Source organism: Pantoea sp. X-Soil-ISGK-275 (assembly GCF_059730795.1).
In genome coordinates this window covers 1-57,671 of record NZ_AP035977.1, presented here as the reverse complement: position 1 = coordinate 57,671, position 57,671 = coordinate 1, and the positions used below count along the sequence as shown (strand labels likewise).

The window sequence follows — 57,671 nt, the reverse complement described above, 5'->3', positions numbered from 1 at the left end:
GCGATCACGGATTTATTCCGATGATCATCAATATGGCGAAGGAGAAAGGTGCGGCGGTATATGTCGGCGATGGCGAGAATCGCTGGCCTGCGGTACATCGCGATGATGCGGCTGAACTGTTTTGCCTGGCGGCCGAAAAGGCTGAGCCGGGTGCGATTCTGCATGCGGTGCAGGAAGAAGGTGTACCGTTCCGTCAGATCGCCGAAACTTTCGGCGCCGGATTAGCGCTGCCGGTGAAAAGCCTGACGCTGGAAGAAGCCAAAGCGTGGTTAGGCTGGATGGCGTTCTTCGCCTCTACCGATAATCCGTCCTCCAGCGCGTGGACGCGTGAGAAGTTTAACTGGCAGCCGCGTGGGCCGGGATTACTGCAGGATATGCGTGAGGCGGGATATTTTAATTAATGGTCGCCATGAATGGCGCCTACGAAGTCAGGTGCGCATTTATGCGCACCTGGAAATTCATCAACCAAACGGCACTTCACGCGCCAGAATGCGGGCAATTACGTTAAGTGCGCCTTCGTCATTGTTGCTTTCGGTTCTGTAACGCGACACCGCGCTGACCGGCGCTGCGGCGTTCGCCATTGAGAAGCTGTAACACGCCTGACGCAGCATTTCGATGTCGTTGGCGCTGTCACCTACCGCCACCACTTCACAATCATCGATGCCCCATTTTTCCTGCAGCAGCGCGATGCCGTGCGCTTTGTGGCAGCCGGGAATGATCAAATCAACAAAACCAAAACCGCTGGAAACCGGATGCATGATGTTTTCAATCGCGCCCAGCTCCGCGTGCAAACGCTCCATCAAGGCATCAACGCCTTCGTGCGCCAGGTTCAGCGAGAACTTAAAGATGGTATCGTCGATGTCGTAGAGATTGTCGCGCTTTTCCAGACGATGGTAGTGATTCGCCAGCATGGCAATCACTTCGTCGGACATTGACGTATGCACGTAAGCGCCGTTGCGGCCACAGACTACGGTGCTGATGTCCGGTTCTTTAGCGAGAATATCGAGGATTTGATGCACACGTTCCTGCGCCAGTTCACCACAGAAGATCTCTTCATTGCTGTCAGAAACCCAGGCGCCGTTTTCCGCGACAAAAGCGATCTCATCTTTGATATCAGGAAAGTAGCGCAGCAACTGATAATACTGATTGCCGCTGGCGACCACGAAACGAATGCCCTTCTCTTTCAACAACGCATACTGACGCGCAAAGCGCTGCGTGTTGTACTGTTTGTTGTCATCGAGAAAAGTGCCATCCATATCCACCGCAATCATCTTCACTGCCATTTTTCTCTCCCGTTTGCTCATTCGGCTCTATAAAGGTTTTGTTAAGCTTACTCGCGGTGTGGATTATTGAGAATGTGAATAATGAGTTTGTTAACCGCTTTCAGAGATTTCCAGTCCATCTTTTACTGTAAATCGGCGCCTTTTTCCCTGATCCAGGCACAAAACATCTCCGCCATCTCTTGCGCGTAAGCCTGAATCTCCGCTGGCGTGCGCGGCGATTCGGAAAAGTGTTTCCCAACATTGCCCAGCGTACTGTTCAATAAATCTGCGGCGCGCGCCCGTTCGCTCTCCTCTGAATGCGGTAATACTTCACGCAGAAAATCACCAATGACGTTTTCACCTGCCGCGCGCGCTTGCTGCACTTCCGGCGCATCACGATACAGAGGTGCGGCGTCATTCAGCGCGGTGCGCATCGCCGCTTCTTCACATTCGGAATGTAAAAACGCCAGCGTGAGATCGTGCAGTCGCTGACGCGGTGTGTTGGCGGTATTACGCAGAATCGCGCCTAACAAATTGCCGGTGCGCTGCCATTCCTCGCTTTGCAATCTGAAAAGAATAGCCGCCTTATTGGGAAAATATTGATACAGCGATCCAATACTCACGCCTGCGCGTTCCGCCACCCGCGCCGTGGTGAAACGGGCGGCGCCTTCCAGCTCTAAAACCTGAGTAGCCGCTTGCAATATTGCGGAAACCAGCTCGCTGGAGCGCGCCTGCTTGGGCCTTTTTCTCTCTGAAATCTTAGTGTTACGTGGCTCAGCCATCATCATCCCCTGAACACGAATAGAGAAATGCGAATAATTCATCGTATTCTGTTGGCACAGCAAAATCCACTCGGTATGCCCGGAGAACAACATGAACACCTTAACTTCTGCGCCACTGGCGCCGCTGCTGAATTACCTGTTTGAGCTGGCCGATAATATGGCGCATCCAACCAACGATGCGTTCAGAACGATGTCTGACGCCGAACAACATCGCCTGCTGCAAAGTAAAACCGATTATCTGGAACTTTACGGACATTTGAAGGAAGTCCCGCTGGCGGTCTCGCGTGAAACCGGCAAGTTGCTGTATATGCTGGCGCGCAGCAGCCATGCCAAAACCATTGTTGAGTTTGGTACCTCGTTCGGCATTTCCACGCTGCATCTGGCAGCAGCGGTGCGCGATAACGGCGGCGGCAACATCATCACCTGCGAATTTGAGCCGGGGAAAGTGGCGTTAGCCCGTAACCATTTCGCCGATGCCGGCGTCAGCGATTTGATTGAGGTGCGCGTTGGCGATGCGTTGCAGACACTAAGCCGCGATTTACCAGCCACCATCGATATGCTGGTGCTCGACGGCGCAAAAGCGATTTACCCAGAGATTGTGACGCTGGTGCAGCCGTTTTTGCGTCCTGGCGCGCTAATTGTTGCCGACGATGCCGACTTCAGCCCGGAATATCTGGCGTTAGTGCACGACAGCCGAGGGTTTATGTCACTGCCGTTTAATGATGGGGTTGAGGTTTCGATGTGGTTGGGAGCAGCGTAATTGAGGAGGTCGCCATGAATGGCGACCCTACGAATTAATTAAACCATGGCTGGAAGGGATCGGGGAATTTTGCCCAATTATCGGGACCGAGCGCCATCTCCTCATCGGTTAACAGCGCCTGTTCCAGTGTGTTTCGCAGCGCTGTTTCATCCATGTCGATGCCGATAAACACCAGTTCCTGACGCGGGTCGCCGCTACCGTCAACCCAATTCTCTAAAATGTAGCCAAGGTTTTCCGCATCTTCCGGCCAGCGATCTTTGGGCACGCTGGCCCACCACATCCCGGCTAAACCCTGGCGTGACACGCCGCCCGCCTGCGACCATGAACCGGCATGACGCGGACGGCTGGCGAGCCAGAAGTAGCCTTTAGAACGCACCACGCCGCGCATCTCGTTTTCAATCAGATGGAAAAATCGCATCGGATGGAACGGGCGACGTGCGCGGAACACGAAGTTACGAATGCCATATTCTTCCGTTTCTGGCGTGTGTTCACCCCGCAACTCCTGCAGCCAGCCGGGCGCCTGTGCGGCGGCATCAAAATTAAACAAACCGGTATTGAGCACCTGATCCAGCCCGACTTTGCCGAATTCAGAGGTGATGATGTTGGCGCGCGGATTAAGCGACGTCAGAATCGCCATTAATCGCGCTTTTTCCGTTTCGTTAATCAGGTCGGTTTTGTTGAGGATCATAACATCGCAGAACTCGATTTGATCGACCAGCAAATCCACCACCGTGCGCTCATCCTCAGCGCCCAACGATTCTCCGCGCGACTGAATGCTTTCGTTCGATTCATAGTCGCGCAGGAAGTTAAAGCCATCGACCACCGTCACCATGGTATCGAGCGAGGCGACTTCAGACAGACTTTGCCCGTCTTCATCGGCGAAAGTGAAAGTCTCCGCCACCGGCAGCGGTTCAGAAATGCCGGTCGATTCGATCACCAGGTTATCGAAACGGCCATCCTTTGCCAGGCGATTCACCTCCAGCAGCAAATCTTCACGCAGCGTGCAGCAAATGCAGCCGTTACTCATTTCCACCAGCTTTTCGTCGGTGCGCGACAGCTCTGCCCCGCCCTCGCGCACCAGCGCGGCATCGATATTCACTTCCGACATATCATTGACGATCACCGCCACGCGACGACCTTCGCGGTTATTAAGAATATGATTGAGCAGCGTGGTTTTACCGGCGCCGAGAAAGCCAGAAAGCACGGTGACGGGAAGTTTTTTAAAATCATGATGGCTTTGGGTTAATGCTGACATAGCAACTCCTCTGAATGACAACGTTCACAAGGCGTATGGGCATACGCATAGTGTTGGTTATGTTATAACATAACAATTAACGTTGTCATTGAGGAATGTTGATGGAGCGGATCGGTCGCCATAAATGGCGACCTTAGGGCGTAACAGAAAATCCGTTGTTACTGGTTGTTCGGGTAACTTAAATCGATCGCGTTATCCGGTAACGTGGTGAAGTTTTTAACGATGGTGCGGAAATCTGCGTTCGGCTTCAGATCGGCAAACTGTTGCGGATAGAGATCTTTCGCCAGGATTTCCATGCCGATGATGTTGTACGGATGGTTGTAGAAGTGGTGATAAACGCCGTATACGCGGCCTTGCTTCACTGGCTCAATCTGCGCCAGGCCAGTGCGTTTCAACAGCGTCTGGAAGGTGGCTTTCACTTCCTGCGGCTGCACGCCAAAACCAAATGGCAGCACATTGGCGTTCGGACGCTTCGAACCGGTCATGATGTAAACATCCGGTTTCATGGCGATGATTTTTTCCAGCGCAACAAATCCGGCGTTGCCCGGCAGCAGTTCAGAGCCGATATTTTTTCCGCCCACCGCTTCCACCAATCCGCCCCAACCATTGTGGCTGTGCGTGAAGCAGCAGTTGTCGCTATTCCCGGCGATCGGTTCGATAAACACTGTCGGCTTATTTTTCACTTCTGCAACACCTTGGGTGATGCGCGCGAATTTCTGCTGATAAAAATCAGTGTAAGCCTTGGCCTGGGTTTCGCGGTTCAGCACTTTGCCGAGCAGCGTAACACTTGGTGCAGTGTTCTGCGCCGGATGCAGTTCGTAATCCACGAACACCACCGGAATATGTAGATTATTCAGGGTCGTGAGCACGCCTGATTGTTGCAACGCCGGTTTGGCGCGCAATTGCGCAATCATCAAATCCGGTTTTTGCGCCAGCACGCTTTCGAGGTTGACCTGGCCCTGATCGCTAAAGCCCATATCGACGATTTTCGTCGCTTCCGGCCAGCGCCCTTTCAGCACATCCCAGGTTTGCGTGTCCTGCTTTTTCGGCAGATTATTCCACGCCACCACACGCTTAAACGGGTCGTCGCGATCCAGCAGCGCCAGCGTCAAAATGTCGCGGCCATCCTGCAGAATGATGTGCTGTGGCTCTTTACTGATGGTTTGCGTGTTGCCGTCCATGTCGGTGACGGTCAGCGGATAAGTGGAGGCGGCAGCCGCCGTTGAAGCCAGTAATCCCATTGCCAAAAGCAGGCGCGTTTTCATCCCATAACTCCGTGGTAAAAAGAATAGTTATTATTATCAATTACCTTAACACAACCTTAAGTGGCGAGAATAAACGCCACTTCAATCAGGTGTAACAGAGTTTTACGAGAGCGCTGTCAGGTGAAATCAGACAGTTTTTGTCCGGAGGTAATGAGTTCCTGCAGCAACATCTTGCGACGCTCCTGCGGCGTATCGCGACTAACCATAAAGCAGATTGCCGCCACGGCTTGACCGCTACGCGAACGAATCGGTGCCGCCATGCAGCAGGTAAAGCTTTCCGACAAGCCTTCCGTCATGCAATAACCAAGTTTTCCAGCGTGATGAATTTCATCAAGAAATGCCTGCTTATCGAGAATCTGCCCGCTGGCGAGGCGATAATCCTCTTCTGGGATCAGATCCAGAATCGCACTATCCGACCAGTTACTCAGCAGTAAGCGGCCGGTCGCGGTCCAGGTAATTGGCACACGCACGCCGATATCGGAGGTGATTTTGAACGGATGCGCATTACTCTCAGAGAGCACCACGGTGTATTTATTGCCTTCCAGCATACAGAGCTGCACGGTTTCGCCGTGGCGCGCCACAATCTCCACCATCAGCTGATGCGCCCGACGGATCAGATCGTTGTGCGCCATATAATCCGCACCGTAATAGTGCATCTCACGGCCAAAGAACACCGCGCCTTCGGCATCCAATTCCACCAAACCAGCTTCACTCAACAGGCTGACTAATTCATAGATGCTGGAACGCGGTGCGCCGGTTGCATCAATCAACGCGCGCATCGACATCGGTTGGCGTGCGCTGTGCAACTGCCGAAAGATATCAATAACCCGGTCAACGCCGCGCGCCCGCGAGGTTTTTTCATCCGGCATAAACTCACTCCTTGGTGGCATAGCTATAAAAGGCATAGGCAATGAAAGAGAGGCATGATACACCGCGCACCAACTTTTACCCATCCCGGATTAAATAAATATTAATCGCCCGCCATTTATTAACCCGATCAATTTTGGTGCCTCATTATGGCGCATTACGCTCACTGAACTTTTATAAAACTACGATAGCGATCACACTCCAATTTAAAAACGCACTCAACTTAAATTTATTTTGCGATCCGGACGACATCACAAAAAATTAAATAGCGGTGCACATATTGCAAAAGAAAAATTCCTGTGCAAATCTTGCCCTATCCAGTATTGCAGATAGCAGTCTGGTATATCAGACAACATAGTAAGCAGCTTTTCGCTGCAACAGGAGCAGGAACGGATGACGATTAAACGTTATGGCGTCGAAGGCGGAACCGGTACTGGCGGGCAGAAACTGCCGTTTGCCCGCGCGGTGGAAGCCGATGGCTGGCTCTACATCTCCGGCCAGACGCCGATGCGCGACGGCGAAGTGGTGGAAGGCGGTATCATTGAACAGACGCAGCTGGCGTTCGAAAACTGTCTCACCATCATGCGCGAAGCCGGTTATCGCGTGGAAGATGTGGTGCATGTCACGGCGGTATTAACCGACGCGCGTTATTTCAGTTCATTTAATAAAGTATTCAGTGAGATATTCAGCGGAAATCCTCCGGCACGTATTTGTAGCGTGCAGGATTTAGTGGTCGACTGCAAAGTCGAAGTCGATATGAAATGCTTCCGCGCCGATCGTAAATAAATATTACGGTTAAAACAGGCTGGCGAATTTTACTTTCTACGCCCACACCAGGACAGCCTGTTATTAATTGATGCCTTTCTATTTTGCTGTGAAATAACGGTATTACACCGTCTCGTCAAAATTTCTAAAGAGAGCATAACAATGAAGACAACATCGCTAAAAGTGAGTCTCAACGTGCTAGCCGGCGCGCTGGTATTACTGACGCTGGCGGGCTGTACGCCAACCGAAGAGAAAAAAGAGGCGGGTGCCGCGCCGCAGTCAGCGCTGCAAACTGTATTGCAACGCGGCACGCTGCGCGTCGGTGACTGCCTGAGCTTTGCGCCGTTTGGGTTTTATGATAAAGACGGCAACCCGGATGGCTACGATGTTGATCTCGCCAAAGCGCTGGCCAAAGAGATGGGCGTAAAGCTGGAAATGGTCAACACCACCAGCGCCAACCGCATTCCTAACCTGCAAACCAATAAAGTGGATGTGGTGTTCTGTAACTTCACCCGCAATCTGGAACGCGCCAAAGAGATCGGCTTCACCAACCCGTATGTGGTGGCGAGTGAAGCGATGCTGGTGCGCAAAAATAGCGGCATTCAGTCCGCACACGATATGGGCGGCAAAACCATCGCCACGGTAAAAGGCTCTACTAACGGCGATGAAGTGCGCAATCTGGGCATCGACGTAAAAATCCAGGAGTACGACTCATCGCAAGCGGCCATCCTCGCGGTGAAACAGGGCCAGGCCGATGCGATGATCGAGGATAACAACTTCCTCGCCTATCAGGCCAAGCTTGACCCAACGTTAACCGTGACCAACGAAGCGCTGGTGCCGCTGGAATACAACGCCTTCGGCGTGAAACAGGGCGATCAGGTCTGGACCAACTACCTCAACGAATTCCTGTTTGAAATTAACGCCTCCGGCGAAAACGCCCAGCTGTATCAGAAATGGTTCGGCAACAAACCGCGTTACCCGCTGAATCCGCAATATTGATCCCCACGCGGCGCGGCAGCAGATGCTGCGCCGCCCGAAGGAGCAGAACCATGAGTTATCAATGGCTAACCCTGTGGCGCTACGCCGACACTTTTCTTGACGCCGCGTGGCTCACTTTGCAGGTGACGTTGCTGGCGTTTGCGCTGGCGGTGGCGCTCGGTTTGCTCTCGGCGCTGGCGAAAGCGTCGCCGCTGGCCCTGTTGCGCTGGATCAGTCACTGCTACGTTGAGTTCATTCGCAACACGCCGGTGCTGCTGCAGATCTTTATCATCTTCTTTGGTCTGCCATCGCTCGGCATCACCATGAGCGCCTTTACGGCGGGTGTGCTGGCGCTGGGGATTAACGTTGGTGCCTACCTGTCCGAAACCTTCCGCGCGGGGATTCAATCGGTGCCGAAAGGGCAGCTTGAAGCCGCGTGGGTGCTGGGCATTCCGCGTCGTCAGGTGTTTCTCACCGTGGTGCTGCCGCAAGCGGCGCGCGCGGTGTGGCCCGCCATTATCAACAACCTGATTCAACTGCTGCTCGGCACTTCTTTGCTGTCAGCGATTGCGCTGCCTGAGTTAACCGGCACCGCCACGGTGATCAACGCGCGTACGCTGCTGTATATCCAGACCTTTAGCGTGGTGGCCTTGGTGTATCTGGTGCTGAGCAACCTGTTCTCCTGGCTGGGCACGATTGCAGGACGGCGCATGTTCCACCCGCCGCTGGTGACCCCGATAAAAAAGTCCGCCTGGTGGTGGGCAAGAAAATGGCTGACTAATCCAGTGAAACGGGAGAACGCGCTATGAACGAGTTAATCATCAGTTCGTTACCGATTCTGCTGAAAGGGCTCGGTATCACGCTGCTGCTGTCGGTGGCTGCGATTATTGGCAGTACGCTGCTGGGCTTGCTGGCGGCGGTGTTGCGCACCAGCCGCTTGCCGGTTCTGAAGCAGATTGCGGTGATCTACACCGAGTTGTTCCGCGGCACGCCGGTGCTGATCACGCTGATGTTCATTTACTTCGGCGTGGCCTATTTCGGCTATGACATCAACCTGTTTGCCGCCGGTATTCTGGGTCTGAGCATCTATCAGGGCGCGTATATCGCCGAGGTGTTCCGCGCCGGTATCGAAGCGGTGCCGAAAGGCCAGTGGGAAGTATCATGGATTTTGGGCCTGTCCAAACGCCAGACTTTTATGAGCGTGATCCTGCCGCAAACGCGCGGCATCGTGCTGCCGCCGCTGGCGGGCCAGTATCTTTCCCTGATCAAAGATACCTCGATCGTCAGCATGATCGGCATGTCCGAACTGATGCATCAGGGCCAGGCAATTGTCGACCGCATCGGTCAACCGGTCATTGTTTACGGCCTGGTCGCCCTGCTCTACTTCGCTGTCTGCTTCCCGCTTTCCCGTTGGGTTCAACATCATCAAACCAGGAGCCAAATCTCATGAGCAAATCCGCCATTACCTTAAGCCGGATAACCAAATCGTTTGGCGCAACTCAGGTGCTGAAAGAGATCAGCCTTGATGTTTCACAGGGGGAAGTGCTGGTGCTGATTGGCGCGTCCGGATCCGGCAAAAGTACTGTATTGCGCATCATGAGCGGGCTGGAAGTGGCCGACGGCGGAGAAGTGTGGGTCAACGACGTGCCGCTGCATCAACGCAAACGCGCCAGTGAAATTTGCGGCCACGTTGGCATGGTATTTCAGCAGTTCAACCTGTTCCCGCACAAAACCGCGCTCGGCAACGTGACGCTGGCGCTGATCATAGCGCAAAAGCTGTCGGAGGCCGAAGCCACTAAACGCGGCATGGCGGCACTGACGCGTGTCGGACTCGCCGAGCGCGCGCATCACTATCCGGCGCAGCTTTCCGGTGGTCAGCAGCAGCGGGTGGCGATTGCCCGTGCGCTGGCGGTAGAACCGAAAATCATGTTCTTCGATGAAGCCACCTCAGCGCTGGATCCCGAATTGGTGGGCGAAGTGATGGAAGTGATGCGCAGCCTGGCGCGTGAAGGCATGACCATGGTGGTGGTGACGCATGAGATGGGCTTTGCGCGCAAAACCGCTGACCGCGTGGTGTTTATGGATCAGGGCGTAATTGCCGAACAAGGTTCGCCCGAGCAAATCTTCGTCAACCCGCAGAACCCGCGCACTCAGCAGTTCTTATCACGCGTACTTGAGCATTAACAGGAGGATCTATGTCGATTCGCTTTCCGCTGCAGGCGGATGGATTACTGGATGCGCAGCAAACCGCACCACGTTTTAAATCGGTCGCGGGTGCAGGTGATGCGCCGCTGGCTGTCGGCACCGCAGTACTCAGCAGCGATCAGGTGTTTTCGCCGCTGATGATCATGAAACAGTCGGCGCTGGAGAATAACCTGCGCCAGCTGGCGGACTTCTGCCGTGAAAACGGCGTGATGCTCGCCGCGCACGGGAAAACCTCGATGTCGCCCGCCATTCTGCGCCGCGCAATTACTGAAGGCGGCGCGTGGGGTTTGGGTGCCGCCACGCCCGCACAAGTACGTGCGCTGCGCCAGTTCGGCATCCGCAATGTGTTTCTCGCCAATCAGCTGGTCGATCCGGCGGGCATTCGCTGGATTGCGCAGTGGCAACAGCAACATCCCGATCACGGCTTCCTGTGCTATGTCGATTCGCTGCAAGGCGTGAAGCTGTTGGCGCAGAACCTCGGCGATAGCCAGATTTCGGTGCTGCTGGAGATGTCAGTCAGCGGTGGCCGCACCGGCTGTCGTTCTCAGCAGGACGCAGTAGCGATTGCCGAAGCGATCGCCGCCTGCCCCGCGCTGAAGCTGGTGGGCGTGGCCGGTTATGAAGGTGCGCTGGGTGCAAACCGTGATGAAAGCGGCATTCAACGCGTGAAGGATTACTGCCAGATGATGATCGCTACCGCTGAATTGCTGGCAGAAAAGCAGCTGTTCAGCAGCGATCACATTATCCTCAGCGCCGGTGGCGGTGCGTGGTTTGATGTGGTGACGGCGTGCTTCACCGCAGCACAACTGCCGTTGCCGATGACGCCACTGATCCGTTCCGGTGCTTATATGGCGCACGACAGCGGATTGTATGCGCGCATCGCGCCCTTTGCTCAGCCGGGTGCGACACATCATTTTGCCGCCGCGCTGGAGATTTGGGGCCGCGTATTATCGCGTCCAGAGCCGGGATTGGCGTTTGTGGATTTTGGCCGCCGCGATGTGCCGTTCGATCAGGACCTGCCGAATCCGCTGTGGATCCGCAACGCCGATGGCAGCGCACCACGCAAGGCGACGCATTTGCGTATCAGTGATGTGAACGATCAGCATGCTTATTTGTTATTGCCGGATGATGAGCCGCTGCAGGTGGGCGATTGGGTCGGCTGCGGTATTTCCCATCCTTGTACCGCTTTCGATAAATGGCGCTATCTGCCGCTGGTAGATGATGATTATTGCGTCACAGATTCACTGGAAACAGCGTTTTGATGGGTTTTTGAACGAGATTTTGTACCTGGTTTTGTAAGGTCGCCATTAATGGCGACCCTACGACAAACGGTGCGCATTGCTGCGCACCTTATACTTAACGCCAACCCAACTCCGGTGCAACGTGGGTCAAAATGCTCTCAATCACGTGCGCACAATAATCCACGCCTAACTGGTTCGGGATGGTCAGCAGCAGCGTATCCGCTTCAGCAATCCCTTCGTCCTGCGCCAGCTGTTTGATCAACTGATCCGGCTCGGCGGCGTAGCTGCGACCAAAGATGGCGCGGGTTTTCTCGTCGAGGAAACCCACCGAATCCTGATCCTGGCCACTGCGACCAAAGTAGGCGCGGTCGGTGTCGTTGGTCAGCGCAAAGATGCTGCGGCTCACCGAAACACGCGGCGTACGCTGATGGCCCGCCGCTTCCCATGCCTGACGATAGGCACGAATCTGCTTCGCCTGCTGCACGTGGAACGGCTCGCCGGTTTCATCATCTTTCAGGGTAGAGCTTTGCAGGTTCATGCCCTGCTGCGCTGCCCAGATGGATGTTGCGTTGGAACCAGAACCCCACCAGATACGCTCACGCAATCCAGCCGAGAACGGCTCCAGACGCAGCAAGCCCGGCGGATTCGGGAACATCGGCTGCGGATTCGGTTTCGCGAAACCTTCACCGCGAAGCACTTCCAGCAATTCCTCGGTATGACGACGGCCCATATCGGCATCGCTTTCGCCGTTCTGCGGATCAAAACCAAAGTAGCGATAGCCTTCGATCACTTGCTCTGGTGAGCCACGGCTCAGGCCGAGCTGCAGACGACCGTTAGAAATCAGATCCGCCGCGCCGGCATCTTCCGCCATGTACAACGGGTTTTCGTAACGCATATCGATCACGCCGGTACCAATTTCGATCTTTTTGGTACGCGCACCCACCGCCGCCAGGAGCGGGAACGGCGAGCTCAACTGACGCGCAAAGTGGTGCACGCGGAAGTAGGCACCATCGGCACCCAACTCTTCGGCCGCGACCGCTAAATCAATTGATTGCAGCAGGACGTCCTGCGCCGAACGGGTGGCAGATTGTGATGATGGGGTCCAGTGACCAAAGGATAAGAAGCCAATCTTTTTCATGCTGGAATTCTCCTCGTGAGCCACGCAGGCTCAAACGTTTTCAATGCAGCAAGGTTACGCCACAGACGAGGTGACTGATAGCCAATAGATTTCGCGCGCTTCATCAACTTTTTTGCATAAGTAAGAAAAAGAGATTCTTTGTGTTCATCACGGTGTTCAATCATCGTCAGAGGCCTAATCACTGTTCACAGGTTCGGCTTCTCCATGAGTAAAGGGACATCCGCCTATCTCAGCGCGCAACAGCGCGAGGTGGTGCATCAACTGGCACGCAGCTGGCTGTGGCGCAGCGAATTGCCGACGTGGCTATTGATGGTGGCGGTGTACGGCGGCTGGTTCGCCAGCGTTGTCTATTGGCAAACGCTGGGATTAACCTTGAGCACGCTGCTGCTGATCCTTTTTACCACCTGGTATATGTCGCTGCAGCACGAGATGATTCACGGCCACCCGACGCGTTTTCCCCGTTTCAATCAGCTGTTCGGTACGCTGCCGCTGGCGGTGTGGTATCCATATGGTTTATATCGCGATTCGCATCTGGCGCATCATCGCAATCACACGCTGACCGATCCCGATGAAGATCCGGAAACCTACTACCTTTCACCGCAGCGCTGGGCGCAACTCAAGCCGTGGCAGCAGCAGGTGATTCATCTGCGCAACACCTTTCCCGGTCGTTTGCTGATCGGCCCGCTGCTGGATATGGGTGCCACTCTCAAAACCTTGCTGCATGCCTTTATCCAACGCGATACATCGGCGATGACGATGTGGATCATTCATCTCAGCTTGCTGAGCGGGCTGTTTTACTGGATGACGCTGCACGGTTTCTCGCCGCTGTGGTTCGTGCTGGCGGTGAGTTATCCGGCGCTGATGCTGACCAAAGTGCGATCGTTCTACGAGCATCGCGCCGAAGAAGAACCGCTGGCGCGCTCGGTCAATAATGAAGCCGCGCTGCCGTGGCGCTTGCTGTTCCTCAATCTCAACTATCATTCTGTACATCACGATCTGCCCGGTTTGCCGTGGTACGGATTACGCAAAGTCTATTTGCTCTATCGCGATGGCTATCATCAGCGTAATCACGGTTTTCGCGTCGCCGGTTATGGCGAGTGGATAACCCGCTTCTGGCGCAAATCGGTCGAGGTTAATGCCCATCCGGGTACGCAAAAGGATGCACAGGATGCCCACGCTTTCGTTACCGATGTACGACATCAATCATCAGGCGACTATCGGCCTGACCTCAGCGCTAACGACGCTGCTGCAACAACGCGGCGTGCCAGCTGAAGTTAGCTGGCCGCAGGATTTGCTGCCGCACTGGCGCGATGAGCAACTGCTGCTGAGCCAAACCTGCGGTTATCCGCTGGTAGAACTGCTACCCGATGTGCAGCTGGTCGGCACCTTTCACTCCAGCGCGCAGGGCTGCGACGGCATGCGCTATCGCAGTTGGCTGGTGGCACGCCGCGAAGATGAGAACCTGACGCTCAGCGATTTCTGTGGTCGGCGCGCGGTGTGCAACAGCAACGATTCGCACTCCGGCTTTAACGCGCTGCGCTACGTGATTGCCTCGCTGGCGCAGAACGGGAAATTCTTCAGCGAAACGCGTTTCAGCGGCAGCCATCGTCAGTCGCTGACGGCGTTGCGGGCGGGCGATGCGGATGTCGCAGCGATTGATTGCATCACCTGGGCCCTGCTGCGCCGCAATTATCCAGAGGAACTGGCCGGGCTGGAGATCATCGGCGAAACGCCGCTGTGCGCCGCGCTGCCGCTAATTACGTCGGCCAAAACCGATGCGAAAACCCTTGAGAAACTGCGCTGTGCGTTGAGCGAACTGACCCGCGATAAGCGTTATCAGGATCTGCTGGCGGAGTGTTTGATCAGCGGGTTCAGCGTGAGCGATCGGGCGTTTTATGACGAAGTGCGGGAGTGGAAGGATCGCGCCGCCGCGCTCGGCGTGACAGCATTATAATCGTATGGTCGCCATTTATGGCGACCTTGCCAACATTACGCTACCTGCTCACGACTACGCTGCACCGCGAACTGGTTTGCCGGCTCGTCCAATCCCAGGTTCTCGCGCAGCGTCTCGCCTTCATACTCTTTGCGATAAATACCCCGCGCCTGCAACAGCGGAATCACCTGCGCCACGAAATCATCAAATGCGGTTGGCGTGCCGCCGCGCACGATAAAACCGTCGGTTGCGCCCTGCAGGAACCAGTTTGCCAGCCCTTCCGCTACCTGCTCCGCCGTACCCAGGAAACTCGGGCGCGGCGTGGCTTCTTCCAGCGCCGCCTGACGTAGCGTTAAGCCCCGTTCGCGGGCGTTCTGTTTGATCTTGTCGGTGGTGCTGCGGAAGCTGTTGCTGCCGAGTTCGCCAATATCCGGGAAAGGGGCATCCAGCGTATACTGACTGAAATCATGATGCTCGAAGTAGCGGCCAAGATACTCCAGCGCTTTATCGATGGTCACCAGTTCGGCGGTTTGCTGATAGCGGCGCTCGGCGTCTTCCTCGGTTTCACCAATAATCACGCTGATGCCCTGGAACACACGAATCTCATCGGCATCGCGCCCGCGTGCCACCAGTTGGCGGCGGACGTCTTCACGGAACTCGCGCGCCTGCTCGAGCGTTTCCTGGCGCGTATAAATGGCATCGGCGGCTTCGGCAGCGAAGGCTTTGCCCGCTTCCGAAGCACCCGCCTGAAACACAATCGGACGTCCCTGCGGCGAGCGACCGACGTTGAGCGGTCCCTGCACCGAGAAGTAGTGTCCTTGATGATTCAGCGTATGCAGCTTGTCGGCGGCGAAGAATTCCCCGCTCTGTTTATTGCGCACAAAGGCATCGCCTTCCCACGAATCCCACAGCCCTTTCACCACCTGCAAATATTCGCTGGCGACGCGATAGCGCTCGTCATGCTCGGGATGCGTGCTGCGCGAGAAATTTTTTGCCGAGCCTTCCAGCGGCGAGGTCACCACGTTCCAGCCAACGCGACCGCCGCTCAGATGGTCGAGGCTGGCGAACTGGCGCGCCACGGTAAACGGCTCGCTGTAGGAGGTTGAAAGCGTGGCGACCAGACCGATTTTTTTAGTCACCAGCGACAGCGCCGACAGCAAGGTGATCGGCTCAAAGCGGTTAAGAAAGTGCGGAATCGACTGCGGCGTGATGTACAAACCGTCAGCGACAAACAGGAAATCGATCTTCGCCTGCTCGGCTTTACGCGCCAAATCCAGCACGTAATCGATGTTAATGCTGGCATCCGCCACCGCATCGGGATGACGCCATGCCGACATGTTGCCGGATACGCCCTGAATAATCGCGCCCAGCCGCAGCTGGCGTTGTGTCTGACTCATTCTGCTCTCCTTAGTATGCGTTCGCGGGCTGCCAGTCGGGAATGACCGGCAGCGCCTGTAACAGCTTTTGCGTCCACGGATGCTGCGGCGCGGCGAACACCTGCTGCAGCGCCCCGCTCTCCACCACTTGCCCGTTCTGCATCACCAGCACGCGATCCGCCAGATGCTGTATCACGCCAAGATCGTGAGAGATAAACAGCAGTGCGGTGCCGTGTTCAGCCTGCATATCGGCCAGCAGATCCAGCACCTGCGCCTGTACCGAAACATCGAGCGCGCTGACCGGTTCATCGGCCACCAGCAGCGCCGGATTCGGCGCAAAGGCGCGCGCAATTGCCACGCGCTGGCGCTGACCGCCGGAAAGCTGTTGCGGATAACGCTGCAGGAAGCGGTCACCAAGCTGCACTTCATCGAGCAGCTGGCGCACGCGCTGACGCCGTGCATCGCCGTAAATTCCGGCGCTATCGAGGCTTTCGCCGATAATTTTTTCCACCGTGTAGCGCGGATCAAATGAGCTGAACGGGTCCTGCGCGATCAGCTGTAGCCGCGCACGCCGGGCGCGACGCGCTTTCTCCGGCAGACGATCCCAGCGCTCGCCTTCCAGTAGCAGCGTGCCGCTGTCCGGTTCGGTTAAGCCCATCACCACTTTCACCAGCGAGGTTTTACCGGAGCCGGATTCGCCAACCACGCCAAGCGTTTCCCCGGCGTGCAGCCTAAAGTTGATGTCGTTGAGCACCAGACGATCGCCGTAAGCTTTATGCAGACCGATCCCTTCCAGCAGCGGCGCGCTGCTGCGTGTCGGACGCGGCGGCAGCGGCGTCGGTTCTGCGGCGCTAAGGCGCAAACCGCGTGTGGCGGGCGTTGGCACCGCGCGCAGCAGGCGCTGCGTCCAGGCGTGCTGCGGACGATTGAGCAGCGGGCCGCTATTGCCCTGCTCCACCACTTCGCCATCGCGCATCACCAGCACGCGATCCGCCAGTTCCGCTACCACCGCCAAATCGTGACTGATCAGCAGCAGACCGTGGCCGTCGCGGCGGCGCTGCGCCAGCAGTTGCAGGATCTGGCGCTGAACCGTCATGTCCAGCGCGGTGGTCGGTTCATCGGCAATCAATAAAGTTGGCGTGCCGGCCAGCGCGGTAGCAATCAACGCACGCTGACGCTGGCCGCCCGAAAGTTGATGCGGATAACGTTCGAGGCGGCTTTCGGCATCGTGAATGCCCGCCGCCTTCAGCAGTTCGATGCTTTTATCCTGCAAATGGCCGCGATGACCGGCGGCGCTTAGCGCATCACTCAGCTGCTGACCAATGCGGCGCAGCGGATCGAGCGACACCAGCGCGTCCTGCAACACATAGCCAATGCGGCGACCGCGCAGCGCGTGCCAGTCGCTGCGGCTGGCGTGGCGCATATCGCGTCCATCGATGGTGAAACGGTCGGCGGTTAACACCGCGCCTTCCGGCAGCAGACCAAGCAGGCTGCGCGCGGTCAGGGTTTTGCCGGAACCGGATTCCCCGACCAGCGCCACCGATTCGCCCGCCGCGACTTGCAGGTTGAGGTTTTTCACCACCTGCTGCGGCCCGAAACGGATTGAGAGATTCTGGATATCAATAAATGGCTGGCTCATGCAGATCGTCCTTCAAAACGTGCCTGCCAGTAACGCCCGAGCGTATTCACCGCAATCACCGTCAGCGTAATAAACACGCCCGGCCACACGGCAATCCACCACGCGTTACGCAGATAGTTGCGTCCTTCCGCCAGCATCAGGCCCCATTCGGCGGTCGGCGGCTGCGGCCCCATGCCGAGAAAACTCAATCCGGCGGTGCCGATAATCGCGGTGCCGAGCCCCAGCGTGGCCAGCGCCGGCACCTGCGCAATGGCGTGCGGCAGGATGTGACGCGTGATCAGCGTGAAGCGCGACAGGCCAAAGGTGCGCGCCTGCTCAACGTAGCCGGAGGTCATTACGCTGTAGGTTTGTGCCCGCACCACGCGGGCAAAACGCGGCACCGACGCGACGCCGAGCGCGATAATCAGGTTGTTGGTGCCGGGCCCGGTAAAGGCGATCAGCATTAGCGCCAGCAGCAGATCGGGAAAGGCGGAAATCACATCTACCGCGCGGCTCAGCAGCTCATCCACCACGCCACGCGCTAGCGCCGCCACCAATCCCAGCAAGGTGCCAAATACCACCGCCAGCGCCATCGCCGCCACGCTGATCAAAAGCGAATAGCGGCTGCCGTAGATCACGCGCGTCAGCAGATCGCGTCCCAACTGGTCGGTGCCTAACCAATGTTGCGCCGACGGCGGCAGCTGCGCGTTAACCGGATCGGCCAGCAGCGGATCGCTGTGCGCCAGCCACTGCGGCGCGATCACCGCGATAGCCAATACAATGAGAAACAGAATCGCCGCCCACACCGCAGCAGGCAGCGCAACCGGAAGACGTTGCAGCGCGGCAATCATGATTTGCTCTCCCCGCGCAGACGCGGATCAATCCACAGCGACAGGATATCAACCAGGGTGCTCATCACCACGTAGATCAGCGCCGAGAGAATCGCCACCGCCAGCACCACCGGCAGATCCTGCGCCAGCACCGCATCGACGGTGAGTTTGCCGAGGCCGGGACGACCAAATACCTGTTCGGTGATCACCGCGCCACTCAGCAATCCGCCCACCAGCCAACCGGTCAAAGTCACCGCTGGCAACGCCGCATGACGCAACGCGTGGCGCAGACGAATAGTGGTTTCCCCCACGCCCCACGCGCGCAACGTCAGGGTGAATGGCGCATCCAGCGCGCGCTCCAGTTCACGGCGCAGCAGCTGCGCGATCACCGCGCCCTGCGCCAGACCAAGCGCTAGCGCCGGTAGCACCAGCGACGACAGCGAGCGATCGCCCGCCACCGGGAACCAGCGCAGCGTGAAGCTGAAAATAAACAGCAGCACGATGCCCATCCAGAAAGAGGGCGTGGACGCCAGCAGCAGTTCCACGCTGTTAGCCACGCGGCGACCAATGCGACGATGCGCGGTGCCGACGGCAATCACCAGCGCAAAGATGATGCTGACCAGCAGCGCCGCCAGCGTCAGTTTGATGGTGGGCCACAGCTGCGTGGCCAGCAGATGGCTGACTTCGGTGTTGAGCATGTAAGAACGGCCAAAATCGCCGTGCAGCACGCGCCACATATAGTGCAGATATTGCCACCACAGCGGTTCGTTCAGGCCCCATTCAGCGCGAATCGCTGCCTCAATAGCGGGTGTGCGCAGCTGCTCACCGATCAGCAGGCTGACGATATCGCCCGGCGCCAGATGCACGCCGAGAAAGGCCAGCGATACCGCCGCCCACAGCACCAGTACGCCGCCCAGCAGACGGCTGACGATGCGGCGCGTCAGGTCGCTGCGCCACACCGATGGCCGACGCGCGCGTGGCGTGCGGGTAACAATGCTTTCCAGACTCATCTTCGCCTCCTGATTAGTGGTCGCTGAGCCAGATGTCGTACGCGTTCTCCGGCATCTGTTTAAAACTGCGGAAACCGGCACCGTGCACGTAGCTGGCGGTGGCGATCTGGTCTTCGGGTTCATACAGCGGGATCGCCAGCGCCTGCTGTGGCAGCGCGTATTGCTGCAGCTGGCTGTAGAATTTACGGCGCTGATTGATATCCAGCGTCGCTGCCGCCTGGTCGAGCCATCCGTTGATTTGCGCGCTGTTGACGCGGCTGTAGTTAATCGGCCCGCCGGCTTTCACCGGGCGATAGTGGTTTTCAATATCGATGCCGTCGGTTTCAGTGTTCGAGTTAGCAATCGAGCCAAAATGGCCGGTGTTACGCACGTCGGTGTAGGTGCCGGAATCGACGTAGCGCAGTTTGAGGTCCACGCCGAGACGCTGGCGCGCCTGCGCCTGAACCGCCTGCAACAGCACATCGCGCTGATCGCGCACCGTTGCCTGCGCCTGAATCACCTCAATGCTCAAACGCTGGCCGTCTTTAATACGAAAACCGTCGCTGTCGCGCGTTTGCCAGCCCGCTTCATCCAGCAGCTGATTGGCGGCGGCGGGATTGTTACCGTACTGCCCTTCGAGATCGTTGTTGTAGAGCGGATCGACAGGCGAGGTAATACCCCACGCGCGGGTACGTTCACCGCGATACACCAACTTGAGTAGCGGATCGATGTCCAGCCCTTGCAGTAATGCCTGACGCACTTTCACATCCTGCGTCGGCCCGTATTCCACGTTGAGGAACAGCGAATACGGCGTGCCGGTATTCAGCGCATGCTGATAGGTAAAATCGGGGTTGTCTTTGAATTCACCCGCGTCATTGCCAGAGATGCCTTCAATCGCGTCCAACTGACCGGACAGCAGCGCGCCGGTGCGCACCGAGGATTCCGGCAGGAAGCGATAGGTGACGCGTTCCAGATATGCCGGGCCTTGATGCTTAGCGGTGGCGGGTGCCCAGTTGTAATTGGGATTGCGTACGAATGTCACCTGCTGGCCTTTCTCGTAGCTTTCGATAATAAATGGCCCGGTGCCCGCGATCTCTTTGCCACCGGCTTTCAGCTGCGGTGAGTTCCAGCTGGCCGGGGCCAGAATCTGCAATTTGGCGGCGAACGACAGGAACGGCGAATAGCCCTGCTTCAGCGTGATGGTAACGGTGTGATCGTCCGGCGTCGCCACGCTGGCAATGCGCGCGCCCAAGGCACAGATGCTGCTACCGGCGCAATACTTCGCATCCTGCACATGGCGGAAATTATCCGCCACCGCGTTGGCATCCAGCTTCTCGCCGTTGGAGAAGGTGACATCGCGACGCAGGCTAAAGCGATACGCTTTGCCGTCCGGGCTGACCTCATAACTTTCTGCCAGCCAGGGTACGAAACTGCCGTCGGTACGGCGCGCCAGCAGCGATTCCCACACGTTACGCAACGTCACTTCCGCCTTGGATTGCCCATTCAGCTGCGGGTTAAACGGTACAGGTTCAGTTTCGACGCCAAAGGTTAAGCTGCCACCGCTGCGCGGTTGCTCAGCGGCGAAAAGTGATGCGCTTCCCAGCAGGCAGATGGCACCCAGCGCGAGAGTGATTGAATTCGCTTTCATAAGATCCTTGGTGGTTGCAGGTGCTTTTTTAGTTGTTCAGGCGATTTTGGCGATGGGTTGATCGGCTGGCGGGTTGAATTCCTTTTTCAGAAACACCAGCGCTTCGCCTAATGGATTGGTACGGTGATGAAACGGTTGATAACCGCGACGCAGATAAAGCTCGCTCAGCCATGGATGCTTGATGGCGGTGGCGAGATAGACGCCCGGCGCTTTCAACGTCTCTTTCAGCAGGGTTTCTTCGGCGTAGGTAATGATGTCGCGGCCGTAGCCCTGCCCTTTGTAATCAGGGTCGACGGCGAACCAGTGGATAAACGGCAGCGACGAAGGCGCATGTTCATCCTGCTGCCACGGAAAACGCACCGTGACGGTCGCTACCGCGCGTTTCCATTTGCGCAGCACCAGCACGGTTTCCTGCTCGATGACGCGGCGAACCTGCTCGACGTTGCCCTGTGAAATGGTGAAATGCACATCCAGCGCCACCAGCGCGGCGTAGGCACGCTGTAATAACGCAAATATTTCTTCCGCATCGTCGGGTCTGGCAACTTCAATTAGCTGACTCATGGTGACCGTTTCCTTATTCAATCCTGCCGGAAGTATTAAAATCCGGCGGATTAAAGTAAACCGAGAATAACGGCAATCGATTTGTTGAATATGGGAAATGGTATTTTATTGCGAGGCAATAATGCCCACGGAAATAAAACCCTCGTAGGGTCGCCATTAATGGCGTAATGCTTGTCAGTTAAGCAAGCATTTTGCTTTGAACAGGTAGCGGGCTCTGACGCATCTGCTGCGTCACGGGCCGTTCTCGCGCCGCTTACGCGGTACCTTCGGCTTCAGCGTTGTGCCAAACGGACCGTTCGCGGATCGGCCGTCCTGGCCGGCCCCGAACTGCCTCACGCATCCCTGCGTGAGGCTCCTGGCCCAACGTAAAAGCCTCAGCGCTGCGGATAGCCCTTTTGCCGCAGCAGACGCGCCAGCGCCTTTAGCAAATGTGCCCTTTTCAAAAACACGCACAGAAGGTTCGGAGCAGGCCGGGGCCACTTTTGGGCAGGCAATCCGCAGCGCTGAACGAAGCGAGGAAGCCAGGAGAGCCCGCAGGACGCGGGCGAAAGGCGGTGCCGGGACAGGACGTCCCGTCTCAGCCGGTCCGTCAGGCAGACGAGCGAAGTGAAGGTACCGCGCTAGCGGCGCGAGGACCGCCGGACCAAAAGTGGTCCCGGTCTGCGCACTCGTCGTTGGCTTAACTGACAAGCATTACGCCATTTATGGCGACCCTACGGTGACGGAACGGGCGATATTACGGTTTAGTTACCCACACATCGTAAACGCTTTCTGGCATCTGCTTATAGCTGCGGAAACCGTAGCCGTGCACGTAGCTGGCGGTGGCTAACTGATCTTCCGGTTCATACAGCGGCACTGCCAGCGCGAGTTGCGGTAGCGCGACCTGCTGCAGTTGGCTGTAGAAATCGCGGCGCTGCTTGAGATCCAGCGTGCTGGCGGCTTTATCCAGCAAGCCATTGATCCTCTGATCGTTGACGCGGCTGTAGTTAATTGCGCCGCCCTGAGCGATCGGACGATAGTGGTTTTCGATATCCACACCATCGGTTGGCGTGTTGGAGTTGGCGATAGTGCCAAACTTTCCGCTTTTACGCACATCCGCATACGTACCCGAATCCACGTAGTTCAGCTTGAGATCGACGCCAAGACGCTGACGCGCCTGCGCCTGAATTGCCTGCAGCAGCACATCGCGCTGATCGCGCACCGTCGCCTGCGCCTGAATCAACTCAATGCGCAGACGCTGGCCCTCTTTAGTGCGGAAACCTTCGCCATCACGGGTTTTCCAGCCGGCTTCATCCAGCAGCTTGTTGGCCGCATCAGGATTGTTGCCGTATTTGCCCTCCAGCTCTTTGTTGTAAAGCGGATCGATGGGCGACGTGATGCCCCACGCGCGGGTACGCTCGCCGCGATACACCGACTTCAGCAGCGGATCGATATCCAGTCCTTGCAGTAACGCCTGGCGCACTTTCACATCCTGCGTCGGGCCATATTCCACGTTAAGAAACAGCGAATACGGCGTGCCGGTATTCAGCGCATGCTGATAGGTAAAGTCGGGATTGTCTTTGAATTCACCGGCATCGTTACCCGAAATGCCTTCAATCGCATCAACCTGACCAGACAGCAGCGCGCCGGTGCGCACTGAGGATTCCGGCAGGAAGCGATAGGTCACGCGATCGAGATATGCCGGTCCCTGATGCTTCGCGGTGGCCGGTGCCCAGTTGTATTTCGGGTTTTTAACGTAGGTCACCTGCTGGCCTTTCTCATAGCTTTCGAGAATAAACGGCCCGGTGCCCGCCAGATCTTTGCCGCCCGATTTCAGCTGCGGTGATTTCCAGCTGGCCGGTGCCAGAATCTGTAAGCCCGCTGCGAAGGACAGGAACGGTGAATAAACCTCTTTCAGGGTGATCACCACAGTATGATCGTCCGGCGTTTCAATCTTCTCGATGTGCGAACCCATCAGGCACAAACTGGTGCCGGCGCAATATTGCGCGACCTGAGTTTGACGGAAGTTATCAGCTACCGCGTTGGCATCGAATTTCTCGCCGTTGGAGAAGGTGACGTCCTGACGCAGATTAAAGCGGATCACTTTGCCATCCTGGCTGGCCTCATAACTTTGCGCCAGCCACGGCACAAAACTGCCGTCCGGACGCCGCGCCAGCAGCGATTCCCAGAAGTTACGCAGCGTGATTTCCGCTTTATCCTGACCATTAAGCTGCGGGTTAAAAGTGGTCGGTTCGGTTTCAACACCCACCGTTAAGCTGCCACCGCTAACCGGTTGATCGGCGGCCACGGCGTTAATCGCGCTTCCCAGCAGGCTAAAACCTAATGCCAAAGCTATTGAAGTTAATTTCATATTGTCCTTGGTGATTGCAGGTAAATATTATGTATGACCTTAATCTGGCCTGTATTAATTCCCGCTGAATTATTAAAACCCGGACAAATAAATGTAAAACGACAATAGTGGCAATCGATTTGTTGAATTTGGCAATTCACGAATAAGCGAAAAAACAGATTATCGTGACAAGCTTGCCGGTAGCGGAGGCACGCCGGATAACCCGCGTAACCCGTACTCAACCATGGCCATATAGACCGCAAAATAATCCAGCGCCATTTGCATAAAGGAGAGATGCAAAATGAGTGTATTGCTGGCTTTATCCAGCGTCAGCAACCCCGCCGCTTCGGCGTCCTGCAGGCAGCGTTTGATGTGCGAACGCGATACCCCACATTTCAGTGACGCTTTCAGGTAGTTGTACTCAATAACGGTGGTTTTTTGTTGCAAACTTTCGATGTAAAGATCCATCAGCAGCATATGCCCGGCATCCCTGAAAATGAAGGCTTTACTCTCTGGCACCATATCGAATAAGTAGACATGCTTGAGGGTAATTTCAGCGTATTTTTGGAAGTATTCGGCATGGAAGTTTTCCATTTTCAGGCATGCCGAAACGTCGAAATCTCCATACAACATGCCATACGGGATCATCATGGTATTAATTAAGGCGCGGGTTTCATCCAGCGCTTTGCTGGTCACCGTGTAGGTTAACTTGCGTTTATCCAGCGCGTCCTTTTTAACTTCCATACGCCCGCCTACCCGAATAAACAGCAGAAAGGAGTCAATAGTGTTGTCGCTAATCAGGCCGGTTTTCTTACAAAAGTCTTTTACATCACGCAGCGTTGGGTTTGCTGAAGTGAAGGCGTACGCCATGATGGCCGAGCCAATAATAAAGCGATTGGCTTTAAAAATGACTTTAAAATAGAGCGGCTTAGTCAGATACAGTCTAAACAACAGCTTGTAATGCTTCTGCATAACTGACGAGATGTTTTTATTTGACTTAATCTCTGCTGCGCGATGATAAATTAATGCTGTGAGTTGCTGTTTGCTTTTCATATTGCTGTGTGGTGTGCCTGGTTATCAATTATAAAATTTTTTAAAAATCACCCTCATGCTCCTGGATTTATTTAAATCCTGTTGAGAGGCGGTTGATGATGCTTTATGGAGGTATTATTTCTGAGGTTAATATTTTAAGATTAACATGGGTCTTTTTGCCCTTCTGTGCACGATCTTACCATCAATGGACTATTTTATGTAAAGCTTGATTTATTCTGAGCTGACATGCCCGTTTCTAAGCCTGAAAATTGATCTTTGTTTTTACAATTATTTCATTAAGTTAGGTCGCGATATTTCCTCAAGTATTCCCTTTGTAGCACGGCTTAAAAAAATTAACCACAAAAATGGACAGTGACTTAACAAAGCCCCTATGAGAACTTTCTTAACGCACGGTTATTCCACTTGGTTAAGTGAGACTGGTTTATAGCCAAGCCGATTCATACAGGGAATATCCGACAGATTTTTGATGGAATTTATAAGGATTTATCATGGACGACTCACCGCATAAGACACTGCGTCACGGCCTTTCAATGGCTATTTTAAGCCATAACACTCTGGTGAAAAAACTCGCTTACCCACTGATTATAATGTGTTTTATTTCCATGCCAGCGGCATGGGCGAATATGAGTGTCTATCCGATGGAAGTCACCCTAAATAATCAGGGTGCGGCACAGGTGCAGACATTATCGCAAAGCGGTGAAGCGCAGTTTATTCGCGTCAGCATCAAGAGAATTGAGCGCCCTGCAACACCGTTTGAAAAAGAAATATTGGTTGAAGATGCCGTTTCGCCATCGCTTATCGCCACCCCGGATAAATTCGCGCTGGCTTCCGGTTCACAACGCATTATTCGGCTGATTTCATTACAACCGCCAGAAAAAGAAACTGCCTGGCGCGTTTACTTCGAGGCCGTGGCTGCCCCGGATGAATTGAAAGATAAATCGCCGCAGAATAATAACATCAGCAACCAGGTCGGCATCAATTTAGTCTGGGGCGTGCTGGTACATATTCCGCCGCGTAATGCCAGATTATCGCTCACGCAATCAGCATCAGGCGAAGTCAAAAACGCTGGCACGGTTCGCGTAGTGATTCGTGAGGTCGCGGTTTGCTCAAAACAACATAGCAGCAGCAGCTGTCAGTGGAAAAAAGAACACGCCACGGTTTATCCGGATGAGACATTGCGTTTTAAAGCCTGGAGTTCGGCAGAATTAGCGGCTGCTCAGGAAGTCAGAATAAAACATGTTGATCTCAATACGCGGAATATCGCCGAGTACGTTATCGGACACTGATCAACACGTATTAAAGGAATAACAACCTGTTTGTTATAAAGCAGTTCATTACCCATGAGACGGTCATTTACGGCCAGTACAAGGATTTTCACGGAGCTACAAATGCAAAAATTAATCAAACCACTAGTCATCGCTGCTGCGTTAACGGCTGTATTTAATGCACAGGCGGTACAGAAAGATATTACGGTGAATGCGAATGTTGATTCGACGGTGGATATGACGCAGGCGGACGGAACCGCATTACCCGGCACCATTAATATGCAATATATTCCGGGCCGTGGTTTGTCTACCTATTCACTGGACACCAAAATCTGGTCAAACTCGCAAACCGCCAATATTAACGTTGCGCTGGTGAGCGCTGCGCAGCTTAACAATACCGTTACCGGTACAGCGGTACCTTTGACCGTCACGCTGGGCGCGGATTTAAAACCGATCACCACCACCAACACGGCGCTGACTTACGCCTCGCTGTTCCCGGCGGGCACCGCCAATGGTTCGTCAGTATTGCCACTGAAAATCTCGCAGACCACGCAAGGCGTGCTGGCAACCGGCACCTATTCCGGCGTGATTAGCCTGTTGATTACTCAGGCCACCACGCAGAGCTAATTTGTCGGCATTGACTGATCAATTATTTCGGGGGGCCGCTCGCCCCCCTTATTATTCTTTTTCAGCAGGATGCTGTAATGAAGGTCAATATTCGCGTCGTTTTAATCGCCTCTTTCATTACCCTGATCCCCTCTCTTGCACCCCGGGCGGCCACGCAGGTTCCGCCTGGTTTCGAATCGCTGGTCACCGGCCAGACGCTGTGGGTCAACCTTTCTGTTTACGGGCAATCGCTCGGCTTGTTTGAAGCTTCTGTTTCGCTGGATAGCGTCAGGTTCTTGAAACCGCATCAGGTTGCGCGGGCGGTGATGCAGCATTATCAAAAGGATCCGCAGCAGGAAAAGCGCTTAGACCATCTCATCAGTAAACCTTTGGCACGCAACGGTAATAAGGCATGCAGCAGCAACGGCGGCGCAGCGGGCTGTGACTATCTGGAGACCGATTCCCTCGCGCTGATCTATGACGAAAATAATGCCAGAGTGGCGCTGTTTCTCGGCCCGGAATTTGTGCCGCTTGCGGCTGACAATTCATCGCCCTATTACCAGCAGACCGCCGAAACGGAAGCGGCGTTTATTCATCAGCAGAATATTAACTTCGTCACCAACCGCGATGACCAGACGTTATCGCTGCAGGGGGCGGGCGCGCTCGGATTGACTGAAAACAGCTATGCCGGTATCGACTGGGACTATCTGGCGCAAAAATACCGGCAGCAAAGTCATCAGGAAGTGCGTTTTAACAACGTGTTTCTGCGCCGCGATCTCGGCAAACGCTATTATGTGCAGGCCGGACGCATGGATTCGCGCGATATCTTCAGCAACGCCGGCGGCAACATTACCTTAAGCCAACTGCCGCTCAGCACCATCGAAGGTGCGCGCGTAGGTTCGACGCTCGCCTGGATGAACCGCGCACAGGCGGCGCAAGGCACGCCGGTCACTGTCTTTATTACGCGCCCGTCGCGTATTGATGCTTATCGCGGGCAGCAACTGCTTGGCACCTTTTACCTGAATGCCGGCACGCAAAATCTTGATACCAGCGCCTTTCCCAATGGTAGCTACAGCGTGACGCTACGTATCTATGAAGATAATCAGTTGTCGCGTACCCAACAGGTTCCTTTTAGCCGCACCGGTAATGCCACCAGCCAGAACATTGAATGGTTTGTGCAAGGCGGCTCCATTCCCGATCGCGAGATGCAGGGCAACGGCGCTGCGTCGCAATCGGGTGCCGATCGCCGTGTGATGCAGGCGGGCATCAAAGTGCCTGTGATGCAAGACGCTGCGCTGACCGGCGGTGTCGCCGTGACCAACCGCAACCGCTTTATTGAAAGCGCGCTCGACTGGAGCCACGGATTTGATAATCCGCTGCTCGACGGCATCCTCACTACCCGCTTTAGCTACCTGAAAGGCAGCGAAGGCTCGCGCGGCAATATCCAGCAGGTCGCTTATAACGACGGATTTTCTCTCAGTTTCTACCGCAGCGCCCTGTATGCGCAGGATTGCTACAGCAACAACGGTGGGCAATACGGTTTTAGCGGGTGCTACCAGAGCAGCAGCCTGATGTTCAGCGTGCCGGTGAAAAGCTGGTATCTGAATGCTGGTTACAGCGCAAGCAAGAATGAAGGCCGCAATGTGCTGCCCGTTCAACTGGATGATAACGCGGTGGTGCCTCTGTGGGCGCGCCGCAATCTCTACAGCAAAACGCAGACCACCACATGGCAGGCTGGCCTTGGGCGCGGCTTCAGCGTCAACGGACTCAATATTAATACCAGCGCCAACCTCTTTACCCGCACCAGCAGCAGCGGAACTCAGCGCGATAACGGTGGCTTCCTCTCCGTCTCACTCTCGCGCGTCAGCACGCCAACCATCGATTCACGTTCGAGCTACAGTTCGCTCGGCATGACCTACCAAACCGATCGCCACAACAAGGATCAGGTTGGCTATAACGTGGCGCAAAACTGGTATTTCGATGCGCAGAATCAGCAGGAGATCGGCGTGAACCTCAACGGTAATCAGGAAAATACTCTGAATGCTTCCGTTTACGGCAAAACTGCGGGCGAATACGGCAGCGGCAGCCTGGCATTCAGCTCTGCGTCGTCCAGTTCATCCACTCAGCGCTTTAGCAGCAGCGGCAGCTACAACTCCTCATTGGCGGTAGCGCGTTCCGGCCTCTATTGGGGCAAATGGGGCAACGGCCTGCCCGGGGCGGCGGTGGGCGTGCATGTGGCAAGCAGCGATGAAAGCCGCGACACACGCGTGGATGTTTCCGTTGATGGCGCGGGCAGCGCCAGCCTGCACGGCACCGGCCGCACGTTATTCAGCGTACCGGCTTATACCCAGAGCGCGATCAGCATCAACGATTCCATCGAATCCACCGACGGGATGCGCAGCGAAATTACTCAAGGTGCCGGACGACGCACGCTGTTCATCGCGCCGGGTCGCATGCTGGTCAGCAAGGTGAATATTGTTTCGCGCTACACCTGGCTCGGCAGGCTGATGATCAATCCACAGCGTCCACTGGAAGGTGCCACGCCGCTGAATGTCGCCAGCTGGTCCGGTTTAGGCCAGGGCGGATTCAGCGCTGAGACCGATCACCGCATAAAAAATCTTTACATGGTGCGCGGCATGCAGATGTACCGCTGTGAAATTAAGGTGAAAAGCATCCATGACGTGGTGCGTTACGTCGGCGACAGCGACTGCAAACCTATCGAACTGGCTTCAGTGCCGCAGGATGTGCAGCAACGAGCAAAAATGCTGATTGTCACCCGCCAGGCAGATGAGGTTCCGCTGGCACGTACTGCGCCTTCTGCGTCGCAACAACAATAGGAAGTTTGGATGAAAAGTAAATTGCTTAGCGCGCTGACGCTATTAGGGATGTTGGCGGCCATGCAGGTGCAGGCCGCCATGCTGACGCCTTCTGGGCGCAATACCAGCGTTGCCGTAACATTTGACCGTATGTCAGTGCCGGCGCAATTGCCGATCTGGACCAATGAAAATGGCGGTTACGATACCAATGACGCGCCAAAATGGGGCCGCAACACGCTGGTTTGCCAATCGCGCACCAGCAATCAATATGGTGCCTGCCTGACATTACCTGTCTGGCTGGAAGCGTCTCCGTCACCCTATCCCGTGCCGCTGTTGTTCACCGAAAGCAGCACCAAACAGACGTTGGTACTGAATGTCTATCTCACCAAAAGGCGATCGCTGAATAATGTGGTGGTGGCAACCAATCTGGTGCCGATGAATGCCTTTGGCGGTGCCGTCACGCCGCGTGGCGATGGCACCGATTATTCGGCCTATCTTCCCTCCTCCGAGCTGAGTAAATTCCCGTCGGCGGGCACCTGGAGCGCGACGTTGAAAATGTCGCTGATGCAGTGGCCAGTCACATCCTGCACCGGAAATTCGCAGAACGTGAATGTGGGGTGTACCAATGTGACGAAAATGGGTGACTGGATCGCCACCATGACCTTCAAGGTGACCGACTACGGTAATCAGCAAATCTATCTGCCGGAGTTTGGCAATGCGGCCGCCAGCGTTGACCTTGGTTTAAAAACCTTCCCCGGCGCGCGCGCCACCACCACCGTCAGCGGCAGTCGTTCGCTGGATATGTGCCTGTATGACGGCAATAATTCTGACAGCAACCGGGTGAGCCTGTTGTTTCAGGACGAAGGTGCAGCCGCGCCCGGCCGAGCAACGGGGTTGTTTTCGCTATATCGCACAGGCGCGGATAAAACTCTGGCGCAAAATCGCCTCGATTATGCGATTGAAGTAATCAACCCGCTGACCAAAGCGCGTCAGGTGGTTGAGAACGGCAGTGAGATTATCTGGAGTGGCACCAACAGAGGTGTGTTGCGACGGGTGGTGTTGCCGGGCCAGAGTAATTCGGTGCTGTGCGTTCCCGCGCCGATGCAGCTTATTACGCCAGCCTTCATCCTGTCGTCAAAAACAGCGGGCCGTTATCAGGGCACGCTGAGGATTATTTATACCCCGACGACGCAATAATGGTGCGGGCGATGATGACATTTTCCGATGTTTTGTATGATGGGCATGTATGGGAATAAGGTCGCCATGAATGGCGACCCTACGGGGTGATTTAAAAATTATTGGTGAAACGCTGATAGAGATGCAGGCTGTTTTTCAAATTAAGTTTTTTAAAGATCTTATTCTGATGGCTGTAGAGTGTTTTTTTATTTATACCGGTTATCTTCGCCACGCCTTCAATCGATTCGTAAGTGAATAAACATCGCAGGAAATTAAACTCCTTTCTGGTTAAATGATTGTTGACTGCGGGAGCAGCCAACAGCTGGTCGCTTTTGAGCTGGCACAGCATCATTGCCAGCTTAGTACTAATGGTACCGGTTAAAGATTTTTTATCGATAAAACAATCGGCTGCGATGGCATGACTGCTGTAGTTAATCTTGTTTTTCACTGAATCCGAAAAGAAAATCAGCGTCGCGTTCAAGGTGATTTTCAGTCTGGTCAGATAATCTATCTGAGCCAGCGCCGTGCGGAAGTTTTCTGGCAGATCAAAAATAATGATTGGTGAAAGAGTGGCGGTTTTTTCCCTGTCACGCATCAGCGTCTTCATTTCTCGAAGCGTATTACAGCAAGTGATACTTGAATGTTCCAGCAGCGCAATTAAGCCCTGCTGGTGATAGCAAGACTGATCCAGATAAATGACATCCATGATTAATTTCCGATAAATATCCCTGATTCTGCGAATACTATCGGCTTCCTGGCGGAAATTAACTGTCCATTTTTGGTGCTAAATGACTCACGCGGTCGACAGGTCGATTTAAAAGTTGACCGGGCAAGAAGTGTTACCTCTGTGCCCGGTCTGATTTCACACTAAAGCTTAGGCGCGTGCGGCGATGATGCTTTCAGCCACGTTGCGGGGTGCTTCCGCATAATGCGCAAACTCCATGCTGTAGGTTGCGCGGCCTTGCGACATCGATCGCAGCGTGGTGGCGTAGCCAAACATCTCGGACAACGGCACTTCGGCGCGAATAATGCGTGCGCCAAAGCGTTCATCCATGCCCTGCAGCGTACCGCGCCGCGCCGACAAATCGCCCATCACGCCACCGGCATACTCTTCCGGCGTTTCCACTTCCACCTGCATTAGCGGTTCGAGGATCACCGGATCGGCCCGTTTCGCGGCGGCTTTGAAGCCAAAGATCGCTGCCATACGGAACGCCATTTCCGACGAATCGACATCGTGGTACGAACCAAACGTCAGCGTGGCTTTGATGTCCACCACCGGATAACCGGCCAGCACGCCGCTGTTGAGCGCTTCACGAATCCCCTTCTCTACCGAAGGAATGAACTCGCGCGGCACCACGCCGCCTTTAGTGGCATCTTCAAAGGCAAATCCGGCACCCGCCTGCTGCGGTTCCAGCGTCAGCACCACATGGCCGTATTGACCTTTACCGCCCGACTGGCGCACAAACTTGCCTTCCACGTCACGCACCGTTTTGCGGATGGTTTCGCGATAGGTCACCTGTGGCCGACCGATGTTGGCTTCCACGCCAAACTCGCGCTTCATGCGATCCACGATAATCTCCAGATGCAGTTCGCCCATGCCGGAAATAATCGTCTGGCCCGATTCCTCATCGGTGTGCAGACGGAATGACGGATCTTCGGCCGCCAGCCGCTGCAGCGCCAGGCCCATTTTCTCCTGATCGCTCTTGGTTTTCGGCTCAATCGACAGCGAAATCACCGGATCGGGAAACTCCATGCGCTCCAGCGTGATCACCGCATTAGGATCACAAAGCGTTTCGCCGGTGGTGACCTCTTTCAACCCCACGCAGGCGGCGATATCGCCGGCACGAATCTCATCGATTTCGATACGGTCATTGGCCTGCATCTGAACGATGCGACCGATGCGCTCTTTGCGCCCTTTCACCGCGTTCCACACGCTGTCACCTTTGCGCAGCACGCCGGAGTAGACGCGCACGAAAGTCAGCTGTCCGACGTAGGGATCGCTCATCAGTTTGAACGCCAGCGCCGAGAACGGCTCGCTGTCATCCGCATGACGTTCGTCGTGTTCGCCCTGCTCATTGACGCCGCTCACCGCCGGTACGTCGAGCGGCGAAGGCATCAGTTCAATCACCGCGTCGAGCATGCGCTGCACGCCTTTGTTTTTGAACGCGCTGCCGCACAGCATCGGCTGGATTTCACCGAGCAACGTGCGCTGACGCAATCCGGCAATCACCTCGTCTTCACTGAGATCGCCCTGCTCCAGATAGCGATCCATCAGCGCTTCGCTGGCTTCGGCCGCTGCTGCCACCATGTTCTCACGCCACTCGGCGGCAAGTGCCTGTAGCTCAGCAGGAATTGGCGCATAGCTGAAGCTCATGCCCTGGCTGGCGTCGTCCCAGTAAATGGCGCGCATTTTGTTGAGATCGACCACGCCGCTGAAGTGCTCTTCCGCGCCGATAGGAATGACGATAGGCACCGGATTGGCGTGCAGACGGTCTTTCATCATCTGCACCACGCGGAAGAAGTCCGCGCCCTGACGATCCATTTTGTTGACGAAGGCGATGCGCGGCACATGATATTTGTTGGCCTGGCGCCACACGGTTTCTGACTGCGGCTGCACGCCGCCAACCGCGTCATACACCATCACCGCGCCATCGAGCACGCGCATTGAGCGCTCAACCTCAATGGTGAAATCGACGTGTCCGGGCGTATCAATGATATTGATGCGGTGCGGCGTAAAGCTGCCGTCCATGCCCGGCCAGAAGCAGCTCACCGCCGCCGAGGTAATGGTGATCCCACGCTCCTGCTCCTGCGCCATCCAGTCGGTGGTTGCCGCGCCATCGTGCACTTCACCTAACTTGTGGCTCATTCCGGTGTAAAACAGGATGCGCTCAGTGGTGGTGGTTTTACCGGCATCGATGTGCGCGGAGATGCCGATGTTGCGATAACGTTCGATGGGGAGGGTTCGGGGCATGATGCGTCCTTAGTCATTCGACTCGTTCTGCGGCGCGCACCATTGCCCACCGCTGCGCAACAGCCTAAACCTATTGTACGAGTAAATACGAACAGTTTGAGCCTTTTTTAAACATCGTTAAAATCTTGTATCTGATTCAGCATTAACGGGCTGGAAAGCCGTCGCCGGTCACTTTAAGGTAAGGCTTTCACTCTCAACGGGAAAATTGACCATGCGTATTCTGGTAGTCGGCGCCGGCGCCACCGGCGGCTATTTCGGTGCGCGTCTGACGCAAGCAGGACGTGATGTGACTTTTCTGGTGCGCGAGCGCCGCTTTCAGCAGTTGCAGCAAACCGGTCTGGTGCTGAAAACGCCCACCGGCAGCGAAGTGATTCAGCCGCAGCTGGCGCAGGCCGGCTCGCTTTCGGGGCATTTTGACCTGATTATTTTGACGGTGAAAAGCTTCGCGCTGGATCAGGCGATGACCGACATCGCGCCCGCTGTCGGTCCGGACACGCTGATCATGCCGATCCTCAACGGCATGCGACATATCGATACGCTGCGCGCGCGCTTTGGCGACAAGGTGATTGGCGGCTTGTGCAAAATCAACGTCACGCTGGGTGAAAACGGCGAAGTGCTGCAGATGACGCCGCTGCATATCCTCTATTACGGCGCGCTGGACGGTCACAACGATGCGCGTTTGCAGCGCGTGGATGAAGCGCTGCGTGCGGCGCAGTTTGATACGGTGTTTGCCGATAACATCATCAGCGAGCTGTGGGAAAAATGGTTGCTGCTCAGCACCTTGGGTGCGGTGTGTTGTCTCGCGCGCGGTAATACGCAACAGGTGCTTACGTCACAAGGCGGCGAAGCGCTGCTGCAAACTGTTTTTGGTGAAGTGTTGTCGGTACTGAGCGCGGAAGGTTATCAGCAGCGCCCGGCGGTGACGGCGAAGATTTTTGAGACGCTGAACAATCCCCAAGCGGCGATGACCTCGTCGATGTATCGCGATTTAACTCAGGGCTTTGAGATTGAGGCCGATCAGGTGATTGGCGATCTGCTGGTGCGCGGCGCACGCAGCGGCGTGGTGACGCCGTTGCTGAACGCGGTGTATGTCAATTTGCAGGTGTATGTGCAGGGTCGATAAAAAACGGGTCGCCAGGGATGGCGACCAAAATCTCATAACCGTGACTGCACGCCTGGCAACTGCTTCAGGCGTTGCCAGCCAGCTTCCACCGCTTCTGGCACCTCGACGTGGCCGAGGAAACCTTTGCCGCGCGGGCCGTAGCCATTTTCATCGTCACGCAAGCGCTGGATTTCACCCATCAGCAGCGACAGAAAACGCTCCATCGACCACAATCCCTGCGGCGGCGCACCGATGATGCGCAGCATGCCCGCGTCCATCATCACCTGCGGCACAAATACCGGCCAGCTGATAAATTCCGGTGCATCCGCACGATCGCGCCATTGATAGCGGAAGGTTTCCCAGGTGCGACGCTGCATCAGCGGATCCTGCACCAGCAATACGCGCTGCGGCTGCCAGCTGTGCTCATCCAGCAACTTCTGGCTGAAGGCGGCGTTTTCCCCGCAGTTGCGTGAGACGGTTTCCAGCAACAGCAGATCGTCCGGCAGCGCGGCAAAGAGGCGGGCAACGTCGCCTAACAATTCGGCTTCGCTTTTGTCTTTACTATCAATTTGGCGATACAGCGGATGCGCCGCGAGCATCTCCACCAGCAGCGGCGTTGAGTGGCCAATGCCGCCGCTGATCAACAACGGCAGCTGATACTTTTTCGCCACGGCAATCACCGCTTCCACGTTCGGCAACACCGCGTGACCAGCGAGAATGGCTAAATCGATGTCGAGCGTGCCATCTTGTGGCATCTGATCCAGCGCCAGCCAGGCCGCCAAGGTATTGATATCCTGAATCTGATGGTTATTGAGTTGCATCCGGTTCTCCTCTTTTTACCTTTGGCAGTGTAGCGGCTTAAGTGCGTGTCGGCAGGGAAAAATTTGCTACACTCGCAGCTTAATCTTCAGGAGAGATTCATGACTGCGCGCTCCGTAACCCTCGACGATGTTGCTCATCTGGCTGGGGTTTCTTATCAAACCGTTTCCCGCGTCCTCAACCATTCCGAGCAGGTTTCGCCGCGCACCCGCGCCAAAGTAGAAGCCGCAATGCAGCAGCTCAACTATGTGCCGAATCGTGTGGCGCAACAGTTAGCAGGGAAAAACACCCGCACGCTGGGACTTGCCACCAGTGATTTAGCCTTAATGGCGCCCGCCCAGATCGCTTCGGCGATTCAGCAACGTGCGGCAGCGCAGGGTTATCATCTGGTGATCGCCATGGCGAATCCCGACAGCGCGCCGCAGGACACCGTGAATGAACTGCTGGCGCAGCGCGTCGATGCGCTGCTGATCAACCTGCCGCTGGATGCCGCGCAGGCCGCGCAGATTCAACAACAGTGCGACAACAAACCGGTGCTGTTTCTCGACGTGGAGCGCAGCGCTGAAGTGGCGCAATGCCAGTATCAAAGCGAATCCGGTGCGCAGCAGGCGGTTGATCATCTGGTGGCGCTCGGCCATCGTCAGATTGGCGTGTTAAATGGCCCGGCAAGTTCTGCATCGGCGCGCGCGCGTTTCGCTGCGTGGCAGCAAGCGCTGGCCGCGCATCAACTCACGCCATTCTGCGTGCTGAGCGGTGACTGGAGCGCGGCATCGGGCTATCAGGCGCTGCTGGCGCAGTTACCTGACCGTCTGCCGCAGGCGCTGCTGGTGGCTAACGATCAGATGGCGCTCGGCGCGATGCGCGCGCTGCATCAGCATGGCGTGAGGATCCCAGCGGAGATTTCGCTGATTGGTTATGACGATACAGCGGAAAGCGCGTGGTATCAGCCGCCGTTAACTACCGTGCGTCAGGATCTGCAGCAGTTGGGCGTGGTGAGCGTTGATCGCTTGCTGGCTCAGCTGGAAGGCGGCGATGTGACAGAGAAGACGCTGGAAACCGAGTTAGTGTTGCGGGAAACCACGGCAGCACCGCTGCAGGATGAAGTGGATGTGGCGGAGATTGCGCAGCAGTTGCAGGTTCTGGCACGCAAGTTGAAGCGCACCTCATAAATAGGTGAGGTGCGCCTGGCCGCCATGAATTTCGTAATGCTTGTCAATCGGTCGCCATAAATGGCGACCCTACGGGAGCGCGAGTTTTACAGCGTCTTCGGCGTGGATCAAGGTGGTATCGAACAGCGGAACGCTGGCGTCTTCGGCTTTTACCAGCAAAGTGATTTCGGTACAGCCGAGAATGATCGCTTCTGCGCCCTGCTCCACCAGCTCGGCAATAATCTTGCGGTATTGCGCGCGTGATTCATCGCGGATCACGCCAAGACAGAGCTCCTGATAAATGATGTCATGCACCACTTTGCGGCCTGCTGCATCGGGCACCAGCACCTCAATTTCCGACTGATTAAGCCGACCTTTGTAAAATTCCTGCTCCATGGTGAACGCTGTCGCCAGCAAACCGACTTTTTTCACGCCCGCCTGACGAATGCGCTGTGCGGTGGCATCGGCGATATGCAGCATCGGAATGCTCACCGCATCGGTGATCTGCTGCGCGACTTTGTGCATGGTGTTGGTACAGAGCACGATGAAATCTGCGCCGCCTTTCTCCAGGCTAACAGCCGCTTCTGCCAGAATCTCACCCGCTTGTTGCCACTCGCCTGCGGCCTGCAGCTTTTCAATTTCATGGAAATCGACGCTGTACATCAGGCTGCGCGCGGAGTGCAATCCGCCCAGCTGCTGCTTCACCTGCTCATTGATAATACGGTAATAGAGCGCGGTGGATTCCCAGCTCATCCCGCCAATCAAACCAATCATTTTCATCTGCTTAACTCCGTTTTAAACATGCTGTTCAGCACTGTAATGGTTTTCCGGCCAGCGCGCCGCAGGAAACAGCGATAAACGAATATTGAACAGGTGGAACATCGGCGCAAACAGCGTGTTCTCCCGCAGCGCCGCCGCTTCCAACCGTAGCAACAGCGTGTTCAGTTCCGCCAGCAATTCCGGCTGCGGCGTGGTTTGCAGCGACTTTAACCGGCGCTTGAGAAACTGGCTTAGCTCATGAAACATCGCCGCGCTTTCAATGTGATGCGCCAGCAGCAGCTCACGATGACGCGTGTAGTAGTCGTAGCAGTTTGCCCCCAGCCAGGCTTCGGCAATCAAATTGCCGCCGGAGACCAACTCTGGCACCGGATCGACGCGTTTACGCGGCAGGATGATGTTGACCTTATCCAGCGTGCGCGAAACAAACTGCTGACGCGCCGTCAGCGTGACGCTGTTGAGTCGCACCGTGGCGATAAAATGCAGCAGCTCGCGGATACCTTTGCGTACCGCACGTTTGGCGGTCCATGACGGGCGCTTGTTGCGGATCAGCGCCGTGATCACAACCGCAAAGGTAATGCCCACCAGCGTCGAAAGGATAGCGTTCACTATAAGCTGTAAATCGGGCTTGAAGTTGTGGCTCATTCCAATCAAGCCAGGAATCTGCGTGGCGACAATCAGGCCAATCAGGTTGGTCGACGGATTGGCGATAACCAATCCCAGCGCCAGCAAGCCCGGCGCAAGGCAGATCACCAGCGCTTCGAAGGTCACCGCCTGCGGAATCAGCAAGGTGATATATAGCAGGCTGATCACCACAGAAATCAGCACCCCTTTCAGGAACAGCTTCATCGGTGCAATTGGGCTGTCCATGCCGGCGAAGAAGGAACACAGCACCGCCGCCATCATCGGCGCGGTGGCACCATCCACCCAGCCGCTGCCGATCCAAAATACGCAGGTAACGAAGGTGGCAATAAACGCGGTAAACGACGACAGCAGCAACAAACCCTTATCGACGTGTTTGTGCGCGCGCGCCATTTTTCCGGCTTTAACCGCAGGCGTCCATTCACTGACGCGCTCGCTCACGCTTTGGTAGGCATCAACGATGCGCACAAAGTTGAGTAGGCGCTCCAGCAATCCGCTCAGCAAAATGCTCTCTTCAGTGTTGAGCATGCCCTGTTGCCACGCCTGTTTCAGCTGCTCTTGCGCGTGGCTGAGCTTGTCGCGCACCGGCAGCTGATCTTCCCCGTTTAGCCACAGCAAAAATTGCTGGAAGACTTCAGCGATGTAGTCGGGAAAACGGATTTGCTGCTGCGCCAGCAGATTGAGGCGCGATTCGATTGCCGTCAGCGTCGGGATGAAATAGGAGAGGTGCTGATACTGCACGCTAACTAAACGCACCAGACGCCGCGCGGCATCGCCTTCGTACACACAATGCGTGATGAGCGTTTCGACGTTAAGCGGATAGTTGGCCATCTGAATCAGTATATCTTCGCGCTCAACCGACTTCTCAGCGGGCATCGCCGTGACCAGTTCGCTGCACAGTTTGCGCGCGTTCTGATACCACAGGTTAACGCTCTGCTCTAACAGATTGCGCATCGAGACCGGCCACAGCAGGCGATGCACCAGGCTGCTGCAAACAATCGCCACGGTGATCTCCTCAACGCGGGAAATCACCGTGTAGGTGATGGCCGAGGGCTCTACCACATCGGGAAAACCCATGATCGCTGCGCTGTAGCCCGCCAGCATAAACACGTAGCTCTTCGGCGTGCGGTCGTGCAGCGAGAGATAGAGACAAACCGCCACCCACAGCGAGATGCATAGGCTAAACAGCAGCGGATCCTGCACCGTGGCGGGATAGATCAGCAGCGTAAACAGACCGCCCAGCAAGGTGCCGAAGAAACGGAAAACCGATTTCGATACCGTCGATCCCGAATAGAGCTGCGAGGCAACGTACACTGTAGTCAGTGACCAGGCCGGTTTGTCGAGATTGAGTTCCAGAGCAATGTAAAAAGCCAGAAAGGCAGCAAGACAGGTTTTGGCAGAAAACAGCATTGCGCTTCGTGAAAACCACTTCATAGAACGGGTAAAACCTTATGCAGGCAGCGGAATGGCTTATCCTGACAGAAGCTTTTGGCAATGGCATTTTGATTTGTTATACAAATTATTACCGTGCTAATTATGTGGGCATCTATGGAAATCCACACCCGCTTACTGATTACAGTGAATGATCCAGATCACATAAATAATGGTTATAAGCGATCAAAATTAATTATTTATTGGTTATATAGCAGCTTTGCTAAGGTGGCAAAAAAACCACACGAGAATCATCATGAAAGCAAAACTTCCTGTCCTGAGCGTTTTAGCTCTCAGCGTTAGCCTGCTCTCCACACAAGCCTTTGCCGCTAACCCAGAAACCGTCACCATCGGCTATCAGAAAGCCAATATCTTTGCTCTGCTAAAATATCGCGGCACGCTGGACGAAACCTTTAAAAAGGAAGGCATCGCTATCCGCTGGGTCGAATTCCCGGCGGGTCCGCAGATGCTAGAGGGCTTAAACGTCGGCAGCATTGATTTGGCCGCTACCGGCGATGCGCCGCCCGCCTTCGCGCAGGCCGCGAAAGCCGATTTGATCTATCTCGGTCACTCTCCGGCTAACCCTAAAACGGAAGCCATCGTGGTGCCGAAAGACTCTGCAATTAAAAGCGTGGCGGATCTGAAAGGCAAACGCGTCGGTCTGAACAAAGGCTCTGACGTTAACTATCTGCTGGTGAAAGCGCTGGAAGATGCGGGGCTTAACTACAAAGACGTGACGCCGGTGTATCTGCCACCCGCCGATGCGCGCGCGGCGTTCCAGAAAGGCGCGATTGATGCGTGGGTGATTTGGGATCCATACCTGGAAGAAGTGGAAGCCAACGCCGGTGCTCGTGAAATCCGCAATGCGGAAGGATTGGTGCCGCATTACACCTTCTATCTCGCCAGCCGTCCGTTTGCTGAAGGACATCCTGATACCGCGAAACAGGTGGTTGATGAGCTGAGCAAACTCAGCGATTGGGCCAACAAGAACCCGGATGACGCGGCCGCGATTCTGTCGAAATCTACCGGCCTGGATAAAGCCATCTGGCAAACCACCATTAAACGTCTGCCTTACGGCGCGTCGCGCATGACCCCGCAGGTGTTTGATGAGCAGCAGGCGTTAGCGGATACCTTTACGCGCGTGGGTCTGTTGCCAGTGAAAGTGGATGTGCGCAGCGCGACCTGGTCGCTGGATAAGAAGTAAATCATTACCAACAACAAGGTCGCCATGAATGGCGACCCTACATGCCCGGTGCCGATTCATGCGCACCGGTTTTTATCAGCCCTCGCCTCTGCCAATCTGCCAAATCCCCGTCGGGGCGGCGCCATTCACTTTCCAATCGCCGATATCGCGCGCTTTGTACACCACCGGATTATGTGACGATACAGTTCGCGCGTTACGCCAGTGACGATCCAGCGCTTTGCTGACGCGCGTATCGGATGCGCCCAACGCGTTGAACAGTTCGGTAGCAGCGCGTGTTACCAGTTCGCTGGCGATCACCTGCGCCTGGCCCGCTTCGGCTTCGGCCAGCACATTCGCTGCGGCAACTTGCGCTTCATCGCTGCTCAAGTGGGCAACGTATGCTGATTGCAGTGAATGTGTCGCGCGGATCACCGTGGCTTCTACCGCAAACGCCAGGCTGGTGATTTCCCCGATCACCTGCAGAATCTGCGCATCCTGACGCACAACGCCGCCGTTGCCGTGGCTGTAAACCCGATTTCGCGCCGCCACCGCTTGCGCACCATCGCGCGCCACCGCACGACCAATTCCCGCCAGCGTTGCCAGTAACACATGCTGGTAGAAGGCGGTTTGATAACGGAATCGCGTAGCGAAATCGTAGACGTGTTCCTGCTCAACATGGGCACTGTCAAAACGCGTGGTGCCGCTGCCGGTTAAGCGCTGGCCAAATCCGTCCCAATCGTCTTCACGCGTTACGCCGGGTTGGTGGGTGTTCACCAGAGCGATGACATCGCCCTGGTTATCGTTGCGGCGCGCATAGACGTCAATCCAGTCGGCGAACAGTGCGCCGGTGCTGTAAAACTTCTCGCCGCTCAGCGTCCAGCCGTTTTCGGCAGGCGTGATGCGCGTGATGACATCGCCGAGTTTTACCGCGCCAATTTCCGTCCAGCCGCTGCCCACCAGCTCGCCATCAATAAAACGGCCAAACCAGCGATCGCGTTCCGCGCTGTCCGGCTGGTTCAGCCGGTCTTCAACAAAGGCAAAATGGGCGCGCAGCGCCTGAGGCAGATTCGAGTCGGCTTCTGCCAGTTCAGTTAACAGCTGGAACAGCTGCGGCAGCGATGCGCCCCAACCGCCCTTCTCTTTTGGAATGCGCACCGTGCCGAATCCCGCCTCTTTCAGCCAGTTAATCGGCTGATGCGGCAAAATACGTTCGCGCTCACGCGCCACTGTTCCTTCAGCGATGCGCGCGAAGATGGGTCGGAAGTGCGCTGCCAGCGCCGCATAATCGGTACCTGTTGCCAGTAAACTCATGGTGACTCCTGATGTGAAAGATCGTCGATGTCATGCAGCGTGGGCTCGTGGCGCACCGCCAGCAGGAAGAAGATTGGGATGATCGCCGCTAGCGAAACCACCCAGAACATGTTGGTGCCGAGCGCGGCCTGCAGAATCGGCAGGATGAACAGCGCTAACGCACTGCCAATGCCGGAAAGTGCGCGGCTGAAGCCCACGCCAGTGGCGCGAATCGAGGTTGGATAAGAAAGTGCCGGATAGACCATCAGCTGCGCGCCCGGCCCGAAGCCTTCAGCAAACAGCCACAAACCGAGCATCAATACCGCAAAGACAATTCCAGCGATGGCTTCTGGATGACCAATCAACGCCAGCGCGATCAGCGCAAAGAATTGCAGCGCAAAGCCAGCGATGGCGACGTGGCGCGACGGATATTTCCATGCCAGACGCATGCCGAGCAGACCGCCGGTGAAGGCGAACAGCGCGTTGAGTCCCAGCGATGCCGAGATGGTTTCAAACACACCCGCGCCGAGGAACTGCGCCAGAATCGACGGCAGGAAGAAAGCAATGGCGGTGTATTCAAACGAGATACAGATGTTCATCACGCCCGCAACGATGGTGCGTTCGCGCCACGGTTTCTCAAACAGCACGCGGAAACTCACTTTCGGTGCCGCAGCAGCCGGTGGCGCTTCATGTTCCGCTTCGTGTGCGTGGATACCGTAGGAATCACGCAGGATGCGCACCGCCGATTTCAGATCGCCCTGATTCGCCGCCCACAGGGGCGATTCGTTCATGAATTTGCTGCGTACCGCGATGATCAGCAGCGCCGGTACCGCACCGAACAGCAGCGACGCGCGCCACAGCCAGTCAAGATGCTCTTTTGGCAGCAGGAAGTAGAGCGCGAAGATCAACAGGAAGCACAGCGTTGACGCGGCGTACCACATCGGGCACCAGGCTGCGAGTCGCGCGGCTTTGTTGCCTTTCCCGGCGAATTTGGAGAACTCCGCCAGATACGACATCGCCACCGGCAGATCGATCCCAACGCCAACGCCCATCAGGAAACGCGCGCCAATCAGCACCCAAACATTCGGCGCCAAGCCCGCCGCAATCGCTGAAACCACGAAGAACAGCATGTCGGCCATAAACACCGAATAGCGGCCATATTTATCGGTCAGCCAGCCGCCCACCAGATTGCCAACAATGGTGCCAACCATAATTGAGGATGTGACTAAGCCGGTGAGCAGCGGCGAAAGTTGAAACTCGCGCACCACATCATCGATGCCGTACGACAGCGTGGTGAGATCGTAGGCGTCGAGAAACACGCCGCCGAGCGCGAGGAACACAATCATACGCGCGTAGTTGTCATTTTTGGTTCGAGTGTTGATCAGTCTTGCCACGTCACTGACCGAACGTACCGGTTCAGAAACCGGAATGGTGTTTTCTAAAGGAAGAGAACTCATAACGCCTCACGTTGTTGTTTTGTAATGCAGGTGAGGTTGTTATAAGCGTTTTTTTAGCGGTACCAAAACAACAATTCTTGATATTAATTTACATTAAAATCAATTAGATAATTGAATTTTCGCCAACACAAAAATCCGGACACGCCTGACGCGTCCGGGTATGCAATCAGCAAAAACTTACTCGGCTGAGACCGGCACCAACACCCCTTTTACCAGCGGATCGTCGGTGGTCTTCAACCACTGCTGGACGCGCGGATCGGAGAAGGCTTTTTTTCAGCTTCTCAATATTTTCCTGGTCCAGGTAAGGCGTGCCAATCACCAGCTGTGAGGCGAAAGTACGCGGTGCAGGTGGGAACAGAATGCCTTTTTCGCGCGGCACTTTACCGGCGTCGAATTGCGAGACGTAACCAATTGCCGCATCCACCGAGTTGAGTGCACGCGGCATGGTCAGCAGATCGAGTTCTTTAAATACGAAGCCGTGCGGATTGCCAAAAATGTTCTTCAGTTTGGCCGTACGCGGCTCGACGTTAGGATCGAGCGTAATTAAGCCCTGACGCGCCAGCAGCCATAATGCCTGGCCCTGATTGGCGCCGTCATCTGGCACCACGATGGTCGCGCCCTGCGGCAGATCCGCCACCGATGTGTAGCGATCGGAATAAATACCAAACGCCCACTGGAACAGCGGCAGCGTTGAAGTCAGCGCAAAGCCGTTGGCATCTACCACTTGCTTCAGCCACCATTGGTGCTGATATATCGTCGCAGCATACTGCCCTTCCGCTACCGCGCGGTCGGCTTGCACCGGATCCTGCACGCCCACCGCTTCCAGCTTCAGGCCGTAATCCGGCGCGATGTGCTCACCAACGTATTCGATCAGCTTCTGCTCGCCGGCCATCGCCGGTTCAAAATGCACCTTCAGCGTGGTACCAAATACCACCGCCTGCGCCTGTTGGCCGCGCCAGAACCAGCCGCCTGCTGCGAGTACAACGACCACTATAATCAGTAGCAGCCACGGCCAGCGGCGGGTTTTACGCAGTTCGAAATCTTGTGTTGTCATAACGATGTCCCCTGAGGATGGCGTAATGCGGTGACCAAACGGTCGCCGAGAAATTGGATGGTTTGAATGAGGGCGATTAGCACCACGATGGTGGCGATCATGATGTGGTTGTCGAAGCGCTGATAGCCGTACACCACCGCCAGATAGCCGATCCCGCCCGCGCCGATGGTGCCGGCAATGGCGGAGTACTCAATCATTGAGATCAGGTTGAGTGTCACCGCCGCAACAATCGCCGGTAGCGCTTCACTGAGTTGTGCCGAGCGGATGATTTGCCAGCGCGAACCGCCACATACCAAACCTACCGCCGTGACTTCGCCGGGCAGCTCACGCAGCGCGTTGTCCACCAGACGGCCAAAGAACGGAATGCCGGCGGCGATCATCGGCACAACGGCAGCGGGAATGCCGATGGTGGTGCCGGTGAGCCAGAAGGTGAACGGAATGATGGCCGCCATCAGTACCAGAAACGGCAGCGAACGACCCATGTTCACAATCCAACTCAGCACCCGGTTAATACCGCGATGCGGAAACAGACCGCGCGCTGAGGTGTTAAACAGCACCACACCGACGATGCCGCCGAAGGTGACCACAAACAGCATCACGATCACCACCATCAATGCGGTTTCGCCCAGAGCGGGCAGCATCAACGCCGGGATTTCTGGCCACGGCGTATCCTGACTTATCACTGATACGCTCATACCGCCTCCCGCAATGGCAACACGCTGCCGGAAACGCTGGCAACTAAGCCCAGTTGTTCCAGCTGCGACAGCAAGCGTGCCAGCGGCACGCGCTCATGCTGAAAGTGAATGCCCACCTTGAGGCGGCCGGCTTGCAGACCGTTTACCAGCTCAACATGCGCACCGAGCAGATCAATACGCAAACCAAACTGCTGGCTGAGGCGCGATATCCAGTCGCTGGCGACCGGCACATCGGTGCGATAGCTGAGCTGCAACACCAGTTCGGCATCGCCCGCCTGCGCCGCCAGCGGGAACAGGCGCTGTCCCAATAGAGAATCCGGCTGCGCCAGCAACTCTTTCACCACGCCGTACTGCACGATTTGGCCGTCGCGAATTTCCGCTACCGCATCAGCCGCCTGACGCACCGCATCCATTTCATGGGTGATCAGCACAATCGCCAGCTTGTAGTCATCTCGCAGTTTTTTCAGCAGGTCGAGTACGGTGATGGTGGCTTCGGGATCGAGCCCTGAGGTGGCCTCATCCGCCAGCAACACCGAAGGGCGCAACGCCAGCGCCCGCGCGATGCCTATACGCTGCCGCTGACCACCGGAAAGCTGGCCGGGATAGGCTTTGGCTTTGTGGCTGAGACCTACGCTCTCCAGCAATTCGCCCACGCGTGCGGCGATATCGCGATCCACCACGCCGAGATAGTGTAGCGGCAAGGCGATGTTCTCCCACGCGGTTTTGCGTTGCAGCAGCGCGGAAGACTGGAAAACGGTGCCAATCGAGCGACGCGCCTGACGCAGCGCTTCGCCATCCAGCCGCGAGAGATCGCTGCCGTTAACGCGGATGCTGCCGGCGCTCGGTTGCTCCAGCAGGCTGATGCACTTCGCCAAAGTCGATTTACCCGCGCCGCTCGGCCCAACAACGGCGGTAATGTTGGCTTGCGGCACCTGCAAGCTGATGGATTTCAGCACCTCGGTCAGGCGGCCGTCGGGCGCGCGATAGTGTTTGCTGAGGTTATCTATTTCGATCATGAAACCTCCTGCAGCATGGAGGATTTAACGCGATAGCCCGCGCCCGGATGCGGTGCCTGCAGCTGCGGACCGGCGGCGAATAACTTCTCGCGCAGCGTGCCCTGCGCGTACTCTTTTTTGTAGACGCCGCGCTTTTGCAGCTCCGGGATCAGCAACTCCACCACATCTTCAAAGGTTTCGTGCGTCAATGCGTAGGCGAAGTTGAAGCCATCAACGTCGGTCTCTTCGACCCAGCTTTGCAACTCATCTGCGACGGTTTCCGCGCTGCCGACAATCAGCGGACCAAAGCCGCCGATGCCGACCCAATCCGCCAGCGCTTTTACCGTCCACTGACGATCGGGATCGGCGGTGGAGAAGGTTTCAACCGCCGATTGGATGGCGTTGGTGTGGAGATATTTCAGCACCTGATCCGGCTGATACTGGCCGAAGTCGATGCCGGTCCAACCCGACACCAGCGCCAGCGCGCCTTCATAACTGACCCAGCTGGTGTACTCTTTCCACTTCGCCTGCGCCGCCCGATCGGTTTCGCCGACAATCACGGTTTGCAGATTGAAGATTTTGATGCTGTAAGGATCGCGCCCCGCTTCCGCCGCGCGGCGGCGAATGTCAGCAACGGTTTTCTTCAGCAGCACTTTTGACGGCGCAGCAACAAATACGCATTCGGCATGTTCTGCCGCAAACTGTTTGCCGCGACTCGATGCGCCCGCCTGATACAGCACCGGCGTGCGCTGCGGTGACGGTTCGCACAGGTGAATGCCCGGCACGTTGAAGAAGGTGCCCTGATGATTGATGGGGTGGATTTTGCGCGGGTCGCTGAAGATGCGGCGTTCACGGTCACGCAATACCGCATCTTGCTCCCAGCTGCCTTCCAGCAGCTTGTAGACCACTTGCAGATACTCGTCGGCATAATCGTAGCGGCTGTCGTGATCGGTCTGAGTTTTATGCCCAATGTTGCGCGCCCCGCTCTCCAGATACGAGGTAACGATGTTCCAGCCGATGCGGCCTTTGGTCAGGTGATCGAGCGTCGATAAGCGGCGCGCAAAGGGATACGGATGTTCAAACGACAGCGACGCGGTGAGACCAAACCCGAGATGTTCGGTGACCAGCGCCATCGGCGTAATCAACGCCAGCGGATCGTTGACCGGCACCTGCGTCGCCTGGCGGATCGCCGCATCGCCGTTGCCGTTCAGGACGTCGTAAACGCCGAGCACGTCGGCGATAAACAGGCCGTCAAACTTGCCGCGTTCCAGCAGGCGCGCCAAATCGACCCAATACTCCAGATCTTTATATTGCCAGGAACGGTCACGCGGATGCGCCCACAAACCCGGCGACTGGTGTCCGACACAGTTCATATCAAATGCGTTCAAGCGAATTTCACGTTGCGATGGCATAGCAATCTCCATAGCGAGGCCGTGATCGTGTTACGACCCGGCGTTCGTCAGTTAATTTTTAGGATGTTGAGAGATTAAAGCGCTGAAGGGGGACATCGCTCGGCATGAGCGATTTGCAGTTCTTGTAAAATATGCCTCGCCACAGCGGCGGCGTGATCGGCGACCTGCGGCAATCCCATCAGTTCACCGAAGCGCGCTCGCGCAGCGGGACCGACGACAAACAGTCGCGCGTTGGGTTGGCCGGTGAGATTGAGCGTGCGCGACTGGCTGTCGACATCAATACCAAAACCGAGCAGGTCTGCGCGGATTAACCCTTGCTGACTCAGTGATTGCAACAATGGCTGGCTGGCGGTTAAGGCTTCATGGCCGGGACCGGTGGTGACAATCAGATGATCGAGGCGATGGGTTTCGCTGGCGCCAACGCGCGTGCGTAGCGTGATTTGCAGTTGTTTGCCGAGATCGGAGATTTCGCAAAGGCGCGCGGCCAGCACCTTCAGACTGCCCTGTTGACGACGTGCGTTGATCACCGCAGACACCTGCGGCGCGATGCGATAGCGATGTACGTCCCACCACGAGCGCAAATGACGGACAAAGCGCTGCTGCTCGCGCAAAGGTAGCGATTGCCAGATATCCTGACCTTGCACTCGCACCTGATCAAGCACGCGCTGCCACGGCAAATCCTGTTCAGCGGCACGCGCGACCTCGGCGCGAATATGTCGTAGCCACAGACGCGCGCTGGACGCATCCTCCGGGGCTAACGTCCATTCAGGCCATTCACCGCTCAGATTGTCGCGTGAGAGCTGCCCACGGCGCGAGAAGGCGATTAACGGGCCACGATGCTGTCTGGTGCCCAATGAAGCCACCACGTCCGCCATGCTCAAGCCGGTACCGATAATCGCCACCGAGGATTGAGGATCGATGGCGTCTAATACGCCGTGCTGCCACGGATTGGCAATCAGCGCCGGATGCGCCGAGAACGGTTGCAGCGCACGCGGCAACGATGGTGGTGGATGACTGATCGCTAACGCCAGTACATCACCCCGCAACGTTTCGCCGTTGCTGAGCAACAGCTGCTCGCCTTCCCAGGCCACGGCGCTGGCCTGAACATGGCGCAGCGTGACGTGCGGATACGCCTGCGCAGCTTGCGCAAACTGGTCTGCCAGATAGCGACCGAACAGGCTGCGCTGCGGATAAACTGCGCCGTCTTCACAGTGCGCTACTGAGTCCAGTGAACATTCCGGCTGTTGGCGATACCAGCGGTCAAACGCGCCCTGCTCTTCACCGCTTAACTGCATGCGCGAAGCGGGCACGTTGATGCGGTGCGCGGGCTCCTGCGTGGAATAGGCAACGCCGCCGCCGAGACTGGCGCGCGGTTCGACCACTGTAATCAGTAATCTGCTCGATGAGGTTCGTGCGAGATGAATTGCCAACGCTGTGCCACTAAAGCCACCGCCAACAATGATTACCTGTGTCGTTGCCATTGCCTTCTCCTGCATTAGCTGGCGCTCGTCTGTTTCGAAGGTCGCTTATCGCCACCAATGGTTTCACCAAACGGCCCGGTATTAATGGTGCGTTCACGCTGCTGTTGCGCATTCGCCAGTGGCAGCAGCGGCAACAACAATTCGGCCACGCGATGCGCTTCTTCAAGATGCGGATATCCAGACAGAATAAAATTGGTGACGCCCAACGCCTGATATTCACGGATACGTTCAGCCACTTGCTCAGGGCTGCCGACCAGCGCAGTGCCCGCGCCACCGCGTACCAGACCAACGCCAGCCCAGAGATTCGGCGAGATATAAAGATTGTCGCGCGAACCCTGGTGCAATGCGCTCATCCGCGCCTGACCGGCAGAATCCATACGCGCAAAGATTTTCTGCGCCTGCGCAATAGTCTCTTCATCAAGATGGCCAATCAACTTATCTGCCGCCGCTTTGGCTTCTTCTTCGGTCTCGCGCACAATAACGTGCAAACGAATGCCGTATTCCAGTTTACGTCCGCGCTGTTGCGCACGCGCGCTCACCACTTCCAGCTTCTCGGCAACCTGCGCTGGCGGCTCGCCCCAGGTGAGATAGGTATCGATCTGTTCCGCAGCCACATCAATCGCCGCCTCTGATGAACCACCAAAATAGAGTGGCGGACCATTCTCCTGCACCGGCGGGAACAGCACTTCCGCACCTTCGACGTGGATATGTTTGCCTTCGTAATCCACTTTCTCACCGCGCATCAGGCGGCTGTAGACATCGAGGAATTCTTTGGTGACTTCATAACGTTCACTGTGGCTGAGGAAAATGCCGTCGCCTTTGTTCTCGACAGGATCGCCACCGGTCACCACGTTAATCAATAAACGTCCTTCAGACAGACGATCAAGCGTGGTCGCCATGCGTGCTGCCAGCGTTGGCGGCTGCAGGCCAGGACGTACCGCCACTAAATAGCGCAGACGTTTGGTGATGGGCGCTAACGCCGAGGCAACCAGCCAGGAATCTTCGCAGCTTTTGCCAGTGGGAATTAATACGCCATAGAAGCCAAGATTGTCGGCGGCAAGTGCCACTTGCTGTAAGTAGGGTAAATCGACCGGGCGTCCGCCTTGCGTTGTGCCGAGGTAGCGTCCATCACCGTGCGTCGGTAAAAACCAGAAGACATTAATTTTATCGTTCGCGGAATCGGCCATTATGCTTTTCCTATATAACTTTATTAAAAAATGATCATTTTGAACTGCTTATTTGGTTATATAGCTGTTAGCAGAAAGCGTGCCAGGTTGTTGATTAGCGTGTAGTGCCGTATTTCAAAGGGTTAGCGTTGTTGCTTTCTTCATATCGAGTTGCAATTGCAACTCTGACGCAACAGCTATTGCTGCATATGCAACTGCTTATGCTTTTTACATGGTGTTAATAGTCGGCGTGAGCATTTAGCGTAGCGATATGCTCGTTACCGGACTCAATGCCATGCTAACCAACTTTAATAATCACACTGATTCACCGCGCTTAGTCGATCCCGCTTCTCTGGCGTTTCAATCGCTGCTGGATAAATTCGCCCCCACGGATGCCACCGTGCTGATTGTCGGCGAAACCGGCACAGGGAAAGAAGTGGTGGCGCGCTATCTGCATCATCATAGCCAGCGGCGTCACGGCCCTTTCCTGGCGGTTAACTGCGGCGCACTGACAGAAAGTCTGGCTGAAGCTGAGTTGTTCGGCCATGAGAAAGGCGCTTTTACCGGCGCGACGCAGTCTCATCCCGGCTGGTTTGAATCCGCGCAAGGCGGTACCTTGCTGCTGGATGAGATTGGTGAGCTTAGCCCTTCACTGCAGGTTAAATTGCTGCGCGTGTTGCAGGAGCGCGAGATTACGCGAGTGGGCTCGCGCAAAGCGATCAAGGTGGATGTGCGGGTTATCGCGGCTACGCATGTGGATTTGGCGCAGGCGATCCGCGAGCGACGCTTCCGCGAAGATCTGTTCTATCGCCTGAATATTGCGGTGGTTCCGCTGCCGCCGCTGCGTCAGCGTCGTGAAGACATTCCTCTGCTGGCGCAACATTTCCTCGCACTTTACGCACGACGTTTAGGCCGCCCGGCACGGCGTCTGTCGCCTGATGCGCTTGAGGCGCTGCGCGAATACAGCTGGCCCGGCAATATCCGTGAACTAGAGAACACGCTGCACAACGCTGTGTTGTTGAGCCGCGAAGAAACACTAACGCCCGCACAGCTGCGACTTGCTGGTTACAGTGAACAGGGTTTTAGCGAGTCAAACGATTCAACGCTCGATAGTTTTCTTCAGCAGCAGTTGATCAGCCAGCCGCAGCAACTGTTTGATCGCGTTATCAGCGGCCTGATCAGCAATGCGCTTTTGATGACAGATCAGAATCAAACCCAGGCCGCCGCGCTATTGGGTATCAGCCGCCACACCTTACGCACGCATCTGGCGAATCAGGGAATAATTAAAGGACGCCGCAAAGCACTTGTTTCTCCATCCTCGTCCAGTGCGCATGTAACGCAGGAACGCGAGCTGCGTATTGGCTATCAGAAGTTTGGCAATCTCGGCGTGTTGAAAGCTCGTCAAAGCCTCGAACACTGTTTCGCTCAGCAAGGCGTTAGCGTGCTGTGGAGTGAGTTTCCCGCCGGGCCACAGTTGCTGTATGCGTTGCAGAACAATGAAATCGACTTTGGGACCACCGGCGAAGTACCGCCAATCTTTGCCCAGGCGAGCGGCAATGCGGTGACTTATATTGCGTGGGAGCCCCCGGCGCCAAGCAGTGTTGGCATTGTGGTGCCGCATGACAGCGATATTCGCACCATCAGCGATCTGCGCAGTAAGCGCGTATCGGTTAATAGAGGCTCGAACGTTCACTGGCTACTGCTACAGTTACTGGAAGAAGCAGGCATTGGTCTGGACGAACTCAAGGTGGTTTACACGCCGCCTAAGTATCCGCTGACCGCCAGTGATTATCTCTCGGTTGATGCCTGGATGATGTGGGATCCGTTGCTCAGCGCTGCGGAGAGCAATCCTGAGCTGAGGATTTTGGTTAATGGTGAAGGGCGCGTACGTAATCATCAGTTCTATCTGGCGCGACGTGATTACGTTGAAAAGAACGATGACATCCTCAGACAGCTGGTGGAAAGTTTGCAGCAAACAGGCTTGTTCATTGATAGCCATCGCCACGAAGCGTCAATGTTACTGGCTCAGGAGCTGGGATTAGAAGTTGCGTCAGTAGAACGCGCATTGACACGTCGCAGCCACAAAACGCGTGCGATGGCCTTCGAAGTGATTAAAGAGCAGCAGACAATAGCCGATCGTTTTTATGCGTTGGGACTGATTAATAAACCGGTGCGGGTGCGCGATGCAGTCTGGCAATTTTCATCAGCGCTGGCGTTGATTGAGTAAGGTTAGTCTTGAAAGTTATCCACGCTTTCTGTGGATAAATCGTTGAATATCATCTGGCTAATCTCGCTTTGGGTCTTGAGTTGATGGCTGAAATTACAATCTTAACTGGCGATTTCAGCCTGAAATTTTATTAAAAAAGCTATATTTTTCATGCAAATAGAGATGAAATCGCTTGGGCGAATGGATGAAATCTCATTCGGTTGCTGCTCGGCTTATAAGGCTTCACTGGCGACTGCCGGTTTAGCGCGCAGCTGGTTAAATTGGCTGCAGTTAGTTTATCGGTATTGGTGAGTTAGAACCGTATGCCTTTTAGCTGCTGGTTGAAATGATGGCGATTTCAGCCTGAAATTTCCGCAGCGACAATCGATATTTCATACAGTTAGCGCTGAAATTGCGCTGGCGAGGCATTGAGAAGGGCATAAAAAAACCGCCCGAAGGCGGCATTTCGCTACTGATTTAGATACTTGTTGAGCGTCTCGTTAATCACCTTATCCAACTCTTCCTGCAACTCTTTGGACTGGCGATTAAACTCGTAGCTGAACATGCGTCCGCGTGTTTTCTTACGCGCAAAACGATCTTTATCGGCAAAGCTCCACAAAGGTGTTGCCACGGTTTTGTCTTTGGCCGGTGACTGAATCAGCGTCTGGCTGCCGTTACGCACTAAACGCAAGATGCCATTCTTCACTTCATCTTCCGCTAAACCATCGCGTGCGCATACGGTATCAACATCCATGCCGATGGTATCGATCAGTGCATCAACCGTTTGTCCGGTTTCCTGCAGCTTCTCGTACGCCTGCAGCAGCGATTTATAGTCTGGATAAGTCAGCTCAGAATGATTCGGGAACAGCGTCACCAGCTCAAGCGGCACGCTTGCGGCTTGCAATGCACGCGTGACTTTGGCCTGAGAAAGTCCTTCGCTTTGCGCAATTTCCTTTTGCGATAATCCGCCATCTTTCAGTGCCAGCAAGCGCATGCCCACTTCACGCAGATTGTGCTCACGCGCGGTCTGAATATCCTGCGCTAAACGACGCGCTTCTTCCGCAGAGATAGCCACTTCGGTAACCAGCACATCCAGCCCGGTTTTGCAGTGAAGAGCCGCAGCACGACGGCGTGAACCATCGAGAATCTCAATGCGGTCGTCACGCTTTACACCAATCGCCGGGAAAAATTGCTGCAATTTGATGGTGCGAATGATGTCACGCAGCGATTCTGGCGTCAGGCCAGACTGATCGCGGCCATTGGTTTCCATCTTAACGAAAGTTTTCTCTTCGATTTCTTTCGCAGGGATGTGTTCCAGCGTGAACAGGGCGCGTTTGCCCGTCGCCAGGATAAAGGTCTGAGAATGGCCATCGGCGCTTTCCTCAGTCTGCAATGGTGTCTGGCTGAAGGTTCGGCCAATGGTGATTCTTTTTGCGCTCATAGTAACCTCAGTTCAGGCGAATGAATTCAATACGGTCAAATACGGCTTTCGCGAAATCTTCCGCCGCTGAACGCGCATTCTTTAAGGCTTCGGTGCTGCCCACGTAGGTTGATGGATTGGCCGAGATAACCGTGTCAAACGACTCTCCGCAGCGCTCAAAGCCATCCAGGCGTGGCAAGGCAGCATCGAGCATATCGCCACCAAAAATCTCTTTCGCCAGGCTGTGACACAGCTTGTGGTCCGCTTTATTCGACAGTTTAGACATAAAGCCAATGTTGCCCTGCAAACGGCAGGCTGCACCCGATTCTTCAATGATGCCAATCAACTCCGGTAAACGCGTTAAGTACTTCAACGTGGAGTGGAAATCCACCTGCGCGGGAGGTACCGGTGTCATCAGCAAGTCCGAAGCGGCAATGGCGTTCTTCAGGAAGGCATCAAGATGCGGGCCGCTATCGATAAAGATAAAGTCGTAATCTTTCTTCAGCTTGGCCACGACATTGTCATACAGCACCGCGTGGATGTTCTGATCGGGCAGGTGAGCGGCGCACAGCTCTTCCCAACGCGAGGCAATAAAGGCGTCATCAATTGACGCCGGCAGCACATCAACGCCCGGAATAATCGATGAAACGATAAATTCGTTGAGCAACTCTTCGCGGCTGACGTTCTGCAGCATCGCCTGCGCAGCGGTAGCTTCCACTAATCCTACTGAACGTTGGTGGTTCAGGAACATGGTGGCGGAGGATTGCGGGTCCAGATCGATGACCAGAATACGTAAATCTTCAAACAGCAGATGCGGATGGGCGCGCAATGCATGCGCCAGCGAAACGGTAGAGACCGTTTTCGACACGCCGCCTTTAAGGTTGCCGACAAAGATGCTGAAGGCTTCATGGTGGCGGTCGCGATATTTAGGCACGCCGCGATGATGGTAGATATCAATGATGTTCTGAATCGACATCGCATACTTGGTTGAGCTGCCCGCTGCACGCTTATCGAACGGATAACCGTTCTCTTCCATCTCGTTTACAGCGTAATCCACGCTCGCACGCGTCAATTTTGGCAGTTTGGCTAACGCCGCTTTAGCGTAAACCTGATAGAACGTGTTTTCCCGCAACTCTTCTTTCTGCGCCTGAATCTGTTCTGTCAGGCTCATCAGCATTCTTTCTGAACGTTGTGCAACCTTCAGAACTTGCTTCTCATCGTTAGCCATACTTGCTCCACACATGTAGGATTTATGACTTTATACATAAATCCAGCACACGAGGCAAATATATCTCTTATGCACAGGAAGAATCAGTTAAATGGAAACACCTTGATTAAGAGCAGTTTAACGCAAAGATTCACTGTAATCAGCAGCGGTTTTTCCTCGGGTGGCTTTCAAATAGAGAAAGGAGAAGGACGCTTGCGGCTGAAATTGCTGGAACGTTCACTGTAGTCAGCAAGCCGTAGAGACGTGATGTTCACTGCAATCAGTAAAAGGTTCACTGTAATCAGCAAATAGCGGGGAAAGATTCACTGTAATCAGCAGAGGAAGGTGAACAAAAGGAGCAGGCCAGCGAGCAACGACGAAGTTCACACTGTTGGGATGTTCACTGTAATCAGTAAATCTCGATGACCTTTCTTTCTCAACTACTAACGTTCACTGTAATCAGTAAAAGCCTTGTGCTCATCATCGACAAAGATTCACTATAATCAGTAGATGCTCATCGCGTTTCGATCAAGCGTTCACTGTAATCAGTAAGTCAAATCGGCTAATTCGACAGAACATTCACTGTAATCAGTAAAAGTTATGATGCTAAGAAGTACGTTCACTGTAATCAGCAAAGCCTGTTTAGTACTTTGAGACGAGCGTTCACTGTAATCAGTAAACCCATATTTTCCTTTAAATGGATGGAGCTGAAATCGCCATAAGCGATCCAGCAAAATCCTTAAAGCGTCCTATACAACATTCACTGTAATCAGTAAACGCATCACGTTAAATGGCTTCCTTGATGATAGCGGAGTGATGCTTATGTTCACTGTAATCAGCAGCAACCTGGACGCTCAACGTTCACTGTATTCAGTAAAAGCGACGCGTTGAGCTGTTAATTGTCATGCTACAAAACCGGCGGGGCAGGGCAACATTCACTGTAATCAGTGACAGCGTGACGAACTGTTAAGTCGACGTATGAGCGGCAATTCAAATGCTCCTCGCTTACGTTCACTTTATTGAGAAGACAGGGCAAACGTTCACTATAATCAGTATTGTTACCAACCCTGTCACTTTTACTGGCTGTATTACCAGTCAAACTGCTGATTACAGTGAATCCGTTGCGCTATTTCATACTTAATATATATATATCATTAACTTAAACACAATCATTCACTATAGTCAGTGCACGCCCTGCTATTAGCATTCACTGTATTCAGTAAAACCCAACGTTCACTGTGATCAGTAGAAACGCAGTGAAAAGGGCGTTCAGGTGCAAGATTACCGCCCTTGTAAGTACTCACTATCATTAAAAGTCCCCTACAATAGCCACAATGAGATGCAACCCGCAGCGGAAGACACGCATAGTCCCGAAGCTTTCTGATTACAGTGAACGTTGCCGATTACAGTGAATGGCGTGATGACATCTGATTACAGTGAATGGTATGAGAAGAGCATGTGTCACTTTTGCTCAAAAAGTGACACTGCTTGAGAGGATTTGCTGACTACAGTGAACGGATAAAATCACTCTTCGAATTCGATATCTTCCAACGAATCGATACTTTCGAGGTTGCTGATGCCATCGAGTTTTGGCGTCCTGCTGTGAATGATAAAGAACACTGAGCGGCCACGTTTCACTTCCGAATAATCGAGATAGCCGATCTCTTTGAGCTGCTCCATCGCACGGCGTACCACGTGATTTTGCGTGGTTGTTTTCGAGCCCAGGTTTAAACGCATACGCAAACGCGCCAGAGAAATTGGCGCCGGATTGGTCGGCAAACTTTCGAGATAGGTATACAGCGCCTGAGCTGATTCTTTACGCTTCAAGCGAGAAATGGCTCGCAGTTGCAGTAACACTTTGTGATCGAAGTTATAGAGCTCGAACAACTTAGGATCGGCCTGAATGCGCACCAGATCCTTTTCACGGTCGTAATACGCCGATTGCACAAGGTGAGTGTGATAGGCTTTGCCATTACCTTCAAAGGACAATGTATTGGTGGCAATGCGTCGCAAAGAGGCATCTAAGCGCTTACGTAACGCGGCCGAGGAGTTTGCCGAGGGGATCCCGCACATCTTAACGAAATCGATAAACGGCAGCGTCACGGTGTCGCCCTTTGAGGGATAACGCGAGAAAGACTGAATAATTCCGGCCCAGGTTTTGAAATCATTATCCATATCCAGCCTCGCGCCGGTAATGGTAATCTTTTCATAACCTTCCGATTTCACTAAAGAAAGGTTCTTCAGCTCTTTCGTTGCATCGGTCGATGCCATCGCGCCTGACTTACCGCGTGCGGTGGATTTCAATGTAGGAACAAACAGACCCAGGCGCATTAAAGCGACCGGTTGTACGGTGTTATTTTTATTGGGGTGGAGTTGAATAACTTCACCGCTGTTTTTTGTCACCGACAGAAAAGGCTCGAGTAACGCCTTGTTTTCACTCTCTTTATCTGCCATAGCCTGAGATCTTCATTCTGTGGATGAAAAGGGTCGTTTTCTG

At 55.3% G+C, this 57,671-nt stretch carries 47 protein-coding genes and 1 pseudogene (1 of these 48 running past the window's edge); 18 read left to right on the top strand and 30 right to left on the bottom strand.

From position 1 onward, the window contains the following. Positions 1-401 carry the final stretch of an SDR family oxidoreductase gene (locus AC6I8A_RS19700; RefSeq protein ID WP_497818989.1) on the top strand. The gene continues 487 nt to the left of window position 1, outside the view, so the window shows 401 of its 888 coding nt (coding positions 488-888); its start codon lies off the left edge, out of view; the stop codon is at positions 399-401. A 60-nt stretch (positions 402-461) separates the two neighbouring features. On the opposite strand, the gene AC6I8A_RS19695 is transcribed toward AC6I8A_RS19700, so the two are convergent. Further along, a complete protein-coding gene (locus AC6I8A_RS19695; protein ID WP_256699006.1) occupies positions 462-1,283 on the bottom strand; it encodes a Cof-type HAD-IIB family hydrolase in 822 nt (273 codons plus the stop codon). Between the two features lie 122 nt (positions 1,284-1,405). Beyond that, positions 1,406-2,044 (bottom strand): TetR/AcrR family transcriptional regulator, encoded by a 639-nt coding sequence (locus AC6I8A_RS19690; protein ID WP_497819336.1) that lies wholly within the window; start codon positions 2,042-2,044, stop codon positions 1,406-1,408. A 91-nt stretch (positions 2,045-2,135) separates the two neighbouring features. On the opposite strand from AC6I8A_RS19690, the gene AC6I8A_RS19685 reads away from it, so the two are divergent. Continuing rightward, a complete protein-coding gene (locus AC6I8A_RS19685; protein WP_256699008.1) occupies positions 2,136-2,804 on the top strand; it encodes an O-methyltransferase in 669 nt (222 codons plus the stop codon). Positions 2,805-2,838: 34 nt separating this feature from the next. Here the strand turns inward: AC6I8A_RS19685 and zigA are convergent, their stop codons facing one another. From zigA to AC6I8A_RS19670, 3 genes are all read right to left on the bottom strand, one after another. Continuing rightward, positions 2,839-4,059, bottom strand: coding sequence for a zinc metallochaperone GTPase ZigA (gene zigA / locus AC6I8A_RS19680; RefSeq protein WP_497818988.1), 1,221 nt, complete (start codon positions 4,057-4,059; stop codon positions 2,839-2,841). A 158-nt stretch (positions 4,060-4,217) separates the two neighbouring features. Further along, positions 4,218-5,324, bottom strand: coding sequence for an ABC transporter substrate-binding protein (locus tag AC6I8A_RS19675; protein WP_497818987.1), 1,107 nt, complete (start codon positions 5,322-5,324; stop codon positions 4,218-4,220). Positions 5,325-5,440: 116 nt separating this feature from the next. Further along, positions 5,441-6,193: an IclR family transcriptional regulator gene (locus AC6I8A_RS19670; protein WP_436331744.1), complete on the bottom strand. Its 753-nt coding sequence runs from the start codon at positions 6,191-6,193 to the stop codon at positions 5,441-5,443. A 391-nt stretch (positions 6,194-6,584) separates the two neighbouring features. On the opposite strand from AC6I8A_RS19670, the gene AC6I8A_RS19665 reads away from it, so the two are divergent. From AC6I8A_RS19665 to AC6I8A_RS19640, 6 genes are all read left to right on the top strand, one after another. Then, positions 6,585-6,977 carry a RidA family protein gene (locus tag AC6I8A_RS19665; RefSeq protein ID WP_008109150.1) on the top strand — a complete coding sequence of 131 codons (393 nt, stop codon included), beginning with the start codon at positions 6,585-6,587 and terminating at the stop codon, positions 6,975-6,977. Positions 6,978-7,118: 141 nt separating this feature from the next. Further along, on the top strand, positions 7,119-7,955 hold the full coding sequence (locus AC6I8A_RS19660) for an ABC transporter substrate-binding protein (RefSeq protein WP_497818986.1): 837 nt from the start codon (positions 7,119-7,121) through the stop codon (positions 7,953-7,955). 50 nt (positions 7,956-8,005) lie between these two features. After that, positions 8,006-8,743, top strand: coding sequence for an amino acid ABC transporter permease (locus AC6I8A_RS19655; RefSeq protein ID WP_497818985.1), 738 nt, complete (start codon positions 8,006-8,008; stop codon positions 8,741-8,743). Further along, complete coding sequence (locus AC6I8A_RS19650) at positions 8,740-9,384, top strand: amino acid ABC transporter permease (protein ID WP_008109156.1); 645 nt, start codon at positions 8,740-8,742, stop codon at positions 9,382-9,384. Before AC6I8A_RS19655 ends, AC6I8A_RS19650 begins: the two co-directional genes overlap by 4 nt. Beyond that, positions 9,381-10,118 carry an amino acid ABC transporter ATP-binding protein gene (locus tag AC6I8A_RS19645; RefSeq protein ID WP_497818984.1) on the top strand — a complete coding sequence of 246 codons (738 nt, stop codon included), beginning with the start codon at positions 9,381-9,383 and terminating at the stop codon, positions 10,116-10,118. The genes AC6I8A_RS19650 and AC6I8A_RS19645 overlap by 4 nt, the downstream gene beginning before the upstream one ends. Before the next feature lie 11 nt (positions 10,119-10,129). Beyond that, positions 10,130-11,401 (top strand): alanine racemase, encoded by a 1,272-nt coding sequence (locus AC6I8A_RS19640; protein WP_497818983.1) that lies wholly within the window; start codon positions 10,130-10,132, stop codon positions 11,399-11,401. 94 nt (positions 11,402-11,495) lie between these two features. On the opposite strand, the gene AC6I8A_RS19635 is transcribed toward AC6I8A_RS19640, so the two are convergent. Continuing rightward, on the bottom strand, positions 11,496-12,518 hold the full coding sequence (locus AC6I8A_RS19635; RefSeq protein WP_008104762.1) for an LLM class flavin-dependent oxidoreductase: 1,023 nt from the start codon (positions 12,516-12,518) through the stop codon (positions 11,496-11,498). Between the two features lie 204 nt (positions 12,519-12,722). Here AC6I8A_RS19635 and AC6I8A_RS19630 point away from each other — a divergent pair, with 204 nt between their 5' ends. Continuing rightward, a complete protein-coding gene (locus AC6I8A_RS19630; RefSeq protein WP_497818982.1) occupies positions 12,723-13,790 on the top strand; it encodes a fatty acid desaturase in 1,068 nt (355 codons plus the stop codon). Next, positions 13,687-14,472 carry a phosphate/phosphite/phosphonate ABC transporter substrate-binding protein gene (locus AC6I8A_RS19625; RefSeq protein ID WP_497818981.1) on the top strand — a complete coding sequence of 262 codons (786 nt, stop codon included), beginning with the start codon at positions 13,687-13,689 and terminating at the stop codon, positions 14,470-14,472. Before AC6I8A_RS19630 ends, AC6I8A_RS19625 begins: the two co-directional genes overlap by 104 nt. Before the next feature lie 35 nt (positions 14,473-14,507). Here the strand turns inward: AC6I8A_RS19625 and AC6I8A_RS19620 are convergent, their stop codons facing one another. The 8 genes from AC6I8A_RS19620 to AC6I8A_RS19585 form a co-directional block, all read right to left on the bottom strand. Further along, on the bottom strand, positions 14,508-15,848 hold the full coding sequence (locus AC6I8A_RS19620) for an LLM class flavin-dependent oxidoreductase (RefSeq protein ID WP_293792452.1): 1,341 nt from the start codon (positions 15,846-15,848) through the stop codon (positions 14,508-14,510). 10 nt (positions 15,849-15,858) lie between these two features. Then, on the bottom strand, positions 15,859-17,466 hold the full coding sequence (locus AC6I8A_RS19615; RefSeq protein WP_265301872.1) for a dipeptide ABC transporter ATP-binding protein: 1,608 nt from the start codon (positions 17,464-17,466) through the stop codon (positions 15,859-15,861). Then, positions 17,463-18,296 carry an ABC transporter permease gene (locus AC6I8A_RS19610; RefSeq protein WP_154190070.1) on the bottom strand — a complete coding sequence of 278 codons (834 nt, stop codon included), beginning with the start codon at positions 18,294-18,296 and terminating at the stop codon, positions 17,463-17,465. Before AC6I8A_RS19610 ends, AC6I8A_RS19615 begins: the two co-directional genes overlap by 4 nt. Beyond that, positions 18,293-19,285 (bottom strand): ABC transporter permease, encoded by a 993-nt coding sequence (locus AC6I8A_RS19605; RefSeq protein ID WP_256699022.1) that lies wholly within the window; start codon positions 19,283-19,285, stop codon positions 18,293-18,295. Before AC6I8A_RS19605 ends, AC6I8A_RS19610 begins: the two co-directional genes overlap by 4 nt. 13 nt (positions 19,286-19,298) lie before the next feature. Beyond that, entirely contained in the window at positions 19,299-20,912 is a 1,614-nt protein-coding gene (locus AC6I8A_RS19600) for an ABC transporter substrate-binding protein (protein WP_497818980.1), read from the bottom strand. Between the two features lie 36 nt (positions 20,913-20,948). Beyond that, positions 20,949-21,473 carry a GNAT family N-acetyltransferase gene (locus tag AC6I8A_RS19595; protein WP_497818979.1) on the bottom strand — a complete coding sequence of 175 codons (525 nt, stop codon included), beginning with the start codon at positions 21,471-21,473 and terminating at the stop codon, positions 20,949-20,951. Between the two features lie 736 nt (positions 21,474-22,209). Continuing rightward, positions 22,210-23,823 (bottom strand): ABC transporter substrate-binding protein, encoded by a 1,614-nt coding sequence (locus AC6I8A_RS19590; protein ID WP_497818978.1) that lies wholly within the window; start codon positions 23,821-23,823, stop codon positions 22,210-22,212. Between the two features lie 159 nt (positions 23,824-23,982). Further along, a complete protein-coding gene (locus tag AC6I8A_RS19585; RefSeq protein WP_256699026.1) occupies positions 23,983-24,753 on the bottom strand; it encodes a hypothetical protein in 771 nt (256 codons plus the stop codon). 590 nt (positions 24,754-25,343) lie between these two features. Between AC6I8A_RS19585 and AC6I8A_RS19580 the strand changes: the two genes are divergently transcribed. The 4 genes from AC6I8A_RS19580 to AC6I8A_RS19565 all read left to right on the top strand — a co-directional run bounded on the left by AC6I8A_RS19580 (position 25,344) and on the right by AC6I8A_RS19565 (position 30,739). Continuing rightward, positions 25,344-26,141 carry a fimbrial protein gene (locus AC6I8A_RS19580; protein ID WP_436331754.1) on the top strand — a complete coding sequence of 266 codons (798 nt, stop codon included), beginning with the start codon at positions 25,344-25,346 and terminating at the stop codon, positions 26,139-26,141. 102 nt (positions 26,142-26,243) lie between these two features. Then, positions 26,244-26,747, top strand: coding sequence for a CS1 type fimbrial major subunit (locus AC6I8A_RS19575; protein ID WP_256699029.1), 504 nt, complete (start codon positions 26,244-26,246; stop codon positions 26,745-26,747). Between the two features lie 77 nt (positions 26,748-26,824). Next, positions 26,825-29,563: a TcfC E-set like domain-containing protein gene (locus AC6I8A_RS19570; protein ID WP_497818977.1), complete on the top strand. Its 2,739-nt coding sequence runs from the start codon at positions 26,825-26,827 to the stop codon at positions 29,561-29,563. 9 nt (positions 29,564-29,572) lie between these two features. Next, on the top strand, positions 29,573-30,739 hold the full coding sequence (locus AC6I8A_RS19565) for a CblD like pilus biogenesis initiator family protein (RefSeq protein ID WP_497818976.1): 1,167 nt from the start codon (positions 29,573-29,575) through the stop codon (positions 30,737-30,739). Positions 30,740-30,830: 91 nt separating this feature from the next. Here the strand turns inward: AC6I8A_RS19565 and AC6I8A_RS19560 are convergent, their stop codons facing one another. Both AC6I8A_RS19560 and fusA read right to left on the bottom strand, forming a co-directional pair. Then, positions 30,831-31,424, bottom strand: a complete 594-nt coding sequence (locus AC6I8A_RS19560; RefSeq protein ID WP_497818975.1) for a LuxR C-terminal-related transcriptional regulator — start codon at positions 31,422-31,424, stop codon at positions 30,831-30,833. Between the two features lie 168 nt (positions 31,425-31,592). Further along, complete coding sequence (fusA, locus tag AC6I8A_RS19555) at positions 31,593-33,689, bottom strand: elongation factor G (RefSeq protein ID WP_497818974.1); 2,097 nt, start codon at positions 33,687-33,689, stop codon at positions 31,593-31,595. 211 nt (positions 33,690-33,900) lie between these two features. Here fusA and AC6I8A_RS19550 point away from each other — a divergent pair, with 211 nt between their 5' ends. Continuing rightward, entirely contained in the window at positions 33,901-34,812 is a 912-nt protein-coding gene (locus AC6I8A_RS19550) for a ketopantoate reductase family protein (protein WP_497818973.1), read from the top strand. A gap of 32 nt (positions 34,813-34,844) precedes the next feature. On the opposite strand, the gene AC6I8A_RS19545 is transcribed toward AC6I8A_RS19550, so the two are convergent. Continuing rightward, positions 34,845-35,612: a YdcF family protein gene (locus AC6I8A_RS19545; RefSeq protein ID WP_497818972.1), complete on the bottom strand. Its 768-nt coding sequence runs from the start codon at positions 35,610-35,612 to the stop codon at positions 34,845-34,847. A gap of 99 nt (positions 35,613-35,711) precedes the next feature. Between AC6I8A_RS19545 and AC6I8A_RS19540 the strand changes: the two genes are divergently transcribed. Continuing rightward, a complete protein-coding gene (locus AC6I8A_RS19540) occupies positions 35,712-36,779 on the top strand; it encodes a LacI family DNA-binding transcriptional regulator (RefSeq protein WP_256699037.1) in 1,068 nt (355 codons plus the stop codon). Positions 36,780-36,848: 69 nt separating this feature from the next. Here the strand turns inward: AC6I8A_RS19540 and AC6I8A_RS19535 are convergent, their stop codons facing one another. Together AC6I8A_RS19535 and AC6I8A_RS19530 are read right to left on the bottom strand one after the other, a co-directional pair. Further along, complete coding sequence (locus tag AC6I8A_RS19535; protein WP_497818971.1) at positions 36,849-37,538, bottom strand: aspartate/glutamate racemase family protein; 690 nt, start codon at positions 37,536-37,538, stop codon at positions 36,849-36,851. Between the two features lie 15 nt (positions 37,539-37,553). Further along, positions 37,554-39,611 (bottom strand): FUSC family protein, encoded by a 2,058-nt coding sequence (locus AC6I8A_RS19530; protein ID WP_497818970.1) that lies wholly within the window; start codon positions 39,609-39,611, stop codon positions 37,554-37,556. Between the two features lie 253 nt (positions 39,612-39,864). Here AC6I8A_RS19530 and AC6I8A_RS19525 point away from each other — a divergent pair, with 253 nt between their 5' ends. Further along, positions 39,865-40,812, top strand: a complete 948-nt coding sequence (locus AC6I8A_RS19525) for a sulfonate ABC transporter substrate-binding protein (RefSeq protein WP_497818969.1) — start codon at positions 39,865-39,867, stop codon at positions 40,810-40,812. Positions 40,813-40,887: 75 nt separating this feature from the next. Here the strand turns inward: AC6I8A_RS19525 and AC6I8A_RS19520 are convergent, their stop codons facing one another. The 8 genes and pseudogenes from AC6I8A_RS19520 to ssuD all read right to left on the bottom strand — a co-directional run bounded on the left by AC6I8A_RS19520 (position 40,888) and on the right by ssuD (position 50,362). Then, positions 40,888-42,102: an acyl-CoA dehydrogenase family protein gene (locus AC6I8A_RS19520; protein WP_479490798.1), complete on the bottom strand. Its 1,215-nt coding sequence runs from the start codon at positions 42,100-42,102 to the stop codon at positions 40,888-40,890. After that, positions 42,099-43,538, bottom strand: coding sequence for an MFS transporter (locus tag AC6I8A_RS19515; protein ID WP_293792463.1), 1,440 nt, complete (start codon positions 43,536-43,538; stop codon positions 42,099-42,101). The genes AC6I8A_RS19520 and AC6I8A_RS19515 overlap by 4 nt, the downstream gene beginning before the upstream one ends. A 177-nt stretch (positions 43,539-43,715) precedes the next feature. Next, positions 43,716-44,592: pseudogene (locus AC6I8A_RS19510) on the bottom strand (MetQ/NlpA family ABC transporter substrate-binding protein). Further along, positions 44,589-45,287 (bottom strand): methionine ABC transporter permease, encoded by a 699-nt coding sequence (locus tag AC6I8A_RS19505; protein WP_436331762.1) that lies wholly within the window; start codon positions 45,285-45,287, stop codon positions 44,589-44,591. Before AC6I8A_RS19505 ends, AC6I8A_RS19510 begins: the two are co-directional and overlap by 4 nt. Next, positions 45,284-46,303: a methionine ABC transporter ATP-binding protein gene (locus tag AC6I8A_RS19500; protein ID WP_497818968.1), complete on the bottom strand. Its 1,020-nt coding sequence runs from the start codon at positions 46,301-46,303 to the stop codon at positions 45,284-45,286. Before AC6I8A_RS19500 ends, AC6I8A_RS19505 begins: the two co-directional genes overlap by 4 nt. Next, the gene (locus AC6I8A_RS19495; protein ID WP_265301917.1) at positions 46,300-47,694 is read right to left on the bottom strand and encodes an LLM class flavin-dependent oxidoreductase; all 1,395 of its coding nucleotides are present in this window, start codon (positions 47,692-47,694) and stop codon (positions 46,300-46,302) included. Before AC6I8A_RS19495 ends, AC6I8A_RS19500 begins: the two co-directional genes overlap by 4 nt. Positions 47,695-47,768: 74 nt before the next feature. Beyond that, on the bottom strand, positions 47,769-49,175 hold the full coding sequence (locus AC6I8A_RS19490; RefSeq protein ID WP_265301919.1) for an FAD/NAD(P)-binding protein: 1,407 nt from the start codon (positions 49,173-49,175) through the stop codon (positions 47,769-47,771). Between the two features lie 14 nt (positions 49,176-49,189). Then, on the bottom strand, positions 49,190-50,362 hold the full coding sequence (gene ssuD / locus AC6I8A_RS19485; protein ID WP_497818967.1) for an FMNH2-dependent alkanesulfonate monooxygenase: 1,173 nt from the start codon (positions 50,360-50,362) through the stop codon (positions 49,190-49,192). A gap of 274 nt (positions 50,363-50,636) precedes the next feature. On the opposite strand from ssuD, the gene AC6I8A_RS19480 reads away from it, so the two are divergent. Next, positions 50,637-52,568 carry a sigma-54-dependent Fis family transcriptional regulator gene (locus AC6I8A_RS19480; RefSeq protein WP_265301922.1) on the top strand — a complete coding sequence of 644 codons (1,932 nt, stop codon included), beginning with the start codon at positions 50,637-50,639 and terminating at the stop codon, positions 52,566-52,568. 448 nt (positions 52,569-53,016) lie between these two features. On the opposite strand, the gene AC6I8A_RS19475 is transcribed toward AC6I8A_RS19480, so the two are convergent. The 3 genes from AC6I8A_RS19475 to AC6I8A_RS19465 all read right to left on the bottom strand — a co-directional run bounded on the left by AC6I8A_RS19475 (position 53,017) and on the right by AC6I8A_RS19465 (position 57,628). Further along, positions 53,017-53,988 carry a ParB family protein gene (locus tag AC6I8A_RS19475; protein WP_256699052.1) on the bottom strand — a complete coding sequence of 324 codons (972 nt, stop codon included), beginning with the start codon at positions 53,986-53,988 and terminating at the stop codon, positions 53,017-53,019. 7 nt (positions 53,989-53,995) lie between these two features. After that, on the bottom strand, positions 53,996-55,195 hold the full coding sequence (locus tag AC6I8A_RS19470) for an AAA family ATPase (RefSeq protein ID WP_008109176.1): 1,200 nt from the start codon (positions 55,193-55,195) through the stop codon (positions 53,996-53,998). A gap of 1,503 nt (positions 55,196-56,698) precedes the next feature. After that, on the bottom strand, positions 56,699-57,628 hold the full coding sequence (locus tag AC6I8A_RS19465) for a RepB family plasmid replication initiator protein (protein WP_007886110.1): 930 nt from the start codon (positions 57,626-57,628) through the stop codon (positions 56,699-56,701). Positions 57,629-57,671: the final 43 nt, after the last annotated feature.

Bases quoted from the DNA above. Each gene is read 5' to 3' on its own strand.
- AC6I8A_RS19695 (WP_256699006.1), bottom strand. From the start codon at position 1,283: ATGGCAGTGAAGATGATTGCGGTGGATATGGATGGCACTTTTCTCGAT.
- AC6I8A_RS19690 (WP_497819336.1), bottom strand. From the start codon at position 2,044: ATGGCTGAGCCACGTAACACTAAGATTTCAGAGAGAAAAAGGCCCAAG.
- AC6I8A_RS19685 (WP_256699008.1), top strand. From the start codon at position 2,136: ATGAACACCTTAACTTCTGCGCCACTGGCGCCGCTGCTGAATTACCTG.
- zigA (WP_497818988.1), bottom strand. From the start codon at position 4,059: ATGTCAGCATTAACCCAAAGCCATCATGATTTTAAAAAACTTCCCGTC.
- AC6I8A_RS19675 (WP_497818987.1), bottom strand. From the start codon at position 5,324: ATGAAAACGCGCCTGCTTTTGGCAATGGGATTACTGGCTTCAACGGCG.
- AC6I8A_RS19670 (WP_436331744.1), bottom strand. From the start codon at position 6,193: ATGCCGGATGAAAAAACCTCGCGGGCGCGCGGCGTTGACCGGGTTATT.
- AC6I8A_RS19665 (WP_008109150.1), top strand. From the start codon at position 6,585: ATGACGATTAAACGTTATGGCGTCGAAGGCGGAACCGGTACTGGCGGG.
- AC6I8A_RS19660 (WP_497818986.1), top strand. From the start codon at position 7,119: ATGAAGACAACATCGCTAAAAGTGAGTCTCAACGTGCTAGCCGGCGCG.
- AC6I8A_RS19655 (WP_497818985.1), top strand. From the start codon at position 8,006: ATGAGTTATCAATGGCTAACCCTGTGGCGCTACGCCGACACTTTTCTT.
- AC6I8A_RS19650 (WP_008109156.1), top strand. From the start codon at position 8,740: ATGAACGAGTTAATCATCAGTTCGTTACCGATTCTGCTGAAAGGGCTC.
- AC6I8A_RS19645 (WP_497818984.1), top strand. From the start codon at position 9,381: ATGAGCAAATCCGCCATTACCTTAAGCCGGATAACCAAATCGTTTGGC.
- AC6I8A_RS19640 (WP_497818983.1), top strand. From the start codon at position 10,130: ATGTCGATTCGCTTTCCGCTGCAGGCGGATGGATTACTGGATGCGCAG.
- AC6I8A_RS19635 (WP_008104762.1), bottom strand. From the start codon at position 12,518: ATGAAAAAGATTGGCTTCTTATCCTTTGGTCACTGGACCCCATCATCA.
- AC6I8A_RS19630 (WP_497818982.1), top strand. From the start codon at position 12,723: ATGAGTAAAGGGACATCCGCCTATCTCAGCGCGCAACAGCGCGAGGTG.
- AC6I8A_RS19625 (WP_497818981.1), top strand. From the start codon at position 13,687: ATGCCCACGCTTTCGTTACCGATGTACGACATCAATCATCAGGCGACT.
- AC6I8A_RS19620 (WP_293792452.1), bottom strand. From the start codon at position 15,848: ATGAGTCAGACACAACGCCAGCTGCGGCTGGGCGCGATTATTCAGGGC.
- AC6I8A_RS19615 (WP_265301872.1), bottom strand. From the start codon at position 17,466: ATGAGCCAGCCATTTATTGATATCCAGAATCTCTCAATCCGTTTCGGG.
- AC6I8A_RS19610 (WP_154190070.1), bottom strand. From the start codon at position 18,296: ATGATTGCCGCGCTGCAACGTCTTCCGGTTGCGCTGCCTGCTGCGGTG.
- AC6I8A_RS19605 (WP_256699022.1), bottom strand. From the start codon at position 19,285: ATGAGTCTGGAAAGCATTGTTACCCGCACGCCACGCGCGCGTCGGCCA.
- AC6I8A_RS19600 (WP_497818980.1), bottom strand. From the start codon at position 20,912: ATGAAAGCGAATTCAATCACTCTCGCGCTGGGTGCCATCTGCCTGCTG.
- AC6I8A_RS19595 (WP_497818979.1), bottom strand. From the start codon at position 21,473: ATGAGTCAGCTAATTGAAGTTGCCAGACCCGACGATGCGGAAGAAATA.
- AC6I8A_RS19590 (WP_497818978.1), bottom strand. From the start codon at position 23,823: ATGAAATTAACTTCAATAGCTTTGGCATTAGGTTTTAGCCTGCTGGGA.
- AC6I8A_RS19580 (WP_436331754.1), top strand. From the start codon at position 25,344: ATGGACGACTCACCGCATAAGACACTGCGTCACGGCCTTTCAATGGCT.
- AC6I8A_RS19575 (WP_256699029.1), top strand. From the start codon at position 26,244: ATGCAAAAATTAATCAAACCACTAGTCATCGCTGCTGCGTTAACGGCT.
- AC6I8A_RS19570 (WP_497818977.1), top strand. From the start codon at position 26,825: ATGAAGGTCAATATTCGCGTCGTTTTAATCGCCTCTTTCATTACCCTG.
- AC6I8A_RS19565 (WP_497818976.1), top strand. From the start codon at position 29,573: ATGAAAAGTAAATTGCTTAGCGCGCTGACGCTATTAGGGATGTTGGCG.
- AC6I8A_RS19560 (WP_497818975.1), bottom strand. From the start codon at position 31,424: ATGGATGTCATTTATCTGGATCAGTCTTGCTATCACCAGCAGGGCTTA.
- fusA (WP_497818974.1), bottom strand. From the start codon at position 33,689: ATGCCCCGAACCCTCCCCATCGAACGTTATCGCAACATCGGCATCTCC.
- AC6I8A_RS19550 (WP_497818973.1), top strand. From the start codon at position 33,901: ATGCGTATTCTGGTAGTCGGCGCCGGCGCCACCGGCGGCTATTTCGGT.
- AC6I8A_RS19545 (WP_497818972.1), bottom strand. From the start codon at position 35,612: ATGCAACTCAATAACCATCAGATTCAGGATATCAATACCTTGGCGGCC.
- AC6I8A_RS19540 (WP_256699037.1), top strand. From the start codon at position 35,712: ATGACTGCGCGCTCCGTAACCCTCGACGATGTTGCTCATCTGGCTGGG.
- AC6I8A_RS19535 (WP_497818971.1), bottom strand. From the start codon at position 37,538: ATGAAAATGATTGGTTTGATTGGCGGGATGAGCTGGGAATCCACCGCG.
- AC6I8A_RS19530 (WP_497818970.1), bottom strand. From the start codon at position 39,611: ATGAAGTGGTTTTCACGAAGCGCAATGCTGTTTTCTGCCAAAACCTGT.
- AC6I8A_RS19525 (WP_497818969.1), top strand. From the start codon at position 39,865: ATGAAAGCAAAACTTCCTGTCCTGAGCGTTTTAGCTCTCAGCGTTAGC.
- AC6I8A_RS19520 (WP_479490798.1), bottom strand. From the start codon at position 42,102: ATGAGTTTACTGGCAACAGGTACCGATTATGCGGCGCTGGCAGCGCAC.
- AC6I8A_RS19515 (WP_293792463.1), bottom strand. From the start codon at position 43,538: ATGAGTTCTCTTCCTTTAGAAAACACCATTCCGGTTTCTGAACCGGTA.
- AC6I8A_RS19505 (WP_436331762.1), bottom strand. From the start codon at position 45,287: ATGAGCGTATCAGTGATAAGTCAGGATACGCCGTGGCCAGAAATCCCG.
- AC6I8A_RS19500 (WP_497818968.1), bottom strand. From the start codon at position 46,303: ATGATCGAAATAGATAACCTCAGCAAACACTATCGCGCGCCCGACGGC.
- AC6I8A_RS19495 (WP_265301917.1), bottom strand. From the start codon at position 47,694: ATGCCATCGCAACGTGAAATTCGCTTGAACGCATTTGATATGAACTGT.
- AC6I8A_RS19490 (WP_265301919.1), bottom strand. From the start codon at position 49,175: ATGGCAACGACACAGGTAATCATTGTTGGCGGTGGCTTTAGTGGCACA.
- ssuD (WP_497818967.1), bottom strand. From the start codon at position 50,362: ATGGCCGATTCCGCGAACGATAAAATTAATGTCTTCTGGTTTTTACCG.
- AC6I8A_RS19480 (WP_265301922.1), top strand. From the start codon at position 50,637: ATGCTAACCAACTTTAATAATCACACTGATTCACCGCGCTTAGTCGAT.
- AC6I8A_RS19475 (WP_256699052.1), bottom strand. From the start codon at position 53,988: ATGAGCGCAAAAAGAATCACCATTGGCCGAACCTTCAGCCAGACACCA.
- AC6I8A_RS19470 (WP_008109176.1), bottom strand. From the start codon at position 55,195: ATGGCTAACGATGAGAAGCAAGTTCTGAAGGTTGCACAACGTTCAGAA.
- AC6I8A_RS19465 (WP_007886110.1), bottom strand. From the start codon at position 57,628: ATGGCAGATAAAGAGAGTGAAAACAAGGCGTTACTCGAGCCTTTTCTG.